Source organism: Mesorhizobium sp. M0145 (assembly GCF_040322355.1).
Classification (GTDB): Bacteria; Pseudomonadota; Alphaproteobacteria; order Rhizobiales; family Rhizobiaceae; genus Mesorhizobium.
The window spans coordinates 1-54,980 of record NZ_JAMYTK010000010.1 but is presented as its reverse complement, the minus strand read 5'-3'; the positions used below and the strand labels follow the sequence as shown (position 1 = coordinate 54,980).

Annotated in this window: 56 protein-coding genes and 3 pseudogenes (1 of these 59 running past the window's edge); 31 read left to right on the top strand and 28 right to left on the bottom strand. The window is 63.1% G+C overall.

Annotation, left to right across the window (positions count from 1 at the left end; translation table 11 throughout):
- The 7 genes from rpsP to NKJ28_RS16400 form a co-directional block, all read right to left on the bottom strand.
- Positions 1-5, bottom strand: the 5' portion of a protein-coding gene (gene rpsP, locus NKJ28_RS16430; RefSeq protein WP_352636460.1) for a 30S ribosomal protein S16. It extends 397 nt beyond the left edge of the window; the window shows 5 of its 402 coding nt (coding positions 1-5); the start codon lies at positions 3-5; its stop codon lies beyond the left edge, outside the window.
- A gap of 50 nt (positions 6-55) precedes the next feature.
- The gene (locus NKJ28_RS16425) at positions 56-382 is read right to left on the bottom strand and encodes a chorismate mutase (RefSeq protein ID WP_352636459.1); all 327 of its coding nucleotides are present in this window, start codon (positions 380-382) and stop codon (positions 56-58) included.
- A gap of 7 nt (positions 383-389) precedes the next feature.
- Complete coding sequence (ffh, locus tag NKJ28_RS16420; RefSeq protein WP_352458686.1) at positions 390-2,006, bottom strand: signal recognition particle protein; 1,617 nt, start codon at positions 2,004-2,006, stop codon at positions 390-392.
- Positions 2,007-2,314: 308 nt separating this feature from the next.
- The gene (locus NKJ28_RS16415; protein WP_352636458.1) at positions 2,315-3,283 is read right to left on the bottom strand and encodes a CPBP family intramembrane glutamic endopeptidase; all 969 of its coding nucleotides are present in this window, start codon (positions 3,281-3,283) and stop codon (positions 2,315-2,317) included.
- Between the two features lie 151 nt (positions 3,284-3,434).
- Positions 3,435-4,037 carry a DUF1236 domain-containing protein gene (locus NKJ28_RS16410; protein WP_352636457.1) on the bottom strand — a complete coding sequence of 201 codons (603 nt, stop codon included), beginning with the start codon at positions 4,035-4,037 and terminating at the stop codon, positions 3,435-3,437.
- 63 nt (positions 4,038-4,100) lie between these two features.
- Positions 4,101-5,195 (bottom strand): zinc-binding metallopeptidase family protein, encoded by a 1,095-nt coding sequence (locus NKJ28_RS16405; protein ID WP_352624827.1) that lies wholly within the window; start codon positions 5,193-5,195, stop codon positions 4,101-4,103.
- A 90-nt stretch (positions 5,196-5,285) separates the two neighbouring features.
- A complete protein-coding gene (locus NKJ28_RS16400; RefSeq protein WP_023680727.1) occupies positions 5,286-6,533 on the bottom strand; it encodes a flavin monoamine oxidase family protein in 1,248 nt (415 codons plus the stop codon).
- Between the two features lie 185 nt (positions 6,534-6,718).
- Here NKJ28_RS16400 and NKJ28_RS16395 point away from each other — a divergent pair, with 185 nt between their 5' ends.
- The 3 genes and pseudogenes from NKJ28_RS16395 to NKJ28_RS16385 all read left to right on the top strand — a co-directional run.
- Complete coding sequence (locus tag NKJ28_RS16395) at positions 6,719-7,519, top strand: lytic murein transglycosylase (RefSeq protein WP_352470839.1); 801 nt, start codon at positions 6,719-6,721, stop codon at positions 7,517-7,519.
- Between the two features lie 113 nt (positions 7,520-7,632).
- Positions 7,633-8,055 (top strand): DUF4279 domain-containing protein, encoded by a 423-nt coding sequence (locus NKJ28_RS16390; protein WP_352636456.1) that lies wholly within the window; start codon positions 7,633-7,635, stop codon positions 8,053-8,055.
- A 76-nt stretch (positions 8,056-8,131) separates the two neighbouring features.
- A pseudogene (locus NKJ28_RS16385) lies at positions 8,132-8,395 on the top strand (IS5 family transposase); the annotation flags it as partial.
- A gap of 85 nt (positions 8,396-8,480) precedes the next feature.
- On the opposite strand, the gene NKJ28_RS16380 reads toward NKJ28_RS16385, so the two are convergent.
- Entirely contained in the window at positions 8,481-9,704 is a 1,224-nt protein-coding gene (locus tag NKJ28_RS16380) for an argininosuccinate synthase (RefSeq protein WP_023679834.1), read from the bottom strand.
- 168 nt (positions 9,705-9,872) lie between these two features.
- Between NKJ28_RS16380 and NKJ28_RS16375 the strand changes: the two genes are divergently transcribed.
- On the top strand, positions 9,873-10,514 hold the full coding sequence (locus NKJ28_RS16375) for a LysE family translocator (RefSeq protein WP_023679833.1): 642 nt from the start codon (positions 9,873-9,875) through the stop codon (positions 10,512-10,514).
- Here the strand turns inward: NKJ28_RS16375 and NKJ28_RS16370 are convergent.
- From NKJ28_RS16370 to NKJ28_RS16360, 3 genes are all read right to left on the bottom strand, one after another.
- The gene (locus NKJ28_RS16370) at positions 10,486-10,965 is read right to left on the bottom strand and encodes a hypothetical protein (protein WP_352624829.1); all 480 of its coding nucleotides are present in this window, start codon (positions 10,963-10,965) and stop codon (positions 10,486-10,488) included. The two genes, NKJ28_RS16375 and NKJ28_RS16370, sit on opposite strands and share 29 nt — an antisense overlap.
- Positions 10,962-12,194, bottom strand: a complete 1,233-nt coding sequence (rlmN, locus tag NKJ28_RS16365; protein WP_352636455.1) for a dual-specificity RNA methyltransferase RlmN — start codon at positions 12,192-12,194, stop codon at positions 10,962-10,964. The genes NKJ28_RS16370 and rlmN overlap by 4 nt, the downstream gene beginning before the upstream one ends.
- 312 nt (positions 12,195-12,506) lie before the next feature.
- On the bottom strand, positions 12,507-13,013 hold the full coding sequence (locus NKJ28_RS16360) for an invasion associated locus B family protein (protein WP_352577264.1): 507 nt from the start codon (positions 13,011-13,013) through the stop codon (positions 12,507-12,509).
- A gap of 359 nt (positions 13,014-13,372) precedes the next feature.
- On the opposite strand from NKJ28_RS16360, the gene NKJ28_RS16355 reads away from it, so the two are divergent.
- Positions 13,373-13,981, top strand: coding sequence for a methyltransferase family protein (locus NKJ28_RS16355; RefSeq protein ID WP_352636454.1), 609 nt, complete (start codon positions 13,373-13,375; stop codon positions 13,979-13,981).
- A 45-nt stretch (positions 13,982-14,026) separates the two neighbouring features.
- On the opposite strand, the gene NKJ28_RS16350 is transcribed toward NKJ28_RS16355, so the two are convergent.
- The 4 genes from NKJ28_RS16350 to NKJ28_RS16335 form a co-directional block, all read right to left on the bottom strand.
- On the bottom strand, positions 14,027-14,389 hold the full coding sequence (locus tag NKJ28_RS16350; protein WP_031212728.1) for a YkvA family protein: 363 nt from the start codon (positions 14,387-14,389) through the stop codon (positions 14,027-14,029).
- A 92-nt stretch (positions 14,390-14,481) separates the two neighbouring features.
- The gene (locus NKJ28_RS16345; protein ID WP_023679826.1) at positions 14,482-14,778 is read right to left on the bottom strand and encodes a 4a-hydroxytetrahydrobiopterin dehydratase; all 297 of its coding nucleotides are present in this window, start codon (positions 14,776-14,778) and stop codon (positions 14,482-14,484) included.
- A 6-nt stretch (positions 14,779-14,784) separates the two neighbouring features.
- A complete protein-coding gene (thpR, locus tag NKJ28_RS16340) occupies positions 14,785-15,381 on the bottom strand; it encodes an RNA 2',3'-cyclic phosphodiesterase (RefSeq protein WP_352456356.1) in 597 nt (198 codons plus the stop codon).
- 137 nt (positions 15,382-15,518) lie between these two features.
- Entirely contained in the window at positions 15,519-16,163 is a 645-nt protein-coding gene (locus NKJ28_RS16335; RefSeq protein ID WP_352577260.1) for an arylesterase, read from the bottom strand.
- Between the two features lie 107 nt (positions 16,164-16,270).
- Here NKJ28_RS16335 and NKJ28_RS16330 point away from each other — a divergent pair, with 107 nt between their 5' ends.
- The 4 genes from NKJ28_RS16330 to NKJ28_RS16315 all read left to right on the top strand — a co-directional run bounded on the left by NKJ28_RS16330 (position 16,271) and on the right by NKJ28_RS16315 (position 21,208).
- Positions 16,271-16,981 (top strand): ABC transporter ATP-binding protein, encoded by a 711-nt coding sequence (locus tag NKJ28_RS16330; RefSeq protein WP_031212726.1) that lies wholly within the window; start codon positions 16,271-16,273, stop codon positions 16,979-16,981.
- Positions 16,981-19,530: an ABC transporter permease gene (locus NKJ28_RS16325; protein ID WP_352636453.1), complete on the top strand. Its 2,550-nt coding sequence runs from the start codon at positions 16,981-16,983 to the stop codon at positions 19,528-19,530. Before NKJ28_RS16330 ends, NKJ28_RS16325 begins: the two co-directional genes overlap by 1 nt.
- Positions 19,531-19,748: 218 nt before the next feature.
- Positions 19,749-20,528 carry a Bax inhibitor-1/YccA family protein gene (locus NKJ28_RS16320; RefSeq protein WP_254817871.1) on the top strand — a complete coding sequence of 260 codons (780 nt, stop codon included), beginning with the start codon at positions 19,749-19,751 and terminating at the stop codon, positions 20,526-20,528.
- Between the two features lie 110 nt (positions 20,529-20,638).
- Positions 20,639-21,208 (top strand): GNAT family N-acetyltransferase, encoded by a 570-nt coding sequence (locus NKJ28_RS16315; protein WP_352577256.1) that lies wholly within the window; start codon positions 20,639-20,641, stop codon positions 21,206-21,208.
- Positions 21,209-21,212: 4 nt separating this feature from the next.
- Here NKJ28_RS16315 and NKJ28_RS16310 read toward each other — a convergent pair whose 3' ends face one another.
- Entirely contained in the window at positions 21,213-21,599 is a 387-nt protein-coding gene (locus NKJ28_RS16310; protein WP_031212724.1) for a DUF2794 domain-containing protein, read from the bottom strand.
- Between the two features lie 613 nt (positions 21,600-22,212).
- Positions 22,213-22,962, bottom strand: a complete 750-nt coding sequence (locus tag NKJ28_RS16305; RefSeq protein WP_352470828.1) for a DUF1223 domain-containing protein — start codon at positions 22,960-22,962, stop codon at positions 22,213-22,215.
- 175 nt (positions 22,963-23,137) lie between these two features.
- On the opposite strand from NKJ28_RS16305, the gene NKJ28_RS16300 reads away from it, so the two are divergent.
- On the top strand, positions 23,138-23,818 hold the full coding sequence (locus tag NKJ28_RS16300) for a ceramidase domain-containing protein (RefSeq protein WP_023679817.1): 681 nt from the start codon (positions 23,138-23,140) through the stop codon (positions 23,816-23,818).
- A gap of 77 nt (positions 23,819-23,895) precedes the next feature.
- Here NKJ28_RS16300 and acnA read toward each other — a convergent pair whose 3' ends face one another.
- Entirely contained in the window at positions 23,896-26,586 is a 2,691-nt protein-coding gene (gene acnA / locus NKJ28_RS16295; protein ID WP_352636452.1) for an aconitate hydratase AcnA, read from the bottom strand.
- Between the two features lie 282 nt (positions 26,587-26,868).
- On the opposite strand from acnA, the gene ccmA reads away from it, so the two are divergent.
- From ccmA to NKJ28_RS16275, 4 genes are all read left to right on the top strand, one after another.
- Positions 26,869-27,477, top strand: a complete 609-nt coding sequence (gene ccmA, locus NKJ28_RS16290) for a heme ABC exporter ATP-binding protein CcmA (protein ID WP_352578087.1) — start codon at positions 26,869-26,871, stop codon at positions 27,475-27,477.
- Between the two features lie 70 nt (positions 27,478-27,547).
- Positions 27,548-28,213, top strand: a complete 666-nt coding sequence (ccmB, locus tag NKJ28_RS16285; RefSeq protein WP_352578088.1) for a heme exporter protein CcmB — start codon at positions 27,548-27,550, stop codon at positions 28,211-28,213.
- A 126-nt stretch (positions 28,214-28,339) separates the two neighbouring features.
- A complete protein-coding gene (gene ccmD / locus NKJ28_RS16280; RefSeq protein ID WP_352456348.1) occupies positions 28,340-28,507 on the top strand; it encodes a heme exporter protein CcmD in 168 nt (55 codons plus the stop codon).
- Complete coding sequence (locus tag NKJ28_RS16275; RefSeq protein ID WP_352578089.1) at positions 28,504-29,079, top strand: DsbE family thiol:disulfide interchange protein; 576 nt, start codon at positions 28,504-28,506, stop codon at positions 29,077-29,079. The genes ccmD and NKJ28_RS16275 overlap by 4 nt, the downstream gene beginning before the upstream one ends.
- An 88-nt stretch (positions 29,080-29,167) precedes the next feature.
- Here NKJ28_RS16275 and NKJ28_RS16270 read toward each other — a convergent pair whose 3' ends face one another.
- Entirely contained in the window at positions 29,168-29,335 is a 168-nt protein-coding gene (locus NKJ28_RS16270) for a hypothetical protein (protein WP_023721879.1), read from the bottom strand.
- A 264-nt stretch (positions 29,336-29,599) separates the two neighbouring features.
- On the opposite strand from NKJ28_RS16270, the gene NKJ28_RS16265 reads away from it, so the two are divergent.
- Both NKJ28_RS16265 and NKJ28_RS16260 read left to right on the top strand, forming a co-directional pair.
- Positions 29,600-30,517: an SMP-30/gluconolactonase/LRE family protein gene (locus NKJ28_RS16265; RefSeq protein WP_352578090.1), complete on the top strand. Its 918-nt coding sequence runs from the start codon at positions 29,600-29,602 to the stop codon at positions 30,515-30,517.
- Positions 30,518-30,549: 32 nt separating this feature from the next.
- Positions 30,550-30,759: a tautomerase family protein gene (locus NKJ28_RS16260; protein ID WP_254817859.1), complete on the top strand. Its 210-nt coding sequence runs from the start codon at positions 30,550-30,552 to the stop codon at positions 30,757-30,759.
- Between the two features lie 106 nt (positions 30,760-30,865).
- On the opposite strand, the gene NKJ28_RS16255 is transcribed toward NKJ28_RS16260, so the two are convergent.
- The 7 genes from NKJ28_RS16255 to NKJ28_RS16225 form a co-directional block, all read right to left on the bottom strand.
- The gene (locus tag NKJ28_RS16255) at positions 30,866-31,399 is read right to left on the bottom strand and encodes an NADPH-dependent FMN reductase (protein ID WP_031212720.1); all 534 of its coding nucleotides are present in this window, start codon (positions 31,397-31,399) and stop codon (positions 30,866-30,868) included.
- Positions 31,400-31,439: 40 nt separating this feature from the next.
- Positions 31,440-32,060, bottom strand: a complete 621-nt coding sequence (locus NKJ28_RS16250) for a pyridoxamine 5'-phosphate oxidase family protein (RefSeq protein WP_023679807.1) — start codon at positions 32,058-32,060, stop codon at positions 31,440-31,442.
- 90 nt (positions 32,061-32,150) lie between these two features.
- A complete protein-coding gene (locus NKJ28_RS16245; RefSeq protein WP_023679806.1) occupies positions 32,151-32,816 on the bottom strand; it encodes a septation protein A in 666 nt (221 codons plus the stop codon).
- Between the two features lie 60 nt (positions 32,817-32,876).
- A complete protein-coding gene (gene ftsY, locus NKJ28_RS16240; protein ID WP_352636451.1) occupies positions 32,877-34,466 on the bottom strand; it encodes a signal recognition particle-docking protein FtsY in 1,590 nt (529 codons plus the stop codon).
- An 11-nt stretch (positions 34,467-34,477) separates the two neighbouring features.
- The gene (gene mtaB / locus NKJ28_RS16235) at positions 34,478-35,779 is read right to left on the bottom strand and encodes a tRNA (N(6)-L-threonylcarbamoyladenosine(37)-C(2))-methylthiotransferase MtaB (RefSeq protein WP_031212717.1); all 1,302 of its coding nucleotides are present in this window, start codon (positions 35,777-35,779) and stop codon (positions 34,478-34,480) included.
- A complete protein-coding gene (dapF, locus tag NKJ28_RS16230; RefSeq protein ID WP_352593776.1) occupies positions 35,779-36,663 on the bottom strand; it encodes a diaminopimelate epimerase in 885 nt (294 codons plus the stop codon). Before dapF ends, mtaB begins: the two co-directional genes overlap by 1 nt.
- Positions 36,664-36,737: 74 nt before the next feature.
- Positions 36,738-36,899: a DUF1328 family protein gene (locus NKJ28_RS16225; protein ID WP_031195454.1), complete on the bottom strand. Its 162-nt coding sequence runs from the start codon at positions 36,897-36,899 to the stop codon at positions 36,738-36,740.
- Between the two features lie 238 nt (positions 36,900-37,137).
- On the opposite strand from NKJ28_RS16225, the gene NKJ28_RS16220 reads away from it, so the two are divergent.
- Together NKJ28_RS16220 and NKJ28_RS16215 are read left to right on the top strand one after the other, a co-directional pair.
- The gene (locus NKJ28_RS16220; protein ID WP_352636450.1) at positions 37,138-38,043 is read left to right on the top strand and encodes a flavin-containing monooxygenase; all 906 of its coding nucleotides are present in this window, start codon (positions 37,138-37,140) and stop codon (positions 38,041-38,043) included.
- Positions 38,000-38,395, top strand: coding sequence for an NAD(P)/FAD-dependent oxidoreductase (locus NKJ28_RS16215; RefSeq protein WP_352636449.1), 396 nt, complete (start codon positions 38,000-38,002; stop codon positions 38,393-38,395). Before NKJ28_RS16220 ends, NKJ28_RS16215 begins: the two co-directional genes overlap by 44 nt.
- On the opposite strand, the pseudogene NKJ28_RS16210 reads toward NKJ28_RS16215, so the two are convergent.
- Positions 38,392-39,395 (bottom strand): annotated as a pseudogene (locus tag NKJ28_RS16210) (MBL fold metallo-hydrolase). The gene NKJ28_RS16215 and the pseudogene NKJ28_RS16210 sit on opposite strands and share 4 nt — an antisense overlap.
- A gap of 303 nt (positions 39,396-39,698) precedes the next feature.
- Between NKJ28_RS16210 and NKJ28_RS16205 the strand changes: the two are divergent.
- The 3 genes and pseudogenes from NKJ28_RS16205 to NKJ28_RS16190 all read left to right on the top strand — a co-directional run bounded on the left by NKJ28_RS16205 (position 39,699) and on the right by NKJ28_RS16190 (position 42,447).
- Positions 39,699-40,238 carry a protease inhibitor Inh/omp19 family protein gene (locus tag NKJ28_RS16205; RefSeq protein WP_352636448.1) on the top strand — a complete coding sequence of 180 codons (540 nt, stop codon included), beginning with the start codon at positions 39,699-39,701 and terminating at the stop codon, positions 40,236-40,238.
- Positions 40,239-40,382: 144 nt separating this feature from the next.
- The gene (zapE, locus tag NKJ28_RS16200; protein WP_352636447.1) at positions 40,383-41,597 is read left to right on the top strand and encodes a cell division protein ZapE; all 1,215 of its coding nucleotides are present in this window, start codon (positions 40,383-40,385) and stop codon (positions 41,595-41,597) included.
- A pseudogene (locus tag NKJ28_RS16190) lies at positions 41,597-42,447 on the top strand (ADP-ribosylglycohydrolase family protein). The gene zapE and the pseudogene NKJ28_RS16190 overlap by 1 nt, the downstream one beginning before the upstream one ends.
- Positions 42,448-42,817: 370 nt before the next feature.
- On the opposite strand, the gene NKJ28_RS16185 reads toward NKJ28_RS16190, so the two are convergent.
- Entirely contained in the window at positions 42,818-43,246 is a 429-nt protein-coding gene (locus tag NKJ28_RS16185) for a GNAT family N-acetyltransferase (protein ID WP_352636444.1), read from the bottom strand.
- 232 nt (positions 43,247-43,478) lie between these two features.
- Between NKJ28_RS16185 and mdh the strand changes: the two genes are divergently transcribed.
- The 10 genes from mdh to lpdA all read left to right on the top strand — a co-directional run bounded on the left by mdh (position 43,479) and on the right by lpdA (position 54,702).
- A complete protein-coding gene (gene mdh / locus NKJ28_RS16180; RefSeq protein WP_352636443.1) occupies positions 43,479-44,447 on the top strand; it encodes a malate dehydrogenase in 969 nt (322 codons plus the stop codon).
- A 41-nt stretch (positions 44,448-44,488) separates the two neighbouring features.
- Positions 44,489-45,685 carry an ADP-forming succinate--CoA ligase subunit beta gene (gene sucC / locus NKJ28_RS16175; protein WP_352578097.1) on the top strand — a complete coding sequence of 399 codons (1,197 nt, stop codon included), beginning with the start codon at positions 44,489-44,491 and terminating at the stop codon, positions 45,683-45,685.
- Positions 45,685-46,176 (top strand): hypothetical protein, encoded by a 492-nt coding sequence (locus NKJ28_RS16170; RefSeq protein ID WP_352578098.1) that lies wholly within the window; start codon positions 45,685-45,687, stop codon positions 46,174-46,176. Before sucC ends, NKJ28_RS16170 begins: the two co-directional genes overlap by 1 nt.
- Before the next feature lie 32 nt (positions 46,177-46,208).
- Positions 46,209-46,580 (top strand): cupin domain-containing protein, encoded by a 372-nt coding sequence (locus NKJ28_RS16165; RefSeq protein WP_023679793.1) that lies wholly within the window; start codon positions 46,209-46,211, stop codon positions 46,578-46,580.
- A gap of 49 nt (positions 46,581-46,629) precedes the next feature.
- On the top strand, positions 46,630-47,532 hold the full coding sequence (gene sucD / locus NKJ28_RS16160) for a succinate--CoA ligase subunit alpha (RefSeq protein ID WP_352450172.1): 903 nt from the start codon (positions 46,630-46,632) through the stop codon (positions 47,530-47,532).
- 126 nt (positions 47,533-47,658) lie between these two features.
- Positions 47,659-50,646, top strand: a complete 2,988-nt coding sequence (locus NKJ28_RS16155) for a 2-oxoglutarate dehydrogenase E1 component (protein WP_352636442.1) — start codon at positions 47,659-47,661, stop codon at positions 50,644-50,646.
- A 29-nt stretch (positions 50,647-50,675) separates the two neighbouring features.
- On the top strand, positions 50,676-51,974 hold the full coding sequence (odhB, locus tag NKJ28_RS16150; RefSeq protein ID WP_352636441.1) for a 2-oxoglutarate dehydrogenase complex dihydrolipoyllysine-residue succinyltransferase: 1,299 nt from the start codon (positions 50,676-50,678) through the stop codon (positions 51,972-51,974).
- Positions 51,975-51,985: 11 nt separating this feature from the next.
- A complete protein-coding gene (locus tag NKJ28_RS16145) occupies positions 51,986-52,525 on the top strand; it encodes a hypothetical protein (protein ID WP_502898228.1) in 540 nt (179 codons plus the stop codon).
- The gene (locus tag NKJ28_RS16140) at positions 52,522-53,277 is read left to right on the top strand and encodes an SDR family oxidoreductase (RefSeq protein WP_352570008.1); all 756 of its coding nucleotides are present in this window, start codon (positions 52,522-52,524) and stop codon (positions 53,275-53,277) included. Before NKJ28_RS16145 ends, NKJ28_RS16140 begins: the two co-directional genes overlap by 4 nt.
- An 18-nt stretch (positions 53,278-53,295) precedes the next feature.
- Complete coding sequence (lpdA, locus tag NKJ28_RS16135) at positions 53,296-54,702, top strand: dihydrolipoyl dehydrogenase (protein WP_352570007.1); 1,407 nt, start codon at positions 53,296-53,298, stop codon at positions 54,700-54,702.
- The last annotated feature ends 278 nt before the right edge of the window (positions 54,703-54,980 follow it).

Here is a 54,980-nt window from a genome sequence, read left to right as displayed (position 1 = left end):
GGCATTTCTTTTCTCCTAAAAGCTCTGATTTGGTTGATCGGTTGGTGGCTGGTCCTCAGCCGGTTTTCGCTACGCCGTTGGATGCGGCGATCTGCTCGTGATGGCGGATCACTTCGCGGACGACGAAGTTCAGGAATTTCTCCGCGAAATCCGGGTCGAGATGGGCGTCCTTCGCCAGTTGGCGAAGACGGGCGATCTGCTCCTGCTCGCGCGCCGGGTCGGCAGGCGGCAGGCCATGTTCCGCCTTCAGCACGCCGACTGCCTTGGTGCAGCGGAAGCGCTCGGCCAGCATGTGGATCAGCGCCGCGTCGATATTGTCGATCGAGGCGCGATAATTGGCCAGTGCCGCACGCGCGTCCGCTATGTCCTTCTCTTCGTTCATGGCGCCCTCACTTCTTCTTGCCGAGGCCATTCTTGCCAAGCATTGGCAGCCCGCCACCGCCCGGCAGGCCGGGAAGTTTCATGCCGCCGGGCAGCCCAGGCAGACCACCGCCACCGGGAAGACCACCGGGCAGGCCCTTCATGCCGCCGAGCCCGGCCGCCTGCGCCTGCTTCTGCAAGGCGTCGAGCTGCTTGGGGTCCATCTTGGAGAGATCCGGCATGCCGCCGCCCATCATGCCGCCTGCGCCGCCAGGCATCATGCCGCCGAGCCCCATCTTGGAAGCGAGGCCGCCCATCATGCCGCGCATCAGGCCGCCGCCTTTGCCCTTGCCGCCCATCGCCTTCATCATGTCGGCCATGCCGCGATGCATCTTCAACAGTTTGTTGATTTCGGCCGCGTCAGTACCCGAGCCGGCGGCGATGCGCTTCTTGCGCGAGTGCTTCAGAATATCGGGGTTGGCGCGCTCGGCCTTGGTCATCGACGAGATGATGGCGAGCTGGCGACCGAACATCTTGTCGTCGAGCCCGGCGGCGGCCATCTGGTCCTTCATCTTGCCCATGCCGGGCATCATGCCCATGATGCCACCCATGCCACCCATTTTCGACATTTGCTGAAGCTGGCCGGCGAGGTCGTTCAGGTCGAACTTGCCCGACTGCATCTTCCTGGCCATCGCCGCGGCCTGTTCGGCGTCGATGTTCTCGGCCGCCTTTTCGACGAGGCTGACGATGTCGCCCATGCCGAGGATGCGGTCGGCGATGCGCTTGGGGTGGAATTCCTCCAGCGCGTCCATTTTTTCGCCGGTGCCGATCAGCTTGATCGGCTTACCGGTGACGGCGCGCATCGAGAGCGCCGCACCACCGCGGCCGTCGCCGTCCATGCGGGTCAGCACGAGGCCGGTGATGCCGACGCGCTCGTCGAAGCTTTTTGCCAGATTGACGGCGTCCTGGCCGGTCAGCGAATCGGCGACCAGCAGGATCTCGTGCGGCGACGACATCTTCTTGATGTCGGCCATCTCGACCATCAACGGCTCGTCGATATGGGTGCGGCCGGCGGTGTCGAGGATGACGACGTCATGGCCGCCGAGCTTGGCCGCCTGCACGGCGCGGCGGGCGATATCGACCGGCGTCTGGCCGGCGACGATCGGCAATGTGGCGACCTTGACCTGCTCGCCGAGCTGGCGGAGCTGCTCTTGCGCGGCGGGACGCCGCGTGTCGAGCGAGGCCATCAAGACTTTCTTGTTTTGACGGTCGGCGAGGCGCCTGGCGATCTTGGCCGAGGTCGTCGTCTTGCCGGAACCCTGCAAGCCGACCATCATGATGACGACCGGAGCCGGTGCATTGAGGTCGATGGCGACGCCCTCGGCGCCGAGCATCTCGACCAGCTCGTCATGGACGATCTTGACGACCATCTGGCCGGGCTTGATCGACTTGACCACGGCGGCGCCGACGGCCTTCTCGCGCACCTTGTCGGTGAAGGAACGCACCACTTCCAGCGCCACGTCGGCCTCAAGCAACGCACGGCGCACCTCGCGCAGCGCCGCCGAGACATCAGCCTCCGACAAGGCGCCGCGGCCGGTGAGGCCGTTCAGGATCGAACCAAGACGTTCCTGTAGCGATTCAAACATTCTTTTTCCTTTTCCCTGGCACCCGGATGATGCCCGAGAGGTAATGCGTTCGCGCCAACTGTCCAAGCAAAAGCCGGTCTGGGCAAAGCCCAAAGCCAAAAAGCACCCGGGGGCGCACAGCGCTGCCGGGTGTTGGCCTCCGGGATCGATTTACAGCACTTCACCTCAAAGAGGTTTCGGCGTCCCGGTCGGTTTGCTCGGAGGAATACTCGTCGCGGAATTCGCGGCGTGTAGACAGGAAATCGGCCGCAGAGTCAAGCTTTGGTCAAGCTTTGCGCCAAATAGCAGGGACGACCAGGCAATGCACATCAGCGCACGCCGCCGGCGCGCGCCATATCCGGCTCAACCTTCAGCGGTGAGCGCGGATGTAAAAGCAGCAGAACGGTCAACAGGCTGCTGACGATGCCGATCGAAGCGATGAGGACGGCGTCTGAAGTCGTCCAGCCGGCGGCTTCGAGCGGCTTGGCGTTGAACAGGGCGAAGGAATTATAGCTTTGCTGGTGCGAAATCAGCAGGAAGCCCGTCAGATTGTTGCCGAGGTGGGCACCAAAGCCGGCACCGAGATTGCCGGTTGCATAGACCAGAAGCGTCAGCAGCAGCGCAAAGGCGGCGATCGAGGCCAGCACGCAGGCATTGATGGCAGCGCTCGAACCTGGGCTCCAGTGCAGGGAGGTGAACAGCAATCCCGGCAGCAGCGCCCAGATGAAAGGGTTCTGGAACCGGCTCGCCAGGCCCCTGAGCAGATAACCGCGAAACAGCATCTCCTCCGACGAGGTCTGCAGAAAGGTCAGGGCGGCGATCGGGATCAGGAACGAAAGCCACGCGGACAGGCCGATCGCGCCGCGCGCGATGTCGGGCTGCAAACCATAAAGCAGGATCTCCGAAAGCAGCGAGGTGATCAGCACCGCGGTCAGTCCTTTCAGGAACCCCGACCAAGAAATGCGCCGGCTGACGCCAATCAGGGCTGTCAGCTTCTCGCGATGGATCCAGCGCATGGCAGCCCAAAGGCCGAGCCAGATTCCGGCAAATGAAGCCAGCGCCGCGAGGATGCCCGCAGGAGAGGCCATGAAATCCTGCACCGCTCCTCCACCTGGCGGGGCGGTGCCAGACGATGCCTGCCAAACGGCAAAGGCATAGGTGCCGCCGAACAGCACGGCGGCAGTGGTTCCGAGCCAGAACAGTATGACGACCACCGCTCCAAGCAGAAGCCGCGGCAAAGTGGTCTTGTTGTTGGCGGTGTGCCGGTACTGTTGGAAGGCGGTGGGGTCGATCGTCACGCGGGCTCGCTGGCTGGTGCTTCGGCTCGCAAGATCTAGAACATCGGCCCCAATGTGGAAACCGGTATTGCATCGGCAATGCCGGCCTGTGGCGATATCGAGGTTTGTGAGCGGCCGCCGCTACTGCAGGGCGACCGCCCTGTTTGTATCGTCAGCGCACGACGTACATGATGCGCCTTGTGTCCGGATCGATCAGCGCCGGCTGACCGTTCACGTAGACGTAGCGGTAGTCATAGTCCGGAATCTCGCGCAGCTCGACGGTGTCAGGCAACGTCCCGCCCGTCACCACCTCGCCCTCGAGATAGACCGGATCGAGCCGATGCGTACGGACATAGGTACGGATCTCGGCCGGCGGTCTCCGGATAGGCTCGATCGCCTCGCCCGCAACGATCGCTCCGGTGTAGCTGTCGGAATATTCGGCGCTAGCGGCGGGCGGCGTCACGACGGCAATGTCGGCGCTGGCCGGACGCTGTGTCAGGACCACACGGCTGCCGCCGAAATCGGCCGTCACATAGTCGGAATAGACCCAGCCCTGGCCGTTAGCCTCGGCGATAGTGCACCATTTGCTGTTGGCGATGCAGCCGTCGAGCGTCGCCGACTGGCCGGCCGCGAGCACGCCGATCACCGGATATTGCGGGCCGGGGCCGGCGCGTACATTGAGATCAGTGATGGCCGAGACGGCGGTGTCGGCCAATGCAGAGCCCGACATCGCTATGAGCGCTCCGGCCACCGCCGGAAACAATATGCGTTTCATGGTCTTCTCTCCGTTTCACAGTCCCTTGGCACGGAAAACGAAGCAAAGCCGCATGCGTTCCGGCTAAAAGGCTTCGGCCGGCTCACGATTTGTTCCAGTCGTTTTCAGCAGGTCGGTCAAAAGCTCGTGAACAAAAGCAAGTTTTTGCGCCGCCACGTCCGAGATGACGAAGGGATAGAGATCGGGCAGGCCCATGCAGCGGTTGATCGAGTTGGACGCCTCCGACAGCACCAGCCAGCGGTCGAGAATCCTTTCGAAAGGCTCTGGCCTGGAGGCGGGTTCCGATGGTGCCGGCTGCAGCTTGCCGCCGGTATCGGCGCGCGGCAGCTCGTTGGCTTCAACGGTTTCCAGCCGGCCGAGCGGGAAATTCAGGGCATGCACCATCTCCAGCGTGTCGGTGATGTGCATGTGATGCGCCCATGTCTCGGCCCAGTCCTCCCATGGGTGCGACGTCGCATAGGCCGAGATATGGCGCTGCTGCCAGTCGGGCGGCGCGCCATCGGCATAATAGGTCTTCAGCGCCTGTTCGTAGCCGGCGCGCTCGTCGCCGAACAAAGCGCGAAAACCGGCAAGCTTTTGCGAATCGTCGCGGATCAGGCGGTCCCAGTAATAATGGCCGAGCTCATGGCGGAAATGGCCGAGCAGCGTGCGGTAGTTCTCGCCCATCTCGACGCGCCGCCGTTCGCGCTCTGCCGAATCCGCCTCGGCGACGTTGAGCGTGATCCGGCCGTTGTCATGACCGGTCAGGATACGTTCGCCGCCCGGACCGCCGCCGATCGGATCGGCAAGAAAATCGAAAGCGAGACCGATCTCGTCGCCAACTTCCTGCTTGGGTGCGACCGGCAGGCCGAAGGCGAGCAGCGAATAGACGGCACGCTTCTTTGCCGCCTCGACACGGATCCAGCGGCGGCGGTTGCCGTCGACCGACAGATCCGGGATCAGCTGGTTCAGCGCACAGGCGCGGCAGAAGGCGTGGCCGGGCTCCGCCATCCAGTTGCAGGCGCATTCGTCGGCATTGGTGCAATGGAAGACGTCGGCGCCGGACAGCGCGAAGCGCGCATGCTCGGGATCGTAGAGCACGAGGCTGGCGCAGTTCAGGCATTGCGCGTTCTCGAAATAGAGACGGTGGCCGCAATGCGGGCAGTCGAAAAGCTTCATTGGCGTCTCAAATCATTCGAAATGCGGAGGACGATACGAGCAGGAGAACGCCAAACGCCTGTCAGCTGCCCACGTTCCTGCCGGCCGATGCTATTTTGCCGCAAGCTGGGCGACGACCTCCTTGGCCACTGCCTCGCCTGACAATCTGGCGCCGCCGCAGGTCTGCATCAGCGGACCTGCCAAATGCTCGCCGGCGAAGAAGATCTTTTCCGCCACGGGCTGCATCAGCGTGGCGCGCGCTTGCGAGCGGCCGGGCCGCGCCGCCGCATAGGCGCCGCGCACGAACCGCTCAGCGCCCCAATTGGTCATCATTGCGCGTCCGACATGCTTTCGTATGTCGCCGCCAAAGATGCCGCAGAGCCGGTCGACGACGAAGTCGATGCCCGCCGCCTCGCCCGCCGCCGACATCTCCCAAGCGAAATCGCCGCCGACGAAACCGACCATCAAATCGAGGTCGAAGGGAAAGCAGAGGAAGTAGATGTCGTGCCGGGCCAACCGCTCGATCAGCAAATCGTCGAACGGCTCCAGGCCGAGTCTTGTACCGGATATTTCGACCGGCAGCTTGGTCAGCATGCCCATCGGCAGGTCGAAGAAGGCGGCGAAATGGGCATCGGGGAGTGCAGGCGAGAACGCAATCTCCTCGAAGGCGAGCACTGCCGGGGAGGCAGTGACGATGACCGCCTTGGCGCAGATGGTACCGCGATCGGTGACGCAGGCTACGCCCGGCCCATCCCAGACGATCTTGCGCACCGGCGTCGACAGTTCCACCGGCACATCGGCACCGAAGCGGGCAACCAGCGTACCGAAGCCTTCCCTGGTGAAATAATTCGGATCGAGATCGGCGGCGGCCTGAAAGTCGCGGATCGATATCTCGTCCTCGTCGGCGCCGAAATCCATCGGCCCGGCGAAGGTTGCGGCGGCGCGCGGCGCGTGTCCCTTGGCGAGCAATGCCGAAAGGCGGTCGTCGTCGCCTTCCCTCACCTGATGTGCCGCCACCAGTTCGAACAGCCTTGCGTCGGCCACCTTCATCGCCGCCTCCTCGGCTTCGCTTGCCTTTCGCTCACGGTAATAGAGATGATCGACATTCATGTCGTGGTGATGAAGCGTCCAGGCAGCGGCCTTCGCCTCGGGAAAGTAGGGATTGCGGTCCGCGGCATGCAGCCAGGCGCAGCCGATGTCGAACGGCACGCCGAAATGCTGGTCGCTGGTCCAGGCGCGGCCGCCAATGCGGTTCACCGCTTCCAACAATTTGAAGGAAAAACCGGCAGCGCGCAGGGTCTTGGAAGCCGAAAGCCCGGCTGAACCGGCGCCGATGATCACGACATCAACGTCTTCCATGCTTATTCTGTCCCCGCCACAATAATTACTTGATCGTAGGCAAATTCCCGGGCGTCCGCCAGTGTGGTGGATTTGAGGTTCCTGCTGTATTGAGTGCATCGGCGTGGCGCCGGGGCAGTGACAAGCAGGTGTTTCGCAGGCAAGTTCGCAATTGGGAACGTGATTCAGGCAACCAGGAGAGCAGCATGGCATTTCTTGCCAAGGGGAAGATGTTTGTAGTGGCCACGGTGGTGGCGGTGCTTGCGCTGGCGACGGGCGCGCAGGCGGCGGCCAGCTGTGGCAAGAGCGGCGCCGGCTTCGAGGCATGGAAACCGGAGTTCGCCGCGGAGGCGAAGGCCGACGGTGTCGGCTCGAAGGGTCTGGCCGCTCTGGCTCGCGCAACCTACGCGACAAAGACGATCTCCGTCGACCGCGCCATCCATAAGGCTTTCAGCGGCTCGGTGGAAGCTTTCATGAAGCGCCGTGGCGCGTCCGCGATCATTGCCAGGGGCCGTGCGCTGAAGAAGGCCAATGCTGCGCTGTTCGACAAGATCGAACGGAATTACGGCGTGTCGCCGGGCGTGTTGCTCGCCATCTGGGGCATGGAGACCGGCTTCGGTTCCGCCATGGGCAACCAGAATACGGTCTCCGCCATTTTAACGCTGGCCTATGACTGTCGCCGTCCGGAGTTCTTCTACCCGCATGCCATTGCGGCCCTGAAGCTGGTTGATCGCGGAGCGTTGAGCGCCTCGTCGGTCGGTGCCGCGCATGGCGAGATCGGCCACACGCAGTTCCTGCCCGGAAATGTTTTGACGTATGGTGTCGGAAACAAAAATCTGCGCGACAAGAGCACTGCGTTGGCTTCCACCGCCAACTTCCTCAAGAGTCATGGTTGGCGGGCCGGCGCGAGCGCGCAGGCGAATATGGGCGCAATCGCTGGCTGGAATTCCGCGAGCGTCTATCAACAGGCCATCGCCCGCATGGCCACGGCGATCGATGCCGACTGATAGGATATAAACGCAAAAATGACTGGGCTCGGTTGGAAGCGCGAGGCGAGCATGAAGAGTTTCGCAACAGCGCAGGGCTTGCCTTGCCCTTTGGAACCTAGCTAGGACAGGCGATGATCTCGCTCTCGATCGTTGATTTCGATGCGGACCCCGAGGGGGTGACTGCGATCCTAAGCCTCGAACCGACACGCATAGTCCGCAAGGGCGACCCGATGCGTAACGGTTCCCCGCGCAAGAAGAATGGATGGAGCCTCGATGGTCCGCGGCAAAGGCTCCGGAGTGGGGCCGAGCACGAGAATGCGGTCAACTACCTGATCGAGCAGATGCGAGGTCGGGAGGAGGCCTTCGCACGGCTGCGGCAGGAAGTGCGGCCAAAGCAGATAACTATCTACGGCGGGTTCTATCAGCCCTACGACGGACAGTGCGGCATTTGGCTTGAGCCGTCTGCGATGAGGGTGCTCGCGGATTGCGGTGTTGGCTGGAGCCTCGACCTTTTTGTTGAGGACGAAGCTCACCAACATGGAAATGAGGTGTGAGCAGGCGTCCTGTCCGCATTGGGTCGTTTGCCGACTGGCTGGTTCCAAATTTGAGCGGAGTCTGATTCATAAGGGCATGAGCCGATACGATCTGACCGACTTCGAATGGCGCGTCATCGAGCCGCTTTTGCCCAACAAGCCGCGAGGCGTGCCGCGTGTCGATGACCGTCGCGTGCTGAACGGCATCTTCTGGGTGCTGCGATCGGGTGCGCCATGGCGCGATCTGCCCGAGCGCTACGGCCCTCGCACCACTTGCTACAACCGCTTCGTTCGATGGCGGAAAGCAGGTGTCTGGGATCGGCTGATGGACGCCATTACCGAGGCCCATGACGGCACGGTGCAGGTAATGAGTCTACGTCCTAGTTTTCTCGGATCGTTTTCAGCTTTCACGAGATCGGTAGAGCGCCCAGCCCGCTGTTCGGATGTCAGCGCTGGCGGTTACGCGCCGCCAGTGTCCTCAGCCTGAGCGCGTTGAGGCGGATGAAGCCTTCGGCATCCTTCTGATCGTAGGCGCCGCGGTCGTCCTCGAAGGTGACCAGCGCATCGGAATAGAGCGTCTTCCTCGACTTGCGGCCGGTGACAATCACGTTGCCCTTGTAGAGCTTCAGCCGCACGGTGCCTTCGACGTCTTCCTGGCTCTTGTCGATCATTGCCTGCAGCATCAGCCGCTCGGGCGCGAACCAGAAGCCGTTGTAGATGAGCTCGGCGTAGCGCGGCATGAACTCGTCCTTGAGATGGGCGGCTCCGCGGTCGAGCGTGATCGATTCGATCGCCCGATGGGCGGCGATCAGGATGGTGCCGCCGGGGGTCTCGTAGACGCCGCGCGATTTCATGCCGACGAAACGGTTCTCGACCAGATCTAGCCTGCCGATGCCGTTGTCGCGACCGAGATCGTTGAGCGCTGCCAGCATCGTTGCCGGCGAGAGTTTCTTGCCGTCGAGCGCGATCGGATCGCCCTTGAGGAATTCGATCTCGATCTCGGTGACCTCATCGGGCGCGTCCATCGGCGAGATGGTGCGCTGGTGGACGAATTCCGGCGGTTCCGTCCACGGGTCCTCCAGCACCTTGCCCTCGGAGGAGGAGTGCAGAAGGTTGGCGTCGACGGAAAACGGCGCATCGCCCTTCTTGTCCTTCGGCACCGGGATCTGGTGCTGCTCGGCGAAGTTGATGAGATCGGTGCGCGACTTGAACGACCAATCGCGCCACGGCGCGATGACCTTGATGTCGGGGTTGAGCGCATAGGCCGACAGCTCGAAACGCACCTGGTCGTTGCCTTTGCCGGTGGCGCCATGGGCGATGGCATCGGCGCCGGTCTCTTTTGCGATCTCGACGAGATGTTTCGAAATCAGCGGCCGGGCGATCGAGGTGCCGAGCAGATAGGTGCCTTCATAGACGGCGTTGGCGCGGAACATCGGGAAGACGAAATCGGATACGAACTCCTCGCGGACATCGACGATGCGGATGTCCTTGATGCCCATCATCTCGGCCTTGCGCCTGGCCGGCTCCAGTTCGCCACCCTGGCCGAGATCGGCGGTGAAGGTGACGACCTCGGCGCCGAGCTCGGTCTGCAGCCATTTCAGGATGATCGAGGTATCAAGGCCGCCGGAATAGGCGAGCACGACTTTCTTGACGGCTTTTGCTTTCGACATGGTGGGCAGTTCCGCGACAGGGGTTCTTCGCGGGCGAGGTATCACGGCGTTTTAGGCCAGCGCAAGGGACGAACGATGCCTGGACCAGATGCTTCATCTCCAAGAGGCTGGCGAGGACACGGCTCTTGCGCTATGGCTGCGCCGTCTTTTGCCCCTACGAGACGAGCCATGTCCTTCATCCCCGACAGTACGACGCTTATCCAGTTCTCCATCGCCACCTTCATCCTGGCGATCACGCCCGGGCCTGACATGACGCTGTTCGTCTCGCGCACGCTGAGTCAGGGCCGTGCCACCGGCTTTGCCTCGATGGCCGGCGCCTTGTGCGGCACGCTGATTCACACCACGCTGGTGGTGGTCGGCGTCTCGGCGCTGATCGTCGCCTCGCCGATGGCGTTCTTCGTGCTGAAGATTTTTGGCGCCGGCTACCTGGTCTTCCTGGCATGGCAGGCGATCACAAAAGGGTCGGCGTTTTCACCGGAGAAGAAGAGCGGGCCGCAGATCTCGCTGTTCCGTAGCTGGGCGGCGGGGCTCGGGGTCAATCTGCTCAACCCGAAGATCATCCTGTTCTTCATGACCTTCCTGCCGCAATTCGTCTCCGCGCATGATCCCGACGCGCCGGGAAAGCTGTTCTTCCTCGGCGCGATGTTCGTCGTGCTGGCGATCCCAGTGACGGCGCCGATGGTGCTGGCGGCGGAAAAATTCTCGGCCGCGATGAAATCCAGCCCGCGCGTCACCCGCGTCGTCGACTATCTGTTTGCCGGAGTTTTTTCGGCCTTCGCGCTCAAGATCCTGACGGCCCAGGCGAAATAGGGCGTCCGATCTGACGCCAGCTTCCGGCCGAGCGCCCGGCGCTCAGCCAGTAGAAAATACCGCCGACCATACCGCAGCCGATCACCGCCAGCATGACGCTGGTATTGGTAACCTCGAAATTGGCATCGGCCGTCTGGTGGACGAAGCCAAGGAAGACCGCCGAGACCACAGCACCCGCCAGCGCATAGAACAGCCAGTCACGCCGGCCAAGGATCTCGGAGACGAGGATGGCGATGGCGGCCGGCATGAAGGCGAAATAGGCGACGAACAGCGCGACGAAGGGGATTGAAAACCACAGCGACGCCTGCGCCGCCGGTTGCGTCTCGTCCGTTATCAGCCCAAGAGACGCCAGGAACATGATGTTAAGGAAGGCGCTTGCCGCCAGCGAAGCCACGCCGTAGCCGACAAGGATGACGGCGAAGCGGATCAGATAGGCGACGACGCGATTCACGCCTCGCCATGCCCTGCGATCATCATCGCTTCCAGCGCCAGCCGGTCGACCTTGCGCATGCGCTCGGACTCCGACTTGAGCTGGCCGCAGGCGGCCAGGATGTCGCGGCCGCGCGGCGTGCGGATCGGCGAGGCATAGCCGGCATTGTTGATGTAGTCGGCGAATTTCTCGATCGTCTCCCAGTCCGAGCATTGATAGTTGGTACCAGGCCACGGATTGAACGGGATCAGATTGATCTTGGCCGGGATGCCTTTGAGCAGCCTGATCAGCGCCTTGGCGTCCTCGATCGAATCATTGACGTCCTTCAGCATCACATATTCGAAGGTGATCCGCTTGGCGTTGGACAGGCCGGGATAGGCACGGCAGGCAGCGATCAGTTCGTTGAGCGGATACTTCTTGTTGATCGGCACCAAAAGGTCGCGCAGATCGTCATTGGTGGCGTGCAGCGAGATCGCCAGCATGACGCCGATCTCCTCGCCGGTGCGGAAGATTTCGGGCACGACGCCGGAGGTCGACAGCGTGATGCGGCGCTTGGACAGGGAAAGCCCGTCGCCGTCGGATGCGATCAGCAGGGCCTTTTTCACCGCCTCGAAATTGTAGAGCGGCTCGCCCATGCCCATCATGACGACGTTGGACACTTTCCTGCCCTCGGCCGGCACGATGGCGCCGTCGGGCGTATCGCGGTCGGGGAAGTCGCCAAGCCGGTCGCGGGCGGTCAAGAGCTGGGCGAGGATTTCCTCCGCCGTCAGGTTGCGCACCAGCTTCTGCGTGCCGGTGTGGCAGAAGGAGCAGGTCAGGGTGCAGCCGACCTGCGAAGAGATGCAGAGCGTGCCGCGGCCTTCTTCGGGAATGTAGACGGTCTCGATCTCGACCGGCCGGCCAGCGCCGCGCGGCGGAAAGCGGAACAGCCATTTGCGCGTGCCGTCGGAGGAAATCTGCTCCTCGACGATCTCGGGCCTGGCGACGGTGAAATGCCTGTCGAGGGCGGCGCGCAGATCCTTGGAGATGTTGAACATGCCGGCAAAGTCGGAAACGCCGCGCACATAGATCCAATGCCAGAGCTGTTGGGCGCGCATTTTCGCCTGGCGCTCCGGCACGATGCCGGCAGCGACGAGGGCGGCCCCAAGTTCGGCTCGCGTCAAGCCGATCAGCGACGGTTTTTCAGGCGTCGTGCGGGTGCGCAACGCGTCACGCGCGCCTTCGGCGGTAAGATCGAATGAAAGGGTCATTGTTGCGCCAATATAAGCGATTTGCGGCCGATTACAGCATCGTGCCCGAAATGAAGCGCGGCGCATAGCACAGGTTAGCGGCGGAGTCATGCCGGGGTTCTTCCTTATCCCCTTGTGGGAGAAGGTGGCCGAGCGAAGCTCGGTCGGATGAGGGGTGTTCCAGCTTGGCATCACCTGCACTCCGTCCAGCACCCCTCAACCGTCTTGGCGTTGCGCGCCAATCCACTTTCTCCCACAAGGGGAGAAGGAGACCGCACGAACGCCGGTTCTTTACGTCGCTGTGTTAGGTGGTGAACGTCACGGACGAGGACTTTACTTGCACTTGGCGATCGAGGCCAGCGCCGCCGAGATGCCCTTCAGCGAGAAGACGTAGGTGGTAGTGTTGCCGCGGCCGGACTTGGCCGACACCTTCATGTCGGTGCCGGTCTTCATCGCGGCGATCAGCACCGGCTCCTCGGCGGCGTTCTCGACCCAGGCCGACTTGCCGCGCGTGAACATCGAAAACGACTTCTTGTCGATGGTGACGGTGGCCTTGGAACCTTCCTGGAAGGTATAGCCGGCGATGAATTGCGGCTCGTAGGACACTTGCTGCCCCGGCCGCTGGCTGACGAAGAAGAACATGTCGCCGTGATCGAGCGTCGGCGGCTGCTTGTCGGTTGGCACCGTCAGGACATAGCAGACCTTGCCGCCGCCCGACGCCTGATAACTGTAGGTGCCCCAGGCATTATGCTGGCCGATCTTGGTTGCCGACTGCGCCAGCGCGGGCGCCGTCAAGGCCATCAGGGCCAGGCTGGAGACTATAGCAATCAATCCGCGCATCGCTTTTCCCGTATTCCACTGGTGCGGCGGCAGGCCGGCTCGGCGTCCTGCCCGTCGCTTCATTTTGATTTAATCTGGGTTACCAAACGGTGAATTTCCCCTGAGAAAAGGATGTTCACGCCAGGAAACCGCCGCCGTCTTCGCGCTGCCGCTCGAAAAAGCGGCTGGCGCAATGTCCCTGCCGCGACTTGGAGGCCACGAAAACGGCAAGAGTTTGACTTTTCAAGCAGCTAGGTCTTGCGGCGATTCTCGCTTTTTGAGGTGCGTGACGAATTTCCCTGCAGGCGGTACTATGTCTGCGTTCGCCGCCACGGCGCTCGGCCAGGGTGCCCTTCCTGGCGGCTACGGGAGATTTGGCCATGGCCGTTTCCGAGACAGTCCTGATCCTCGCGGGCGGCACAGCCGTCCTGGCGATTGTGTTCGGCGTTCGTGTCGCCATGCGGCGGGCGGCCGGTGGCGCGGTGCGCCGGTCGGATGCCGGGGAGACGGCGGGCGGATCGGGCGCCCCCGACGTGGCCGGGGTCATTGCGCTGCCACCTTTGATCTTCCTCGGCTTCCTGGTGGCGGCAACCGTGCTTGAGGTGCTCGTGCCGCTCCCGGTCATGGCCGGGCAGGCGCTCGCCCGCTATCTGGCTGGCGCTGTGCTCGCGGTGTGCGGCTTCGTGTTCATCTTTATGGCGGCGGGCCGCTTTCAGGCCGCTGGCACCAACATACCACCGACCTTGCCGACGACGGCGCTGGTCGTCGACGGCATCTATCGGCGGACCAGGAATCCGTTCTATCTGGGAACGACCCTCGTTTATCTGGGCCTCGGCGTCGCGGCCGGAAGTCTTTGGGCTATTGCGCTCGTGGTCCCGCTGCTGTGGGTGATCAATACCGGCGTCATCGCGCCGGAAGAGCGCTATCTCGAGCGGAAGTTCGGAGATGCCTATCGCGCCTACAAGGCGCGGGTGCGGCGGTGGGCTTGACGGCCAGAAAGTCGGTTCTCACGCGATTTTTTGCGCCGCACCGGCTCAGCTCTTGTCGGCGATGGCCTGCCTGGCGGCGAGCCGGTGCGCCGGCGTGATGTGGGCGCTGACGGCGGTAATCGCGGCGGTCAGCACGGCGATGTCGTCGGTGAAGCCTAGCCCAAGGATGAAATCGGGGATGACGTCTGTCGGCAGCACGAAATAGCCGAGCGCAGCAAGCAAGGTGCCCTTGGCGCGAAGCGGCGTCTTCTTGTCCATGGCACAGTAATAGGCGGCGACCACCTCTTCCATGAACGGGATCTGCCGGGCGGCCTTCTTCGCCGTACGCCAGAACTTTTCGCGCACTTCGCTCTCGTTGCCCGGCTTGCTGCCGAGGCCGAAGAAATCAAAACCGGATTTTTGCGCCATCAACCTCTCCTTGCGGCCGTCGCGTGACTTTACGCGTGACCGCGAGGCAAAATGTGGTGAAAGCCGAACCTCGCTGCAAGGTGCAGATAGGCTCAGCCGCCGAAATAGCGGTTCATTTTCCTGGCCAGATCGAAATCCAGCGCGGTCAGGCCGCCGGCGTCGTGCGTGTTGAGGGTCACGTTTACCGTCTTGTAGACGTTCGACCAGTCGGGATGGTGGTCCATCTTCTCCGCGGCCAGGGCAACGCGGGTCATGAAGGCAAAGGCTTCGGAGAAATTCTTGAAGGTGAAGCTGCGGGTGATCGACCCACCATCCTTGGCCAGCGACCAGCCGTCGAGGCCGGCAAGTTCGGCGCGGATCGCCTCTTTTGCTAGTTTCTCCCTGGCCATGTCCGTCTACCGCATGATCCGCGAAGCGTCGGCGGCGCCGACCAAACGGCTGGCGACGCGGTTGTCAGCACCTGAAAGCGGCCAGGCCTCCTCGACGACGTAAGGCCCGCCGCCGACCGAATCGCGCGACGACATCAGCACGAAGCGGCCGATCCGGAACGGCAGCGTCGAAAAATTGCCGCGCGCCGACAGATACTGGGCGACATCGAGCGGGCTCGAATTGCGCAGGCGGGCCAGCGTCACATGCGGCATGAACTTGCGCGGGTCGGCCGGGATGCCGAGCCGCTGGCAGATGCGCTCGATCTCGGCCTGCAATGCGGAAAGATCGGGCGAAGCGGCGACCCCGGCCCACACCGCATGCGGCTTCTTCTGGCCGAAGGCGCCGACGCCGGACAGCGTCAGCGGGAAGGACGGGCGGTGAACACGGTCAAGCGCATTGGCGATTTCGTCGGCGACATGGCCCTCGACATCGCCGATGAAGCGCAGCGTCAGATGATAGTTCTCGACGTCGATCCAGCGGGCTCCGGGCAGGCCGCCCCTGAGCAGGGACAGCGAAAGAGCGGCATCACGCGGTATCTCGAGGGCGGTAAAAAGACGCGGCATGGGAAGCCTCCTGTCCTCGAATCGAACTCTTGCCCCTAGCGAATCATCGATATTCAAACGGGGCAAGGGGTTTGTTGGTCGCAGGCCTGCCTAAAAGCTTCCCCTGCGGAAGGTGTTGCGACGGCGAGCCCTCGCCTTCAGGAATTGCCCCGGACCGCTTCAATGGTCTTCTCCACACTGGGCAGGATACCCTCGACGATGCGGTCGACGCCTCGGGCGTTTGGATGAAGGCCGTCCTCGAGTTGCAGGACGGATTGACCGGCGATGCCCTTGAGAAAGAAAGGATAGAGCGGCACGCCATATTTTTCAGCCAGTCTCGGAAAGGTCGCGTCGAAGGCGTTCTGGTAGTCGGCGCCGAGATTGGGCGCCGCGCGCATTCCGGCCAGCAAAACGGCGATCTTGCGCTGCTTCAGTTTTGCCAGCATGGCATCCAGGTTCTTTTCCGCTATGGCGGGCGAAACGCCGCGCAGCATGTCGTTGGCGCCGAGCTCCAGGATGACGAGCTGCGTGCCGTCCGGCACCGACCAGTCGAGCCGCGACAGGCCGCCGCTCGTCGTATCGCCGGAGACGCCGGCATTGGCGACCGTGACATCGTAGCCCTTGGCGCGCAGCGCCGCCTGCAGCTTCTCGGTGAAGCCCTGACCTGGCCCGAGGCCATAACCCGCCATCAAGCTGTCGCCGAAACCGACAATGGTGAACGGTTCGGCGCGCGCCGACGAAATGGCGCCGCAAATGGCGAGGAAAAGGGCGAAGGCTGCGGCAAAGGTGTGTTTGAAAGCCATGCGGCAGGCCCCATATGACCAGGAACATCTGTTGGCGAAGGCAGGTTTTCGTCTTTGTCGAGCATCGGATGCACTAGCCTTCATCCCCCATATAGGACGATTTGATTTTGGAAGAAGCCGTCATTTCGCTGAAAGACGTATCGCTGACGCTCGGCGAAGGTGCATCCTCGGTCCATGTGCTGAAGGGCGTCAGCCTCGATGTGGCGGGCGGCGAAGCGACAGGCATCGTTGGACCTTCAGGTTCGGGAAAGTCGACATTGCTGATGGTTTTGGCCGGACTTGAAAGGGTCGATTCGGGCACGGTCCGAATTGCCGGCGAGCTGCTCAACGGCAAAAGCGAAGATCAGATCGCATCGTTTCGAGGGCGAAACATCGGCATCGTGTTCCAGTCGTTCCATCTCATCCCCAATATGACGGCGCTGGAAAACGTTGCGGTCCCGCTGGAGCTTGCCGGCCATGTCGATCCATTCGGCGTGGCGGCGCGCGAGCTGGCGGCGGTCGGTCTCAGCGATCGCGTCACCCATTACCCCGGCGAATTGTCTGGCGGCGAGCAGCAGCGCGTGGCCATCGCCCGGGCACTGGCGCCGTCGCCGCGCATCCTGATCGCCGACGAGCCGACCGGCAATCTCGACCAGGCAACGGGGCGGCACGTCGCCGACCTGCTGTTTGCCAAGGCGGCCGAACGCGGCATGACGCTGGTGCTGGTCACGCATGACCCGCTACTCGCGGCGCGCTGCTCGCGCCAGGTGTCGATGCGGTCGGGGCTGATCGAAGACGCGCCTAAGCCGGCCACCAGGGCTGGCAAGGTGACCGCGTGATGCCGCTGGCGCAAACGCTGAGGCTCGCCTTTCGGTTTTCGCTGCGCGAAATGCGTGGCGGGCTGTCCGGCTTCCTGATCTTCCTTGCCTGCATCGCGCTCGGCGTCGCTGCGATCGGCGGCGTCAATTCGGTGGCGCAGGCTATTTCCGCCGGTGTTGCCGACCAGGGCCAGACGCTGCTCGGCGGTGATCTCCGCTTCCAGCTCAACCAGCGCGATCCGACCAGAGCCGAACGCAGCTTCCTCGACCGGCTTGGCACGGTTTCGCACAGCGCCAATATGCGCTCGATGGCGAGGCTCGAGGACGGCTCCGACCAGGCGCTGGTCGAGGCCAAGGCGGTCGACGGCGCCTATCCGCTCTATGGTGCGCTGGAGACCGAGCCGGTGCTGTCGCGAGAGGATCTGTTCGGCGAAAAATCCGGCGTCTTCGGCGCCGCCGCCCCGGACCTCTTGTTCGAGCGGCTGAACCTTGGCATCGGTGACCGGCTAAAGCTCGGCAGCGCGACATTCGAGCTGCGCGCCAGGCTGGTCAACGAGCCGGATGCAGTGTCGGATGGCTTCGGTTTTGCGCCGCGGCTGATGGTGTCGACCGACGGGCTTGCCGCTTCCGGCCTGATCCAGCCGGGCAGCCTGGTCGAGAACGCCTATAAGGTCCGCCTGCCCGGCGGCACCACTGAGGCACAGATCAACGCGATCCAGGAGCAGGCGGCAAACCAGTTCCCGCAGGCCGGCTGGTCGATCCGCACCCGCAGCAACGCAGCGCCGGCGCTGTCCTCGAATATCGAGCGGTTTTCGCAATTCCTGACGCTGGTTGGGTTGACGGCGCTGGTGGTCGGCGGCGTCGGCGTGGCCAATGCCGTGCGTGCCTATCTCGACGGCAAGCGCGGCGTCATCGCCACCTTCAAGAGCCTGGGGGCTTCGGGCGGGTTCGTCTTTGCCGTCTATCTGGTGCAGATCCTGATGATCGCCGCCCTCGGCATCACGCTAGGCCTTGTGCTTGGCGCGCTGATGCCGTTCGCGGCCAGCGCGGCACTCCAATCGGTCATTCCAGTGCCGGCGGAAGGTGGGTTCTATCCCGGCGCCCTCGGCATGGCAGCGCTGTTCGGGCTGCTCGTGACGCTGGCTTTCGCCTTGCTGCCGCTCGGCCGCGCCCGCGACGTGCCGGCAACGGCGCTGTTTCGCGAAATGGGCTTCGAGGGCCGCGGTTTTCCCCGCCCGCTCTATATCGCCGCGGCATTGGGCATCGCGCTGCTGCTCGCGGTACTGGCGATCCTGTTTTCCGGCGACCGCCGTATTGCCTCGATCTTCGTCGGCGCCACGGTGTTGTCGTTCCTGGTGCTGCGTGTGGTCGGCTCGCTGGTGCAGTGGGCGGCGAAGAAAAGCCCGCGCGTGCGCTCGACCGCGCTCAGGCTCGCCATCGGCAACATCCATCGGCCTGGCGCCTTGACGCCGTCCGTGGTGCTGTCGTTGGGACTCGGGCTGACGCTGCTGGTGACGCTGGCGCTGATCGACGGCAATCTCAGGCGGCAGATCTCGGGCAGCCTGCCGGAAAGGGCACCGAACTTCTTCTACGTCGATATCCAGAGCGGTGACGTCGATGCCTTCTCCGCGCTGGTCGGCAAAGAGGCACCGCAAGGCAAGCTGATCAAGGTGCCGATGCTGCGCGGCCGGGTGATGGCGCTCAACGGCGTCGATGTCGACAAGGTCAAGGTTCCGGCCGAAGGCGCCTGGGTACTGCGCGGCGATCGCGGCCTGACCTATGACGCAAAGCTGCCGGAGAATGCGACGCTGACCGAGGGCAGCTGGTGGCCGGAGAACTATGCCGGCGAGCCGCTGGTCTCGTTTTCCGCCGAGGAAGGCAAAGAGATCGGGCTGAAGCTCGGCGATACCATCACCGTCAACGTGCTCGGCCGCAACATCACGGCCAAGATCGCCAATTTCCGCCAGGTCGAATGGGAAACCATGGGCATCAATTTCGTCATGGTGTTCTCGCCCAACACATTCGCCGGTGCGCCGCATGGCTGGTTGGCGACGCTGACCGAGACGAATGCGTCGGCAGCCGACGATGCGCATCTTCTCAACGCCGTCACGCGTGCCTTTCCCGCGGTGACGACGGTCAGGGTCAAGGACGCGCTCGAAATCGTCAACCGGCTGGTGGCGCAGCTCGGCACAGCAATCAGGGCAGCAGCGGGCGTGGCGTTGATCGCCTCGGTGCTGGTGCTGGCCGGGGCGCTCGCCGCCGGCAACCGGGCTCGCATTCACGACGCGGTGGTGCTGAAGACCCTGGGTGCGACCAGGAAAACGCTGATCGCCGCGTTTTCGCTGGAATACATGCTGATCGGCCTTGCTACCGCGATCTTCGCGCTGGCGGCGGGCGGTGTGGCGGCATGGTTCGTCGTCGCGCGCATCATGACGCTGCCATCGCACTTCATGCCCGAGGTGGCGGTGGCGACTATCGGCTTTTCGCTGGTGGTCACGGTCGGCATCGGCCTTGCCGGCACGTGGCGGGTGTTGGGCCACAAGGCGGCGCCGGTGCTGCGGAATCTTTGAGCCAGAGCCGTTTTTGATTAAATCTCGGTAATGTTCCGGGCGGGAAGGCCAATAAAACCGTATCTCCGGCACTTCACGGAGCATTACGCTTGGTTACGGTCTTGTCCTTTACGCCAAGAACCATCATATTTCGGCGCAGGCATGCTGGAGCCCCGCCAGCGGCGCCTGGGTTCAAAGGACCTGACACCGGACGGGGCAGAAGCAATATGAGGATTTCCATGGCTGATCCCGTTCGCAATTATCAGACGCGCGCCGTGCCCGGCGCCGGCGTCGATGCTGCCATCGACCAGGGCCTGCGGGCCTACATGATTAAGGTCTACAATCTGATGGGGCTTGGCCTCCTCATCACCGGCCTTGCCGCGGTCGGCACAATCATGCTGGCCACCACCAGCGATCCCGCCTCGGCCGTCGCGACGTTGCCAAGCGGCGAGATGCTGACCTCGTTCGGCTACGCGATCTTTGGTTCGCCGCTGAAATGGCTGGTGATCTTTGCCCCGCTGGCAGCGGTGATGTTCCTGTCGTTCCGCGTCCAGTCGATGAGCGTTTCGGCCGCGCAGACGACGTTCTGGGTCTACGCCGGCCTCGTCGGCCTGTCGCTGTCGTCGATCTTCCTGGTCTACACCACCGCCAGTATCTCGCAGACCTTCTTCGCCACCGCCGCCGCCTTTGGCGGGCTGTCGCTCTACGGCTACACGACCAAGCGCGATCTCTCGGCGTTCGGGTCGTTCCTGGTCATGGGCCTGGTCGGCCTGATCATCGCGATGGTGATCAACATCTTCCTGCAGTCGTCGGCGCTTTCCTTCGCCGTTTCGGCGATCGGCGTGCTGATCTTCGCGGGCCTCACCGCCTACGACACGCAGAACATCAAGGAGATGTACTTCGAGGGCGACGAGACTGATGTCGCCGGCCGCAAGGCGATTATGGGCGCATTGAGGCTCTATCTCGACTTCATCAACCTATTTATGTTTCTGCTGCAGTTCATGGGCGACCGTCGCTAAATACGGTTTTCCTGGACCAGCGAGTTTGGAAAGGGCGGCCCAATGGCCGCTCTTTTCTTTTGTGCCGGCTTTTGCTGTGATATAGGGCAGATGAACGACGTGCCTAAATTATGAGCAGCATCACCTTGCGGGCCGCGACGTCGGCCGATCTCGACCGGATCACGGAAATCTATGCCGACGCGGTGACGAATGGCACGGCGAGCTATGAACTCGAACCGCCAAGCCGTACCGAGATGGGCGCGCGCTTCGACAGCCTGATGGCGGGCGGCTTTCCCTATCTCGTTGCGGAAAAGGCCGGCGCCGTGCTCGGCTATGCCTATGCCGGGGCGTTCCGGCCGCGCCCGGCGTACCGCTTCGTCGTTGAGGATTCCGTCTATGTCGCGCCCGAGGCCAAAGGGCAAGGCGTCGGGCTGCTCCTGATGCAAGGGCTGATCGAGGCGGCCAAGGCGGCGGGTTTTCGCCAGATCATCGCGGTGATCGGCGACGGCCGGCCCGACAGCGCCTCGGTACGGCTGCACGAGAAGCTCGGCTTTCGTCATTCCGGCCGCCTGGAAGGCTCAGGCTACAAGCACGGACGCTGGCTGGACACGGTGTTCATGCAGCTGCCGATCAATGGCGGGGCGTCCATCCCGCCTGATCCGCAATCGCTGCCCGAGCGGAAGTTCCGCCAGCAAAAATAAAGGGTTACGCCTCGACCAGCTTCAGTGTTCGGTCGAACACGCCAAGCACCCGGCCGAGTTCCTGGCCGCGCTTGAGGATGCGCCCGCCGGCGGCGATGACGGCGAACGCGCCTTGCCGTCGCGCCAGCTTCGGATCCTTGACGATCTGGAAAAGCGGCACTTCGCTGGTGCGGCGGAAGACGGAAAAAACGGCGCGGTCGGCGAGATGGTCGATGGCATAGTCGCGCCACTCGTTGGCGGCAACCATACGGCCGTAGAGCCTGAGGATCTGGTCCAGTTCGCGCCGGTCGAACCGCACCGGCTGGTCGAGGCGTTCGCGTCTTGCCTCATGCAGCGGGATCAATATTGCGGATGCGTCCCCATCCTCCGTCCCGCTGCTGCGATCAGTCATGCCTGGATCCTCGCAATGAATCGTACGCCGACCAAAGTTGGCGCTTTCGTTGCCGAATTGCAAGGCCCGGCCGGGCAAGGCCAGCACCGCGCGGTTTCTCCAGCGTCCAGTCACGTTTGCGAAACGCCTGTTGGAATTGGTGATGCTTCGCCACAATCCTGCCTTTTTTTATCCGTGCTCATGCCCCAATGTCCGACGAATTTACCGGTGTTGCCTGAGACGGTTCGGTCCGGCACCGGCTCGTAAACCCCAAGCCCCCCGCCCACGGGTCTGCGTCGGATCGAACCAACCTCGGTTTTTCCTTGGAAAGATCGGGTGCGACGATCCCAAAACCTAAATGACCGGCGTCAGAAGCAAGCTGACGCCGGTTTTTTATTGGCCGGAGCCGTGGCGGTGCGATCCGTCCGGATTGGCTGCCATCAGAAGGTTGAGCGCGGTCCTCCCTTCTCCCCTTGTGGGAGAAGGTGTCGCCGAAGGGGACGGATGAGGGGTGTTCCAGCTTGGCAATTTCCTTGAAATCGCCGCCGCCTCAATTCTTCCAGCACCCCTCAACCGTCTCGGCGCTGCGCGCCGATCCACCTTCTCCCACAAGGGGAGAAGGAGAGGTCCCCGCTTAAGGCTTGCGGATAAAGGCTGCGCCCAGGATCGGCCCGGGCATGCCGTCCTTGCCGACCGACTGCAGCAGCACGGCGCAGCCGCCCTTCTTGGCGATCTCGCTCATCGGCAGTTCGTAGCGCTGCGCCTTGCCGTGCCACATGCCGGCGGTCTGGATGCTGGAGACGGCGTTCCAGTAGGTCATGCTGCGGCCGCTGTTTTCACCCTTGCCGATTTTTATCGTCTGTGGCGGGTTGAAATAGACGATGACGACATGCGCGTCGGTGGGGCCGGTCACGGCGTCGCCGGCATCGATCATGACGCGATCGCTGGTCCGGCTGACCTTGATGCCGACGCGCATGCCTTCGCCGACCCTCTCCATGCGGGCCAGCGCGCCGTCGACTTCCTTGCGGCTGGCGCCGTTGACATGGCTGCGGCCGTTTATGACGGCTTGCGGGGTGTAGACGGAACGACTGCCGAAGGCGCGCATATACTCGTATTGCCGCTCGGTATTTTCCTTGCGGCTCAGCGTGTCCTGCCAGCCGAGGTAATCCCAATAATCGACATGATAGGCGAGCGCGACGATGTCCTCCTTGGCGGCAAGCTCGGCGAAGAATTCGTCGGCCGGCGGACAGGAGTTGCATCCTTGGCTGGTGAAGAGCTCGACGACGCCTAATGGCTTGTCGGTTGGCTCGGCAAGGGCCCTGCCGGCAAACGCCGAGAGGGCCAGCGCAAGGGCCGCAAGCCGCAATGGTCTTCGAGATGGCATGGCCGTTCCGATCCCGCCGGTGACGCCGGCTTTGTTCTGGTTGTCGAAATATGTGGCAGAAGCGGCAGTCAACGGGAAGTCACGTTGCGGTGAAATTTTGCCGTTGCAACCGCTGGCAAGGGCGCAATAGGTGGACTTGCACTTCACGATGGAAGCGATTCGGGCGGCAATCAGCATGTGGCAATCTCTCCTGGCGCCGGTCGACCTTTATTGCGAACGGACGGGGCCGGAATTCTGGGCCGAACCGCTCAATGCGCTGAGCAATCTGGCTTTTTTTGCCGCCGGGCTATGGGGTGTCTGGCAGGTGCGAAAGCGCGGCACCGGCACCTTCGCCGAAGTGCTGGCCTGGTGGGTGGTGGCGATCGGCGTCGGCTCGTCGCTGTTCCACACCTTTGCCACAAGGGCAATGATCCTGGCCGACGTGCTGCCCATTGCAGGGTTCACGCTGGCCTACACGCTGTTCAACCTGCGACGTTTTCTCGGCATGAAATGGGGCAAGGCGATCGCCATTTTCGTCGCCTTTTACGCCGTTGCCGGGCTGGTGACCTTTGCCGTGCCGGACTGGCTGCGCCAGGCGTCGAACGGGACGACCGGCTATCTGCCGCCGTTTCTGGCGCTCGCCTTCTTCGGCGCCTGGGTGGCGGCCAGCGGCAATCGCGCCGGCTGGTACAATCTGGCGGGTTCGGCGATCTTCGTCGTGTCGGTCATCTGCAGGATGATCGATCCGCTGGTCTGCGGCGGCTTTCCGCTCGGCACGCATTTCTTGTGGCACATATTCAACGGGCTGATGCTCGGCGTGCTGCTGGCGGCGACAGCGCGGTTTGGCAAGCCGGGAATTGGGGGAATAGGGCAGTAGGGGAATAGGGCAGTAGGGGAATAAGTCGCTTCTCCTTGCTTCACCCTACTGCCCTATTTCCTTATTGCCCTACTCCCTTAAGCGGCCAGATCGCGCAGCACGTATTGCAGGATGCCGCCATTCTTGAAGTAGTCGAGCTCGTCCAGCGTATCGATGCGGCAGATGATCGGAACCTCTTTGACGCTGCCGTCGCCGTAGGTGATCCTGGCGATCATCTTCTGCCGCGGCTTGATGTTGCTCAGTCCGTCGATCTCGACCAGTTCGTCGCCCTTGAGGTTGAGCGAGGCCCATGAGGTGCCTTCCTCGAAGACGAAGGGGATCACGCCCATGCCGACCAAATTGGAGCGGTGGATGCGCTCGAAGGACTGGGCGATGACCGCGCGGACGCCCAACAAATTGGTGCCCTTGGCCGCCCAGTCACGCGACGAGCCGTTGCCATATTCGACGCCGGCGAAGATAACCAGCGGCACGCCTTCCTTCTTGTAGCGCATCGCGGCGTCGTAGATCGATTCCTCTTCTTTCGAGGGATAATGGATGGTGTAGCCGCCCTCGCGGCCGTTCTCGCCCAGCATATGGTTGCGGATGCGGATATTGGCGAAGGTGCCGCGCATCATTACCTCATGATTGCCGCGGCGTGTGCCGTACTGGTTGAAATCGGCGACGCCGACGCCGTGGTCGGTGAGATACTTGCCGGCCGGCGAGGCCGCCTTGATCGAACCGGCCGGCGAAATGTGGTCGGTGGTGATCTTGTCGCCGAACAGGCCGAGCACACGCGCGCCCTTGATATCGCCGATCTTGCCGAAGCCTGACTTCATGCCGGCGAAATAGGGTGGGTTCTGCACATAGGTCGAATTGTCGTCCCAGGCATAGGTCTGGCCTTCCGGCGCCTTGACATTCTGCCAGTACTCGTCGCCCTTGAAGACGTCGGCATACTTGCGGGCGAACAATTCGCGCGTGACGTTCTTCTCGATGAATTCCTGGATCTCGACCGAACTTGGCCAGATGTCTTTGAGATAGACCGGACTGCCGTTGCGATCGTCGCCGAGCGGCTCGGTGGTCAGATCTTTGGTCACGGTCCCGGCCAGCGCGTGGGCGACGACCAGCGGCGGCGAGGCGAGATAGTTCGCCTGCACGTCGGGCGAGACGCGGCCTTCGAAATTGCGGTTGCCGGACAAGACTGCCGCAGCAATCAAGCCCTTATCGTTGATGGTCTTGGAGATCGGCGCCGGCAACGGGCCGGAATTGCCGATGCAGGTGGTGCAGCCGAAGCCGACCAGGTTGAAGCCGATCTGGTCGAGCTCCTTCTGCAGGCCGGATTTCTCGAGATATTCGGCGACGACCTGGCTGCCCGGCGCCAATGAGGTCTTGACCCACGGCTTCTGCTTGAGGCCGAGCCGGTTGGCGTTGCGCGCCAACAGCCCGGCGCCGATCAGCACGCTCGGGTTCGAGGTGTTGGTGCAGGAGGTGATGGCGGCGATGACCACATCGCCATGGCCAAGATCGTAGTCCGTGCTCTCGACGGCATAGCGCTTGTCGATTTCGGCGGCCTTCCTGTATTCGGTCTCCATGGCCTTGGCGAAGCCGGCCGGAATGTCTTCAAGTGCGACCCGGCCTTCAGGCCGCTTCGGGCCGGCCATCGACGGGACGACACTGCCGAGATCGAGCTCCAGCAGGTCGGTGAAGACCGGATCGGCAGAGCCGGCATCGCGCCACAAGCCTTGCGCCTTCGAATAAGCCTCGACCAGGGCGATGCGGCTTTCGTCGCGACCGGACATTGTGAGATAGCGGATGGTTTCGCTGTCGACCGGGAAGAAGCCGCAGGTGGCGCCATATTCTGGCGCCATGTTGCCGATGGTGGCGCGATCGGCCAGCGTCATGTTGGACAGGCCCGGCCCGAAGAATTCGACGAACTTGCCGACGACGCCCTTCTTGCGCAGCATCTGCGTGACGGTGAGCACCAGGTCGGTGGCGGTGACGCCTTCCCTCAGCCTGCCGGTGAGCCGGAAGCCGATGACTTCAGGCAGCAGCATGGAGACCGGCTGGCCGAGCATCGCGGCCTCCGCCTCGATACCGCCGACGCCCCAGCCGAGCACGCCAAGACCGTTGATCATCGTGGTGTGCGAATCGGTGCCGACGCAGGTGTCGGGATAGGCGGTGGTCTCGCCGTCTTCGCTGTTGGTCCACACGACCTGACCGAGATATTCGAGATTGACCTGATGGCAGATGCCGGTGCCGGGCGGCACGACGCGGAAATTGCGGAACGCCTGCTGGCCCCATTTCAGGAATTTGTAGCGTTCCTCGTTGCGCTCATATTCAAGCTCGACATTGCGGGCGAAAGCCAGTGGCGTGCCGAATTCGTCGACGATGACCGAGTGGTCGATGACTAGATCGACCGGCACCAGCGGATTGATCTTTTGCGGGTCGCCGCCGAGCGAGGCCATGGCGTCGCGCATGGCGGCAAGGTCGACCACGGCTGGAACGCCGGTGAAATCCTGCATCAGCACGCGAGCCGGGCGATAGGCGATCTCGACGCCGGCGGTGCCCCGGTCAGTCAGCCAGCCGGCGACCGCCTGGATGCTCTCCTTGGTGACGGAACGGCCGTCCTCGTTGCGCAGCAGATTCTCCAGCAGCACCTTCATCGAATAGGGCAATTGGGCGATGCCGGTGAGGCCGTTCTTTTCGGCCTCGACAAGGTCATAGTAGATGTACTCGGCGCCGCCGGCGGTCAGCGTGCGGCGGCAATTGAAGCTGTCGAGTGATTTGGACACGTGCGATCCCTAACTGTCGGTTGCCGGAAGGGAACGGACGCCAGTGGGCATGCAAATCACGCGCAAAGGTGCGGGTACGGCCATTTCCGCTATCCGTTCCCAAGCGTCCGGGCCGTTCAAGGCGGCACGCGCGCTGGTTCGGCGCAAATTCGGTTCCCGTGCCGACCGCTGGCACGGATGATGCGGATATAGAGAATTTTCTGGAATAGTTCTAGACACGGATTCGCCATTTTTGCTGCGGCGCACCGAAGCCGCACCTGAACTTTCGGCGAAGGGGGACGGATGCGGCTGATCGCCGAAAATCTGGGCGGCGAACGCGGCGGCGAGACGGTATTTTCCGGCATCGAATTCGCGCTGGGGGATGGCCAGGCGCTGGTCGTCACCGGGCCGAACGGCGCCGGCAAATCGACGCTGCTCAGGATCGTCGCCGGACTGTTGCCAGTGGCGGCAGGCCGTGTGCGGTTCGAAGGTGGTGGCGAGGACTTTCCGTCGGCCGCCTCGGCCTGTCACTATCTCGGCCACCTCAACGCGATGAAGACGGCGCTGAGCGTTACGGAAAACCTGTGCTTCTGGCGCGATTTTTCGGGCGCCGGTTCCGCGGGTGTTGAAGAGGCGCTGGAAACCGTCGGGCTGGGCGGCATCGGCCATCTGCCGTTCGGCTATCTCTCGACCGGGCAACGCCGCCGCGCGGCGATTGCAAAACTGCTGGTAAGCCACCGGCCATTGTGGCTGCTCGATGAGCCGACGGCAGGACTGGACAAGGCTTCGGAGGAGAGATTCGGCGAATTGATGGGGAAACACCTCGAGAGTGGGGGGATCGTGGTTGCGGCGACGCATTTGCCGCTTGGGATCGAGGGGGCGGAGGGGCTGGTGATGGGCGAGGCCGCTTGATGTTGGTGCTCTATGCGATGGAACTCCATCCTTTGCTTGGCCTTCATGCATGCATCGGGACCAAACCATAATGTGGTCCCTCTTCCTACGCGACATCCGCCTGAGTATCCGCGCCGGCGGCGGGGCGCTTACCGGCGTGATTTTCTTTCTCGCCGTTATCGCGACCATCCCCTTCGGCGTCGGTCCCGAGCTGAAGCTGCTGGCCCGCATCGGCCCGGCGATCCTGTGGATCGCCGCCTTGCTGGCCTGCCTGCTCGGCCTCGACCGGCTGTTCCAGGCCGACCGCGAGGACGGCTCGCTCGATCTTCTGGTGCTTGGCAACGACCGGCACATGCTGGCCTTGACCGTTCTGACGAAATGCCTGGCGCATTGGGCGGGAAGCGTGCTGCCGCTGGTCATCGCCGCTCCCTTGCTCGGCCTGTTCATGAACATGGAGCCCATCGGCATCGGTGCGACGGCGCTGACGCTTCTGGTAGGCACGCCGGCGATCACCTTCATCGGTGCTGCCGGTGCAGCGGTGGCAGTGGCGTTGCCGCGTGGCGGGCTGCTGATCTCGGTGCTCGTGCTGCCGCTGACCATTCCCGTGCTGATCTTCGGCGTATCGGCAAGCTATGGCGCGGTGGCGGACCCCGATCCATTCCTGCAGCCCTTCCTCATTCTTGCCGCGCTGACCTTGTTTCTTGCCGTGCTCGGCCCTGTGGCGGCGGCGCTGGCGCTGCGGCACGGAACGGATTGATGTGTTGGCTTCAGCTCATGCCTGCGGCGCGGCGAACAATTGCGGAGCCGATGGCGCAGCGTTAAGAGAAGACATGTTGGAACGGCGTGAGACGGACCGGTTGGAAAGCGCCGCGGAGCGAAAAGCATGAGCGTACATGCGCTTTATGTCACCGCCGCCTATGCGATCACGGCCGTGGTGCTGGGCGGGCTGATCGGCTGGATTCTGCTCGACCAGCGCGGCCGCAAGCGAGAGCTTGCCGAGCTGGAGGCATCCGGCGTGCGCCGGCGCTCCGATAAGGCAGTAAAATCATGAGCACGGAAACCCAAACACCGGCGCGCCGCCGCCTGATCGTGCTGCTGCCGCTGCTGGTCTTTCTCGGGCTGGCGGGATTGTTCCTGGCGCAGCTTTTGTCCGGGCGCGACGTGTCGGAAGTGCCATCGGCGCTGATCGGCCTGCCGGCGCCGCAGACCAACCTGCCGGCGCTCGAAGGCACCAATTTGCCGGGCCTCGATTCAAAACAGTTCGCCGGCAAGGTGACGCTGGTCAACGTCTTCGCGTCCTGGTGCGCGCCGTGCCGCGAAGAGCATCCGGTGCTGCTGGCGCTGTCGCAGGACAGACGCTTCGTCATGGCGGCGCTGAACTACAAGGACCAGCCGGAAAACGCCCGTCGGTTCCTTGGCGATCTCGGCAACCCATTCCAGGCGATCGGCGTCGACGAGGCCGGACGCGCGGCGATCGACTGGGGTGTCTACGGCGTGCCGGAGACCTTCGTCATCGGCAAGGATGGCAAGATCGCCTATAAGCATGTAGGGCCGCTGACGCCGGACTCGGCGCGGACGCTGCTGTTACCCGAAATCGAGAAGGCGCTGGCCATGCCGGGCTGATGGCCCGCCGTTTCGTCATGCTAGGGTCTTTGCTCCGCTTTGCGTCGCTACGCCCAAGGATGACGAACGTGATAGGTCGACCGAAGACTCAGCCGTAGATCTGCTTGTGGACCTGGTAGAGCATTTCGCTGCGGTCGGCGCGCATGTCGGCGAGGTCACGGCTGCTGAAGCTGTCGATTTCGGCGACGAGGCGGTTGTAATGCCGGCGCTTGGCGATGCTGGCGCGAGCGCGGCTCATGAGGCTGTCGATGATCATAGCGAGTTTCCTTTTTGCGCCGCGTTTCGCGGCCAGTTGTTCCTCCCTTGATCGATACGGAGCATGACATAGTTATGGTGCATTGCAAAAATAAGATGTTGCAATGCACCATTGCGCTGGGCGCATAGCCGGTTAACGGGATGTGACCTGCCGTCCGGGCCAGCATTCGCTTCCATAATGCTTCTGACGCATCATCGATCTTGCCATATCGATCGTGGGCTGGCTTGATCGCGCCTTGCCAAGCGACTGCTACCGGGAGGAACCATGGCCAGCGAATTCTACGAAGTTCTCGATCCGCGCTTTTCGCGGCTGTTCAACGGCAATGCACAGGTCGACAGGCTGTTTACCGGCTGCCGATGGGCGGAAGGACCGGCCTGGTTCGCGGCCGGGCGCTATGTGGTCTGGTCCGACATCCCGAACAATCGCATGCTGCGTTACGACGAGACCGACGGCAGCGTCAGCGTGTTCCGTCAGCCGTCCGGCAATTCCAACGGCAACACGGTCGACCGGCAAGGCCGGCTGGTTACTTGCGAGCATTCCGGCCGCCGCGTCAGCCGCACCGAGCATGACGGGTCGGTAGTCACCATCGCCGACAAATGGCGCGGCAAGCGGCTGAACTCGCCCAATGACGCGGTGGTCAAGTCCGACGGTTCGATCTGGTTCACCGACCCGAGCTACGGCATCGATACCGATTACGAGGGCGACAAGGCCGAAAGCGAGATCGGCGCCTGCCATGTCTACCGGGTCGATCCCGGCACCGGCGAGACTGAGGCGGTGGTCACCGACATGGTCAGGCCCAACGGGCTCGCCTTCTCGGTTGACGAGAGCAAGCTCTATGTCGCCGACACTGGCCGCACCCATGGTGCGCAAAACCCGGCGCACATCCGGGTGTTCAATGTCGGCCAGGGCGGCAAGACGGTCTCAGGCGAAAAGGTCTTTGCCGACTGCACCGCCGGCCTGTTCGACGGTTTCAGGCTGGATGCGGACGGCCGCATCTGGACCAGTGCCGCCGACGGCATCCACTGCTACGACCCGGACGGGACGCTGATCGGCAAGGTCAAGGTACCGGAAGTCGTTGCTAATTGCGTGTTCGGCGGCAACAAGCTGAACTGCCTCTACATCGCCGGCACGACCTCGCTCTACATGGTCCGGCTCATGGTCAACGGCGCCAAAACCTACTGAGCGGCCGCCAAGCATATGCAAGGGAGGGAACCATGCCATTCGTGAATATCCGCCTGGTCAAGGAGGTGATTGCCGATGACCCGGCCGGCAAAAAGGCCGCGATCGCCGCCCAGGTGACAGCGGCCATCACCGGCGTCACCGGCCTGACCAACAATGATGTCTGGGTGGTTTTCGAGGAGGTCGCTGCACGCGACTGGTTCGTCGGCGAGACCGACGTCGAGACGCGGAGGGGCAAGGGATAGTTCTCGGCACAGATTGGCCGCAGCTCCTAGCGTCGTCATCCCAGGGCGGAGCAGGAGCGAAGCTCCGTCGCGGAGACCCTGGGATGACGAAAGCACGGTCCGGCGTTCACCGCGAGCGGATGAAGCCCGCGAAGGCCGAAACGGCGCGGCGCATCGTCAGCCGGTTTTCCGGCTGCGATAAGATATCCTCCACCTCCGGCGGCCTCTTGCCGAGCAGCGCGATTTCGAGCGCTGCTTCCTCATGGAGCGCGAAAGACATTGTCCGCATGACCTCGGCCAGTGCGGCGCGGGCAAACAGCGAGCGCGGCGAGGCGTGGACCAGCGTGGCCGGCTTGCCGACGGCGGCATCGCGCGACACCAGCCAGTCAAGCGCGTTCTTTAGGCCGCCTGGCACACCGTGGGCATATTCCGGGCAGGAGACGATGACGCCGTCAGCGGCGGTGACCGCATCGATCAGCACTGCTGCTTGCAGCGGCGTCCGCTCGCCTTCCTCGTCGGGGTTGAAAATCGGCAGCCGGCCAAGCCCATCGTAGACGGAGACGTGACAGTCCGGCGGCGCGTTTTGCGCGAGTGCCGCGAGCAGGGCCGAATTGGTCGAGGCGGCGCGCAGGCTGCCGGAGATGGCGAGGATGTTGAGCAAAGGAATGGAGACCGGCTTGGGCGATTCGTTGCCGATCACGCTACCACATGGTCTCCCTGTATTCCTCGTCCAGCCAGCGGTCGGTCGCCTCGGCCGAATCGGCGAGCGCCAACTGGTCGCGCAGGATCTGGCCGAGCGTCGGCAGCGTCGCGCGGTCGTACCAGCTCTCCGGCTTCCACAATTCGGAGCGCATGAAGGCCTTGGCGCAATGCATGTAGGCGGCCTTGACCGTCACCACGACGACGCTTTGCGGTGCCTTGCCGTCGACCGCCAGCCGCTCACGCAATGCCGCATCGACGGTGATGCGGGCATCGCCATTGACACGCAGCGTTTCGTTCATGCCGGGAATGAGGAAGAGCAGCCCGATCGAGGGATTGAGAAGGATGTTCTCCAGCGTGTCGAGCCGGTTGTTGCCGGGACGGTCGGGGATGACGATGGTCTTCTCGTCGAGCACTGTTACGAAGCCCGGCCTGTCGCCCTTGGGCGTCACATCGGCATTGCCGGCGCCGTCGGACGAGCCGATCAGCACGAAAGGGCTCTTGCCGATGAAGGAACGGCAGTGGCCGTCCAATGCCTTCAGTTCCTTGCGGATCGAGCCGTCAGTCGGCCGAGGCGTCTTGTAGATCGTCCTCAACTCGTCGCGTGTGGTGATGAATTCCATGCCCCTCTCCTCTTATTCTGACGCAATTCCCTAGGGAAAGCGCTACGCGCTTTTCCCGGGAAAACCGCTACACACTTTCCTGGAATTGCTCTATTTGCCGGCCTTCTCTTCCTTGCCGGTCTTGTCCTCGAGCGAATGGCGCAGGATCAACGGCATTTGGCTTAACGTGAAGACAAGGGTAATGGGAATCGTGCCCCAGACCTTGAAATAAAGCCAGGCTTCCTCAGAAAAGTTGCGCCACACGACCTCGTTCAGCGCAGCCAGAAAAAGGAAGAAGAGCCCCCATCGGAAAGTGAGCTTGCGCCAGCCTTCGGCGTCGAGATTGAAGGCGGAATCAAAGACATAGCCCAACAGCGATCTGCCAAACGCCAACCCGCCAAGCAACGTGATGCCGAACAGGCTGTTGATGATTGTCGGCTTCATGAAAGCGAAGGTCTTGTCCTGCAGCCACAGCGCCAGCGCGCCAAACACAAACACCACGATGGCCGAGACCAATGGCATGATCGGCCAGCTGCGCGTCAAAATCCACGAAACGCTGAGCGATAGCGCCGTCGCCACCATAAAGAACGCTGTGGCAATCAGGATAGGCTCGCCGATATGGCCGAGGATCGGAAACTTCCCGACAAGCCACGCGCCGCGGATGGTGGTGAAAAAGAACACCAGGCCAGGCCCGAGTTCGAGCAGGAATTTCAGGCCGGGGTTCAATGCCTTGCGGCGCGGATCGGACAGGTCGCGTTCGAGGATGGGTGGGCTCATAGGGTCCTTCTTACGCATGATTCAATCCAAAAAGCCTGCAACTTTTTGGGATCATGCTCGTCAAGCCACGCCAGCGATCGCCCTGGCGAATTCGCTTGCGGAAAAGGGTTCGAGGTCGTCGACCTGTTCGCCGACGCCGATGAAATAGACCGGCAATTTGTGCTTTGCCGCGATCGCCACCAGAATACCGCCGCGCGCCGTGCCGTCCAGCTTGGTCATCACCAGGCCGTTGACGCCGGCGACATTGCGGAAGATCTCGACCTGGTTGAGCGCATTCTGGCCGGTGGTGGCATCGACCGTCTGCAGCACGGTGTGCGGCGCTTCCGGATCGAGCTTGCCCAGCACCCGGACGATCTTTTCCAGTTCCGCCATTAGTTCGGTCTTGTTCTGCAGCCGCCCGGCGGTGTCGATGATCAGCACGTCGGAGCCGGCCTCCTTCGCGCGCTCGAATGCATCGTAGGCGAGGCCGGCGGCATCGGCGCCGAGCTTCGAGGCAATGACCGGCGAGTTGGTACGCTCGCCCCAGATCTTCAGCTGCTCGATCGCGGCTGCGCGAAAGGTGTCGCCGGCGGCGAGCATCACCGAGAGGCCGCCATCGGTGAGCTTTGCGGCGAGCTTGCCGATGGTCGTGGTCTTCCCGGTGCCGTTGACGCCGACCACCAGGATGACATGCGGCTTGTGGCTGAGGTCGAGCTCCAACGGCATGGCGACGTGGGTCAGCACCTTCTCAACCTCGGCCGCCATGATGGCCCGGACTTCGGTGTCGGAGACGTCCTTGCCGTAGCGGCTGGCGGAGAGCGCGTCGGTAACGCGCAAAGCCGTCTCCATGCCGAGATCGGCGCGGATCAGCACATCCTCCAGGTCCTGCAGCGTGTCCTCGTCAAGTTTCCGCTTGGTGAAGACGCCGGCGATGTTGCCCGACAACTCCTTGGAAGAGCGGGCAAGCCCGTCTCGCATGCGCTGGAACCAGGAGCGCCTCGGCGCCGGTTCGGGCGCCTTCTGCGGCTCGGCTTTCTGCTCGACCTTCTTGGTTACGGTGACTTTGCCGGGGGCGGGCTTTGGCTCCGGCGCTGGTTGCGGAACGGCTTCTGGCTCGGGCTTTACCTCCCCCTCGATGGGAGGGTGGGGCGCCGGCACGACCTCCGGTTCGGGCGCGATCTCGGTCAAGATCGGTTTCGTCTCGGCCGGCGCTGGCTGGCGGATCGGGGGCGGTATTTCGGCGGGCGGGACTTCGCGCGCTTGCGCCGCTGAGGGAGCCTCGGTGGGCACTACCGGCACTTCGACGGGTGCAGGTTCTGGCTGGGAGGGGACGATTTCTGGCTGCTGCGGCTCGGCCCGGATCTCCTCCGGTTCCTCAGCAGGCGTTTCCGGCTCGGGTGGAATGGTCGGCGGCGGCTCAGGCTTCTGCGATTCCGGCGCCGGTTGGGGTGCCGGAGGCAACTCTGGTTCGACTGGCGGTGGAGGTACGGCTTCGACTTCGGGTCGCGACACGTCGCGTTTCAAAAACTCCGGGACGGCCTGCTCGGCGGCCGGTTTCAGCGCCTCCAGTTCGTCCCATTTGATCGGCGGCAGCGGTGCGGTCTCGTCGGGCCGCTCCTCGACGACTTCCTTCTTGCCGAACGAAAATATCTTCTTGAAAAACCCAGCCATGTCTTGCGTTCTCAGGCGGCGCGGGCGGCAAGCGGCGCGGCGATCAGTCGGATACCGTCATGGCCGGCGATATCAGCCTCGACGATGTCGCCCGGAGCGCCGGCAGAGACCGCGGCCAGCGTAAACCCTTCGGTGCGGCCAAGGCCGTCACGCTCGACCAGGATCGACTGATGCGTTCCAGCGAGCGAGGCAAGATGGCGGCGATAGGCGGCCTCGCCGGCGGCGCGCAGGCGTGCCGCGCGTTGCTTGACGACGTCGCGGCGGAGCTGCGGCATGCGCGCGGCGGGCGTGCCCTGGCGCGGCGAAAACGGAAAGACGTGGAGATGCGTCAGGCCGCATTCCTCGACGATCTCCAGCGAGTTTTCGAACATGGCGTCCGTCTCGGTCGGGAAGCCGGCGATGATGTCGGCGCCGAAAACAATGCCGGGGCGCAGTTTGCGCACATCCTCGCAAAAGCGGATCGACTGGTCGCGGCTGTGCCGGCGCTTCATCCGCTTCAGGATCATGTCGTCACCCGATTGCAGCGACAGATGCAGATGCGGCATCAGCCTCGGCTCGGTGGCGATGGCGTCCAGCAGATCGTCGTCGGCCTCGATCGAATCGATGGAGGACAGCCGCAGGCGTTTCACGTCGGGCACCTGCTTCAGGATGGTTTTGACCAATTTGCCGAGCTTCGGTGCGCCCGGCAGATCGGCGCCAAAACTGGTCATATCGACACCGGTCAGCACGATCTCGGCATAACCATTGCCGACGAGTCGCTTGATCTGCTCGACCACGGCGCCCATCGGCACCGAGCGCGAATTGCCGCGACCGTAGGGAATGATGCAGAAGGTGCAGCGGTGGTCGCAGCCGTTCTGCACCTGGACAAAAGCGCGCGCCCGGCCCTCGATGGCGTCGACCATGTGGGCGGCCGTCTCGCGCACCGAAAAGATATCGTTGACGCGCGCCTTCTCAGTGTCGTTGACGCCGAAATCCGGCAGCGCGCGATAGGAATGCGCCTTCAGCTTTTCCTCATTGCCGAGGACGAGATCGACCTCGTCCATGGCGACGAAATCCTGCGGGCCGGTCTGCGCGGCGCAGCCGGTAACGATGATGCGGGCAGCCGGGTTCTCACGGCGGGCTTTTCTGATCGACTGCTTGGCCTGGCGTACAGCCTCGCCGGTGACGGCGCAGGTGTTGAAGATGATGGCACCGCCTTCGAGCCCGCCGAGGCCCGCACTTTCGGCTTCACGCCGCATCACCTCGGATTCATAGGTGTTCAGCCGGCAGCCGAAGGTGACGACCTCGATACCCTTGTTGCCAAGAGGAGCCATCAGGCGGCGCTTTCGGTGTCGCGCGCCCACGCCCCGGTCGACGGATCGAAGCTGCCGGAAAATTCCCATTCGGCGGCACCGGTCAGGATGACGTGGTCGTCGTCGCGCCACAAAACATGCAGCGAGCCGCCGCCGGGCGTCATCAGCGTGACGCCGCGGCCGGTACGCCGGGTGCGGGACGCGGCGACCACAGCGGCGCAAGCAGCCGTGCCGCAGGCCTTGGTCAGGCCGGCGCCGCGCTCCCAGGTGCGGATGACCATGGTCTCCGGCGAGGTCACCTGCGCGATGGTGATGTTGGCGCGCTCGGGGAAGATCGGGTGGTTTTCGAGCAACGGGCCGAAGCGCTCGAGCTCGTACGACCAGACGTCGCGGTCGACCCAGAAGATGGCGTGCGGATTGCCCATCGAGACGACCGACGGCGAATGCAGCACCGGGGAATCGATCGGACCGATCTGCAGCTCGATCATGCGGGTGTCGCGGAATTCCTCGGCCAGCGGGATGTCCTGCCAGCCAAAGCGCGGCCTGCCCATGTCGACCGAGATCATTCCGTCGGCATGTTCCTCGGCATTGAGGATGCCGGCGACTGTTTCAAAGGCAAATGTCTTCTGGCCGGTCTCGGCGGCGAGCGCCTGGACGACACAACGCATGCCGTTGCCGCAGGCTTGCGCCCTGGTGCCGTCGGAATTCAAGATGTCGATGAAAAAGGCGGTGCCCGGCGTCCTGGGGTCGTGGATCGCCATGATCTGGTCGAACCTGGTCGCCGCATCGGCATTAAGCGCGACGGCTGCCGCAGGCGTCACGCGATCGGCACGGCCACGCATATCGGCAACGATGATTTCGTTGCCGATGCCGTTCATCTTGGCGAAAGGGGCCGCGCTTGCCATCGATCGAAAGGTCTCTTGCCGGTTTGGCGCCTATATGGCGGATAGCGGCAGAAATTACCAGCGCGGCGTGATTTTCAAGTCACCGCGAAGACGCCAAGCACGATCAGCAGGAAGATGATCAGCACGATGCCGATGAGGATGCGCGCGCCGGTGGCGGCGGCTCCGGCCAGTGCCGGCATGCCGAGCAGGCTCGCCGCGGCCGCGATAATCAAAAGAATGATGATCCACCTGATCATGAGATTACCTCGCAGCCGACAGGTTTGAACACGTACAAACGCTTCAGCGAGGCCTTGGGTTCCGCCGGCGGTGGCTGGGGCGGGTCGGAGAACCCGGCTGGGATATGCAGCTACGGATGCAATGTGTCATAGTATTGAATGATCCAAACGACGTGTTAGCTGGCACATGAGCTGCGGCCGGCGGATAGGAAAGTCGGGACTTGCATATTTGAGTCTCGACGGCTTGGTAAAATTTCCAATGACCGAGCGTTGGGACACAATCATTATTGGTGGCGGCCAGGCGGGGCTCGCCATGAGCTACTATCTTCAACAACATGAACGTGAGCATGTTGTGTTGGAACGCGCTCGTATTGCCGAACGCTGGCGGACGGAGCGTTGGGATTCGCTCCGATTTCAATTCATCAACCAGGCAATAGAGCTTCCTGGGCTTTCTTATCAGGGCCCCGAACCGGAGGGGTTCGCCCATCACACCGCTGTCACGCGATTCATCGAGCACTATGCGGCCAAAATTGCAGCTCCGGTTCGCCAGGGTGTCGAGGTCACGAGGCTCCGGCACAGGGATACCGGCGATTATGCATTGGAGACAAACACCGGCAGCATGAGAGCCCGCAATGTCGTAGTGGCGACGGGCCCGTTCCAGCGTTCGATGGTACCGGCGGCCGCCAGGGATTTGCTTCGATCCGTTTACCAGGTTCACGCTTCGAACTACCGCAGCCCCGACGAACTTCCCCCCGGAGCGGTGCTGGTGGTGGGCAGCGGCGCATCTGGAAGCCAGATAGCCGATGAGCTCCAGCAATCCGGGCGCAATGTCTATCTTTCGGTCAGCCCCCATCGTCGGGTGCCTCGGCGCTATCGCGGCAAGGATGTTTTGTGGTGGTTCGACAAAATGGGACGTTTCGAGATCACCATCGACAGTTTCCCGGAGCAGCGGTATCCCCCCTCGACGGTCGTAACCGGTGTCAATGGCGGTTACGATATGAACGTCCGCCGTTTTGCCCGCGATAGCGGAACGGTGCTGGGACGTGTGCTCGGATACGCCGATGGAAAACTGTTGGTGGCCGGGGATGCCTCGCAGATATTGGCTGAAGCCGATAGGTCCTATGACGATTTTGTCTCCGCTGCAGGCGTTGGCAGAGAAACCTGAAGTCGCGGACCACATCAGCGATGGCAATGAACGCTCAGCAACGCCAATCCTGGCGGAAGTCGGCGGCGCCCGGTCAGTGGATATCTCCGGCGAGAACGTCAGCTCGGTTATCTGGGGGACGGGATACCTCTTCGACTACAACTGGATAGATTTGCCAATTTTCGATTCGCGCGGTGCACCCGTTCAACAGCGTGGCGTGACGGCTTTTCCTGGCCTGTATTTTCTTGGCCTCCATTGGATGCATACCTTTGGCTCTGGCCTTCTCTCATATGTAGGCCGCGACGCCGCCCACATAGCCAGGTGTATGGAAGCCTTGGGTTCGCCTGCGCCGTCAGGCCGGTCGCCGGGCTAGACCGCCGGCACGTCCCAGACTTCGCCCGGCCGCAAGGCGCGAAAACGTTGCCGCGGCAGGCCGGCAGCATCGAGCGCTTCGCCGAGCTTTCTGGGCGGCTCGTCGATCGGCTCGTTGGTGAGCCGGAACGTGCCCCAGTGACAGCCGGCGGCATAGGCGGCGTTGCACAAAAGCATGCCTTGCACCGCCTCCTCCGGATCCTGGTGATGTGGCGCCATGAACCAGCGCGGCTCGTAGGCGCCGATCGGCAGGATGGCGAGGCGGCGTGCTTTTGCGCCATCAGCCGGTAATTGATGCCACCGTGGAAGCCGGTATCACCGGCGAAATAGATCTTTGCGTCGGGTGTCTCGACGACGAAACCCGCCCACAGTGCCATGCGCCGGTCGCGAGTACCGCGGGCCGACCAGTGGTGCACCGGCTCGACATAGACGGCGACGCCATCGCCGATATCGACCCGGTCGCCCCAGTCATGCGCGGAAAGCCGCATACGGGGCACGGCAGCGCCGATGATCGTGTCGTTGCCGAGCGGCGTCAGCAGCAGCGGGTCGTGTCTTGTCTTCAGGCGCTTCAGCGTGGCGAGGTCGAGGTGGTCGTAATGGTTGTGGCTGACCAGCACGAGGTCGATCGGCGGCAAATGCGAAAAGGCGATGCCCGGCGGATTGACGCGTTTCGGACCGGCGAAGGAGAGCGGCGAGACGCGTCGCGACCAGACCGGGTCGGTCAGGATGTTCAGGCCGGCTGTCTGGACGAGCAGCGAGGAATGACCGACCATGGTGAGGCGCAGCGCAGAACCATCGATGCGCTCGACCGGTCTTGCCGGTGGAAACGGGCTCGGATCCGCCGCCGGCCATTTCGAGCGCTCGCGGCTCAATTGCCATTTCAACAGATCGGCAAAGCGACCCGGCGGCCGTCCGTTGGGATTGAAGAACAAGGTGCCGTCGAAATGATCGCTGGGCGGCCCGCTGTAATAGCGGTTGGCGGCTCTCTTTCTCGCGGCCAAGAAATCGGCTCCCTGCAGTTTGCTGATCCCAAGAGATAATGCCGGAGCCGGCCCGCACAAGCATTTGAGGTGAACGCCAAGGATTTGGCGCCAGCGCGCCGTATCGCATCAACCGGAGGTGCCGGCCAAACGGCCAAGGCGTAGCGCAATTCAGGCAAAGTGCATTTTGCGACAAATTTGCAACATTAGCGGCGCAAACCGTATTTTAACCATATCGGGTTGAAATTTCGCCACCTTCTCCATCTTGGTGAGGGGGACATTGCGCGGACGGCATCCCCAGCCCGATCCGACGGAGGTTGAAGAATGAAATTTTCGAAAACCGGCCTGCTGGCCGTATCGCTGGCCGTGCTCGTTGCGAGCGGCTGTTCAACCTCACGGTTCTCATCGATGGACGAGCAGCAGCCGGCGCCGCTGGAAGCTGCGCCCGCCGGCAAGGTGACTGCAAACCAGCTGCCGCCACCGGCGACACCCGGCCCGGCCGACCCGTCGAAATTTCCGACCGCGCCGCAGAACACCCAGATCGCCTCGCTGCCGCCCGACGGGACGGCGCCGGCCGGTGCGGCCGATCTGACCGCGTCCAGCGTCGCCGGTGTGTGGAAGGCAAGCGTGTCCGGCCAGAGCTGTCAGGTGGCGACGCCGCAGACCAAATTCGGCTCGGGCTATCGCGCCGGACCGCTGCATTGCCCGGCGCCGCTCGACGGCATCAAATCCTGGAACGTCGCCGGCAAACAGCTGACGCTCTTTGACGAGAATGGCGGCACGCTGGCACGGCTCTATTCTTCGGGCGGCGAGAAATTCGACGGCCAGACTTCCAACGGCCTGCCGATCTCGCTTACAAGGTAAGTGAACCGCCCTCTATTTGTTACGCAATTCCGGACAGAAAACCGTTATACATTTTTCCTGGAATTGCCTCTTTTGTTTTTACGCAATTCCGGACAGAAAACCGCTACACACTTTTCTTGGAATTGCTCCGGAACGACGTGACCAATGCATCTGCGTGACGGCCTCCAGACCCATGCGACCGTCAAGCAGCGCTATGACCATCTGGTCGAGACGGGCGCCATCGGGCGCGATCCGGCGCAGGAGCGGATCGCCGCTGCGCTCGACCGGCTGATCGAAGAGATATCGGCAAAGCGGCTGGCGCAGAAATCAAGCGCGCTGGGGTGGTTGTTCGCCCGCAAGCGCGAGGTGCACGAGGCGGTCAAGGGCCTTTATATCCATGGCGGCGTCGGCCGCGGCAAGACCATGCTGATGGACATGTTTTTCGAGCTGCTGCCGGTGCGGCGCAAGCGCCGGGTGCATTTCAACGACTTCATGGCCGACGTGCAGGACCGCATCCAGAAGCACCGGCAGGCTCGCAAGAACGGCACGGCCAAGGAGGACGACCCGATCCCGCCGGTGGCGCGCGCGCTGGCCGAGGAAGCCTGGGTGCTATGCTTCGACGAGTTCTCCGTCACCGACATCGCCGATGCGATGATCCTGTCAAGGTTGTTTTCGGCGTTGTTTGCCAATGGCGTGGTGCTGGTTGCCACTTCCAATGTCGCGCCGCAGGATCTCTACCGCGACGGCCTGAACCGTCAGTTGTTTTTGCCGTTTGTCGCTATCCTGGAGCGCCACGCGCAGGTGCTGGCGCTTGACGCCGACAAGGATTACCGCCTCGACAAGCTCAGCCGCATGCCGGTCTACGTCACCCCGGCCGATGCCGCCGCCGACCATGCGCTCGACGACGCGTGGGCGGTGATGACACATGGCAGGCCGACGGTCGAGACGATGCTGACGGTGAAGGGCCGGCACGTCATGGTGCCGCGGGCTGCAGGGGAGGCTGCGCGGTTTTCCTTCGCCGATCTCTGCGAGAGGCCGCTCGGCGCCCGCGACTATCTTGCCATTGCCGCCCGCTTCTCGACCATCTTCATCGACCATGTGCCGGTGCTCGGCGAAGGCAAGCGCAACGAAGCCAAGCGCTTCATCCTGCTGGTCGATACGCTCTACGATCATCATGTACGGCTGGTGATGAGCGCCGCGGCACCGCCGGCGCAGCTCTATACGGCCAAGCGCGGCAACGAAGTCTTCGAGTTCGAGCGCACCGCATCGCGGCTGATCGAGATGCAGAGCCACGACTGGCTGGAGGACTGGGCGGAGAGGCACAAGGAAAAGCGCTTGCAAAACGAGGCCGAGCAACGCCCGACCAGCCAGGTTCCGTGATGGCTCATGAGGCCAATAGAGACCGCGCCTTAGGTGCTCTAGTCGGGCTGGCTGTGGGAGATGCCGTCGGCACCACATTGGAGTTCGCCGAACGCGACAGCAGGCCGCCCCTTACCGACATGGTGGGCGGTGGGCCTTTCGGCCTCGAACCCGGAGAATGGACGGACGACACTTCGATGGCGCTTTGCCTCGCCGATTCTCTTATCGCCAGCAAAGGCGAAGTCGTACCTCGCCATCTGCTTGCGAACTTCGGTTCGGCGTGAATTCCGTGACCGGCGAATGTTTCGACATTGGCGGCGCGACGAGAGCTGCGCTGCGGGCGTTCGAGTTGTACGGTACGGTCGAGAACAATGAGGCAGAGCATCTCCAGGCCAACGGCTCGATCATGCGGCTTTCACCAGTCGTGCTGTGCGCCACAAGCCGCGATCAGGCATGTGCTCTGGCTCTCGCACAGGGCAGGACCACTCATGCTGCGCCGGTTCCTCAAAAATGCTGCGAACTTCTAGCGGGATTTCTCTGGGATATTGTCGAAACTGGCGTTCTTCCCCAAAGCGTAAAGGCAAAGGACGATCGCGCTCGTAGCGATGTGGTCAGCACCGGCCATGCTCCCGCTACGATCGACGCCGCCTGCTGGAGCGTTGCAACGACGACGGACTTCAAATCTGCGGTGCTGGCCGCGGCCAATCTCGGCGACGACGCCGATACCGTCGGTGCCGTGACCGGCCAGTTGGCCGGTGCGCTTTACGGGCTCTCGAGAATTCCCCCCGACTGGCTCGAAAAGCTTGCTTGGCTGGACGACATCCAGCGGCGGGGCGAGGATTTGTGGCGGCTTCGCGGGCTGGCGGCCTGATCTCCACACGGCCAAGCGCGGCAACAAGCTCTCCGCGCACCGCCTCGCGGCTGATCGAGATGCAGAGCCGCGACTGGCTGGAGGATTGGGCGGAAAGGCACAAGGGGAAGGGATCGTCGCTGGAGGCGCGTCAGGCGAAGGGTTAGAGCGTTATTTCAAAAACCGAAAGGCAGTGTTCCGTCACACCCCCTCTGTCCTACCGGACATCTCCCCCTCAAGGGACCCTCACGGGGGAGATCGGACGTCACGCCGGTCTTCGCCAATCTCCGTTGATACAAAAGGGCGAAGCGCCGAAGCTGCCAATCTCCCCCCTTGAGGGGGAGATGTCCGGTAGGACAGAGGGGGGTACTGGCCCGCCGACACCAAAAATCTAAAGTCGGTACACATACATCACAAAATCCTCCGCCGGCCCATGCGGCTCTTTTCGCGACTCGTAAAGTGCGCGAGCAGCAACATTGTCCGGCTCGGTGCCGACCCACGCCTCCTCACAGCCATGCTCGCGACCGAGTGCGAACATGGCGCCGAGCATCCTCGTCGCAATGCCCTGGCGTTGAAAGGCCGGCGCCACGCCGACCTCGTCTATGTAGAGTTCGCTCACCTTGTCCGGGTGGCGGTGGATGACGGCTGCGCATTGGCCAACGACGATGCCGTCGGCGAGGGCCACGACCATGAAATGACAGGGCTCCGCGAGATAGGCGGAGAGCCGATCCGGCCTGACCGGCTCGTCGAAGACTTCATCGGCAACCCGCATCACAAGGGCGTCATCGTCAGGAAACAGCCTTCTGATTTCCAGTGCCATTGTGTAGAATTCCTCTAGCCGGCTTCAGAATTTTGACGTTTACGTAACTCCCATTGTTTCTAACCGATTGAAATTACTCACTCCAAAATAATCGTTTGAATTTTTGTGCGGCCGGGGCTATTGCGTGCGGCGAATTTCGCGGTTCCGCAGCATTCCGGCCTCTTCCTCCGACGCCGTCATCAAATCGTCAAGGATTTGGGCGCCGTCATAGTCAAAGGGAAAATATCCTGACATGGCACGCAACAAGATAGCGCTCATCGGCTCGGGCATGATCGGCGGCACCCTCGCCCACATGGTCGGCCTCAAGGATCTCGGCGACGTCGTGCTGTTCGATATCGCCGAAGGCATCCCGCAAGGCAAGGGACTGGACATCGCGCAGTCGTCGCCGGTCGATGGGTTCGACTCGAGGCTGACCGGCGTCAACGACTATGCCGGCGTCGAGGGCGCGGATGTCTGCATCGTCACCGCCGGCGTGCCGCGCAAGCCCGGCATGAGCCGCGACGATCTTCTAGGCATCAATCTGAAGGTGATGGAGCAGGTCGGCGCCGGCCTCAAGAAATACGCGCCGAAAGCCTTCGTCATCTGCATCACCAATCCGCTCGACGCCATGGTCTGGGCGCTGCAGAAGTTTTCCGGCCTGCCCAAGAGCCATGTCGTCGGCATGGCCGGCGTGCTCGACAGTTCGCGCTTTCGTTATTTCCTGGCCGAGGAATTCAAGGTCTCGGTCGAGGACGTCACTGCCTTCGTGCTCGGCGGCCATGGCGATTCCATGGTGCCGATGATCCGCTATTCGACGGTTGCCGGCATCCCGCTGCCCGACCTCGTCAAGATGGGCTGGACCTCGAAAGAGCGGCTCGACCAGATCGTGCAGCGCACCCGCGACGGCGGCGCCGAGATCGTCGGCCTGCTCAAGACCGGTTCTGCCTTTTATGCGCCGGCCGCCTCGGCCATCGCCATGGCCGAAGCCTATCTCAAGGACAAGAAGCGGGTGCTGCCCTGTGCGGCGTACCTCTCCGGCCAATATGGCGTCAAGAACACCTATGTCGGCGTTCCCGTGGTGATCGGCGCCGGCGGCGTCGAGCGGATCATCGAGATCGAACTCGCGAAGAACGAGCAGAAGATGTTCGACAGTTCGGTCGCAGCGGTGCAGGGCCTGTGCGATGCCTGCGTCAAGATCGCTCCGCATCTCGCGGCCAAATAAGCCGGCAACCAAGCCCGCCAAGCAAGCTGGAGACATAGCGCATGAACATCCATGAATATCAGGGCAAGGCGCTGCTGAAGGGCTTTGGCGCACCGGTGGCCGAGGGCGTGCCGGTGTTCAAGGCGAGCGAGGCGGAGGCCGCCGCCAAGGCGCTGCCCGGCCCGCTCTATGTGGTCAAGAGCCAGATCCATGCCGGCGGCCGCGGCAAGGGCAAATTCAGGGAGCTCGGCGCCGATGCCAAGGGCGGTGTCAGGCTGGCAAAGTCGGTAGCCGAGGTCGTCGCCAATGCCAAGGAGATGCTCGGCCACACGCTGGTCACCAAGCAGACCGGCCCGGCCGGCAAGCAGGTCAACCGGCTCTATATCGAGGACGGCGCCGACATCGAGCGCGAGCTCTATCTGTCGATCCTGGTCGACCGCTCGGTCGGGCGCGTCGCCTTCGTCGTCTCGACCGAGGGCGGCATGGACATCGAGGCGGTCGCCCACGACACGCCGGAAAAGATCATTACCGTCGCCATCGACCCGGAAAAAGGCGTGACGGCCGACGATGTGAAGAAGCTCAACGCCGCGCTGAGACTCGACGGCGACGCCGCCAAGGATGGCGCCACGCTGTTCCCCATCCTCTACAAGGCCTTTGTCGAGAAGGACATGAGCCTGCTCGAGGTCAACCCGCTGATCGTCATGAGGAGCGGCCGGCTGCGCGTTCTCGACGCCAAAGTGTCGTTCGACAACAATGCGCTGTTTCGCCACCCCGACGTGCTCGAATTGCGCGACACCACCGAAGAGGACGAGAAGGAGATCGAGGCGTCGAAATACGACCTCGCCTATGTCGCGCTCGACGGCAATATCGGCTGCATGGTCAACGGCGCCGGCCTTGCCATGGCAACGATGGACATCATCAAGCTTTACGGCGCCGAGCCGGCCAACTTCCTCGATGTCGGCGGCGGCGCGTCGAAAGAAAAGGTGACGGCGGCGTTCAAGATCATCACCAAGGATCCGGCGGTCAAAGGCATTCTGATCAACATCTTCGGCGGCATCATGAAATGCGACATCATCGCCGAGGGCGTGATCGCCGCGGTCAAGGAGGTCGGCCTGCAAGTGCCGCTAGTGGTGCGGCTGGAAGGCACCAATGCCGAGCTCGGCAAGAAGATCATCAACGACAGCGGGCTGAACGTGGTGTCGGCAGACGATCTCGACGATGCAGCCAAGAAGATCGTCGCGGCGGTGAAGGGCGTCTGATGCAGCGGATGCTGGCCCTAGCGCTGACCGGCATGGCCCTTTGGGCCAGCGCTGCTGCGGCCGCGGATAGTTCGAAGTCGCCCGCGTGGATCGGCAAGAGGGTCAATCTCTTCATGAACTTATGTCCGGCAACGGCGCCCAGCTTCGGCCGGTTCAACGCGGTTGCCCGGCAAAGCGGGTTCAAGGCCGGATCCGACGGGCTGCAAGTCTACAAGGCTACGGAGATCGTTGCCTCAATCAAGAGTTCGAACGGTCGCTGCGACTGCCTGGTCTCCTTCGGCACCAACGATCCGAAGCTGGCCGCCAACATGATCCTGAAAAGGCTTCTGACCAAATATGGCAGCAGTTTCCAAGCCGATGATGACCCCAGGTCCCTTGGTGAATTGAGAACGTCTGGCGGCAATTTATCGGTGCAGATCGTGACGATCCGGCGCGCCGGGGGCCGATGGATCGGTGCTGTCGTTCACGGAAACCAAAAATGCCCAGCTTGAAAACAGAACTTCAGGGTCAAGGTCGATAGGCGATGCCTCCGCACAAGATAAACCTCGTCGAGGCGGCGGATCAGAAGATCAAGAAGGTCTTCGATCCGCATATCGCCGGCGACGTGAACGACAGCCAGGTCAAGATCGCCAAGTTCGGCGACGTCTTCGACTGGCACGCGCATGACAATGAGGACGAGGCGTTCCTGGTGCTGCGCGGGCGCATCGCCATCGATTTCCGCGACGGCACGGTGGAGCTTTCCAGCGGCGAGTTCATTGTCGTGCCGCGCGCCGTCGAGCACCGGCCGCGCTCGCTAAGCGAGGAGCCGGTGGTGCTGATGTTCGAGCCGGCAACGACGCTCAACACCGGCAATGCCAAAAGCGACCTTACCGTCGCCGAGCTGAAGCGGTTGTGACCATGAGCGCGCGGCCTTCCCCGATCAACGGTTTTTGAAAAGGACCACCATGTCCATTCTCGTCGACAAGAACACCAAGGTGCTGGTGCAGGGCCTGACCGGCAAGACCGGCACGTTCCACACCGAACAGGCGCTGGCCTATCACGGCACAAAGATGGTCGGCGGCATCCACCCCAAGAAGGGCGGCGAAACCTGGACCGGCGCCAAGGGCGAAGCGCTTCCGATCTTCGCCACCGTAGCCGAAGGCAAGGCCAGGACCGGCGCCAACGCTTCGGTCGTCTACGTGCCGCCGGCGGGTGCTGCGGAAGCGATCCTGGAAGCGATCGAGGCCGAGATCCCGCTGATCGTCTGCATCACCGAGGGCATACCGGTGATGGACATGATCAAGGTCAAGGCGAGGCTCGACCGCTCGACGTCGCGGTTGATCGGCCCCAACTGTCCAGGCGTCCTGACCCCGGACGAATGCAAGATCGGCATCATGCCCGGCAACATCTTCCGCAAGGGCTCGGTCGGCGTTGTTTCGCGCTCGGGAACGCTTACCTATGAGGCGGTGTTCCAGACCACCAATGTCGGCCTCGGCCAGACCACCGCCGTCGGCATCGGCGGCGATCCGGTCAAAGGCACGGAGTTCATCGACGTGCTGGAGATGTTCCTCGCCGACGACGAGACCAAGTCGATCATCATGATCGGCGAGATCGGCGGATCGGCCGAGGAAGACGCCGCGCAGTTCCTCAAGGACGAGGCAAAGCGCGGCCGCAGCAAGCCGATGGCCGGCTTCATCGCCGGGCGCACCGCACCGGCGGGCCGCACTATGGGCCATGCGGGCGCGGTCATCTCCGGCGGCAAGGGCGGCGCGGAAGACAAGATCGCGGCGATGGAATCGGCCGGCATCAAGGTTTCGCCATCGCCGGCCCGGCTCGGCACGACGCTGGTCGAGGCGATCAAGGGTTAGGGGAGTATGGGAGTACGGGAATAGGGGAGTAGGGAACAACACGAGGGCATTTGCCCTACTCCCTTACTCCCCTATTCCCTTACTCCCCTCCAACAAAGGAGACGAAGCAAAGGCTTCGACAGTGACATGGCAAGACAAGATCAGGCCAACGACCAGTTTTCGCTTACCTCTTTCCTCTATGGCGGCAATGCCGATTATATCGACGCGCTCTATGCCGCTTACGAGGACGATCCCGCTTCAGTCGATCCCGAATGGCAGGACTTCTTCGCGGCGCTGAAGGATGACGCCGGCGACGTGCGCAGGAACGCCAAGGGCGCCTCTTGGGCCAAGCCCTCCTGGCCGATGCAGGCCAATGGCGAGCTGGTCTCGGCGCTGGACGGCAATTGGGGCCTGGTCGAAAAGCACATCGAAAAGAAGGTCAAGGACAGGGCGGTCGGCAACGGCGCAGCGCTTTCCGACGCCGACGTGCATCAGGCGACGCGCGATTCCGTCCGCGCCATCATGATGATCCGCGCCTTCCGCATGCGCGGCCACCTGCACGCCAATCTCGATCCGCTGGGCATTGCCAAGCCGCTGGAGGATTACAACGAGCTGTCGCCGGAGAATTACGGCTTCACCGAAGCCGACTACGACCGGCCGATCTTCCTCGACAATGTGCTCGGGCTGGAATTCGGCACCATCCGGCAGATGCTCGATATCCTGACCCGGACCTATTGCTCGACGCTCGGCGTCGAATTCATGCATATTTCCGATCCCGAGGAGAAGGCCTGGATCCAGGCGCGCATCGAGGGCACCGACAAGGAGATCTCCTTCACCGCAGCCGGCAAGAAGGCGATCCTGCAGAAGCTGGTCGAGGCGGAAGGCTTCGAGCAGTTCATCGACGTCAAGTACAAGGGCACCAAGCGCTTCGGCCTCGATGGCGGCGAGTCGCTGATCCCGGCGCTGGAGCAGATCATCAAGCGCGGCGGCCAGCTCGGCATGAAGGAGATCGTGCTCGGCATGGCGCATCGCGGCCGGCTGAACGTGCTGTCGCAGGTGATGGCCAAGCCGCACCGCGCCATTTTCCATGAGTTCAAGGGCGGCTCCGCCGCGCCCGACGAGGTCGAGGGCTCGGGCGACGTGAAGTACCATCTCGGCGCCTCGTCGGACCGCGAGTTCGACGGCAACAAGGTGCATCTGTCGCTGACCGCAAATCCTTCGCATCTGGAAATCGTCGACCCGGTGGTGATGGGCAAGGCGCGCGCCAAGCAGGACTATCTGTTCGGCCGCAGCCGCGAGGAGATCGTGCCGCTGGAAGAGCGCGCCAAGGTGCTGCCGCTGCTGTTGCATGGCGACGCGGCCTTTGCCGGCCAGGGCGTGATTGCCGAAATCCTCGGCCTGTCGGGCCTGCGCGGCCACCGCGTCGCCGGCACGCTGCATTTCATCATCAACAACCAGATCGGCTTCACCACCAACCCGCGCTTCTCGCGCTCGTCGCCCTATCCGTCCGACGTGGCCAAGATGATCGAAGCGCCGATCTTCCACGTCAATGGCGACGATCCGGAAGCCGTGGTCCATGCCACCAAGGTGGCGATCGAATTCCGCATGAAGTTCCACAAGCCTGTCGTGGTGGACATGTTCTGCTATCGCCGGTTCGGCCATAATGAGGGCGACGAGCCGGCCTTCACCCAGCCGATCATGTATCGCAAGATCCGCAACCAGAAGACGACCATGCAGATCTATGCCGACCGGCTGATCGCGGAAGGCCACATCACCCAGGCCGAGCTCGAAAAGGTGAAGGCCGATTGGCGGGCGCATCTCGAGCAGGAATTCGAGGTCGGCCAGCACTATAAGCCGAACAAGGCGGATTGGCTGGACGGCGCCTGGTCCGGCCTGCGCTCGGCCGACAACCAGGACGAACAGCGGCGCGGCAAGACCGCCGTGCCGGTCAAGACGCTGAAGGAGATCGGCAAGAAGCTGACCGAGGTGCCGAAGGATTTCGAGGCGCACAAGACGATCATCCGCTTCCTCGACAACCGCCGCCAGGCGATCGAGTCGGGCGAAGGCATCGACTGGTCTACGGCCGAGGCGCTGGCCTTCGGCGCCATCCTGCTCGACGGCAATCCGATCCGGCTGTCCGGCCAGGATTCGGAGCGCGGCACCTTCTCGCAGCGCCATTCCGTGCTCTACGACCAGCGCGACGAGACACGCTACATCCCGCTCAACAATCTGTCGGCGGCGCAGGCCGGCTTCGAGGTCATCAACTCGATGCTGTCGGAAGAGGCCGTGCTCGGCTTCGAATATGGCTACTCGCTGGCCGAGCCGAAGGCGCTGACGCTGTGGGAAGCGCAGTTCGGCGACTTCGCCAACGGCGCCCAGGTGGTCTTCGACCAGTTCATCTCGTCGGGCGAGCGCAAATGGCTCAGAATGTCGGGCCTCGTCTGCCTGCTGCCGCATGGCTACGAAGGCCAGGGCCCCGAGCATTCGTCGGCCCGGCTCGAGCGCTTCCTTCAGCTTTGCGCCGAAGACAATATGCAGGTCGCCAACGTCACGACGCCAGCCAACTATTTCCACATACTGCGCCGGCAGTTGAAGCGGGACTTCCGCAAGCCGCTGATCCTGATGACGCCGAAGTCGCTGCTGCGCCACAAGCGGGCGGTATCGACGCTGCCGGAGATGTCGGGCGAAAGCGCCTTTCACCGGCTGCTGTGGGACGATGCCCAGCTGCTGTCGGGCCAGGCCATCAAGCTCACCAAGGATTCGAAGATCCGCCGTGTCGTGCTCTGTTCGGGCAAGGTCTATTACGACCTCTACGAGGAGCGCGAGAAGCGCGGCATCAACGACATCTATTTGCTGCGCGTCGAGCAGCTCTATCCGTTCCCGGCCAAGGCGCTGATCACCGAACTGTCGCGCTTCCGCAATGCCGAGATGGTGTGGTGCCAGGAGGAGCCCAAGAACATGGGCGCCTGGTCGTTCATCGATCCGTATCTCGAATGGGTGCTGGCGCATATCGACGCCAAGCATCAGGGGGTGCGATATACCGGCCGGCCGGCCGCCGCCTCGCCGGCGACCGGATTGATGTCGAAGCATCTCGCCCAGCTTGCCGCCTTGCTCGACGACGCGCTTGGTGAATAGAACAGAACCGAAAGAAACGGACAGGCACAATGGCAACCGAAATCCGCGTCCCGACACTTGGTGAATCCGTCACCGAGGCGACCATCGGCAAATGGTTCAAGAAGGTCGGCGACGCGATCGCCGCCGATGAGCCGCTGGTCGAGCTCGAAACCGACAAGGTGACGGTGGAAGTGCCGGCCGCCACCGCGGGCACGCTCAGCGAGATCGCCGTCAAGGAAGGCGAGACGGTCGGCGTCGGCGCACTGCTCGGCACGATTTCGGCAGGCGCCGGCGCGGCAGCCAATTCCGCCGCTCCGGCAACGAAGCAGGAGGCGGTGTCGCAGGCTTCGGCTCCGACTGCGGCCTCGAGCGTCAAGCAGGCCGCTGCCGAGACGGCCAAGATCGCCGGCGACGCCGGCGCGATCGAGACGCGCACCATGCCGCCGGCACCGTCGGCAGCAAAGCTGCTGGCCGAGCACAATCTCGCAGTCGACCAGGTGTCGGGCTCGGGCAAGCGCGGCCAGGTGCTGAAAGGCGACGTGCTCGACCTGATCGCCAGGGGCGCACCGTCGCAGCCGGCAGAAATGCCGAAGGCCGCGCCTGTACCGGCACCCGTTGCCGCGCGCGCGCCATCCTCGGCCGACGATGCCTCGCGCGAGGAGCGCGTGCGCATGACCAAGCTGCGCCAGACCATCGCGCGCCGCCTCAAGGAAGCGCAATCGACCGCCGCCATGCTGACCACCTTCAACGAGGTCGACATGAGCGCGGTGATGGCGCTGAGGAGCAAATACAAGGACGTGTTCGAGAAGAAGCACGGCGTGAAGCTCGGGTTCATGGGCTTCTTCACCAAGGCCGTCACCCATGCGCTGAAGGAGATCCCGTCGGTCAATGCCGAGATCGACGGCACCGACATCATCTTCAAGAACTACGCGCATATCGGCGTTGCCGTCGGTACAGAGAAAGGCCTTGTCGTGCCGGTTGTGCGCAATGCCGACCAGATGTCCATCGCCGAAATCGAGAAGGACATCGGCAGGCTGGGGCTTGCGGCGCGCGACGGCAAGCTCTCCGTCGCCGATATGCAAGGCGGCACGTTCACGATTTCCAACGGTGGCGTTTACGGGTCGCTGATGTCGACGCCGATCCTCAATGCGCCGCAGTCCGGCATTCTGGGTATGCACAAGATCCAGGAGCGGCCGGTGGTGGTCGGCGGCCAGATCGTCATCCGGCCGATGATGTATCTGGCGCTATCCTACGACCACCGCATCGTCGACGGCAAGGAAGCGGTGACCTTCCTGGTGCGGGTCAAGGAAAGCCTGGAGGATCCTGAGCGGCTGGTGCTCGACCTCTAGGGGCGGCCGACGTGAGCCGGAGCATCGATCTGCGCCGCCGGATGAGTTCGTCTCGTTTCCGGTCCGGTTTGTTTGTCACAATCTGCGCACTCGGCGTGCAGACGGTCTCCGCGGCCCTCGCCGCCTGCCCGCTCGAGCTCGCCGTCTATGGCGATCCTGAAAACGCCGCCGAGATCGATTTCAGGCCGACCGGCGAGTCGGCCGCCGTCACCAACAGCTTCAAGATGGTGCTCGACAAGGGCGTCGTGCTCGACGGCATCGTCATGTGGACCGAGGGCGCGGCGCAGCCGCATGGCTCGCTGATGTACAAATGCCCGGCCGGCGACGTCACCGGCGACGAGCTCGCCGCCTGCACCGTGTGGGAGGGCGTCATCTACACTGCCGACGACCAGGGCAATATCGCGTTGCTGCCGGGCGAAGGAAAGGATGCGCCGAAGAAGCTGATCTTGCCTGACTTGGGAGCGTCGTTGCAGATGTCGGCGGCCTATGGCGCCAACGGCTTTTCCAAGGTGCCCTGGGACGTCTTTGCCCTGAAGGGATGTCAGGAATGAGCGCGAGCGGAAAGATCCTGCTGGTGACCGGCGGCAGCCGCGGCATTGGTGCCGCTACATGCAGGCTTGCCGCCAAGGCCGGCTATCGCATTGCGGTCAATTACGCGTCGAATGCAAAAGCCGCCGAAGCGGTGGTCGCCGACATCGAGGCCGCTGGCGGAGAAGCCTTCACAGTCAAGGCCGATGTCGGCAGCGAGACGGACGTATTGGCCATGTTCGAGGCTGTCGATGGCCGTTTCGGTCGGCTCGACGCGCTCGTCAACAATGCCGGCGTGGTCGACCAGAGCGCGTGCGTCGACGAGCTTAGCGCTGCAAGGCTGGAGCGCATGATGCGCATCAATGTGATCGCGCCGATGCTTTGCGCCCGCGAGGCGGTGAAGCGGATGTCGACCAGGCATGGCGGCAAGGGCGGCGCCATCGTCAATGTTTCTTCGATCGCGGCAAGGCTTGGCGGGCCGGGTCAATATGTCGACTACGCCGCCTCCAAGGGCGCGGTCGATTCCTTCACCATCGGGCTTGCCCGCGAAGTGGCCGGCGAAGGCATTCGTGTCAACGCGGTCAGCCCGGGCATCATCGACACCGAAATTCATGCCTCCGGCGGGCAGCCGGATCGCGTCGAGAGAATGCGCAAGGTGGTGCCCATGCAGCGCGTCGGCACCGCCGAGGAAGTCGCGGCCGCAATTCTCTGGCTGCTGTCGGACGAGGCGTCCTACACAACAGGCGCCAATCTGGAAATCGGCGGCGGCCGCTAAAGCAAAAGGGACAGTATCATGGCCTATGACGTCGTTATCATCGGATCGGGACCAGGCGGCTACGTCTGCGCCATCAAGGCGGCGCAGCTCGGTCTGAAGACGGCGGTAGTCGAAAAGAACCCGACCTTCGGCGGTACCTGCCTCAACATCGGCTGCATCCCGTCAAAGGCGCTGCTGCACGCGTCCGAGATGTTTGCCGAGGCCGGCCATTCCTTCGAGGCGCTCGGCGTCGAGATCGGCGCGCCCAAGCTCAATCTTGGGAAGATGATGGCACACAAGGATGCGACGGTGACGGCCAATGTCAATGGCGTCGCCTTCCTGTTCAAGAAGAACAAGATCGACAGTTTTCGTGGCACCGGCAAGGTAGTTGCGGCCGGCAAGGTGTCGGTGACCTCCGATGACGGCAAGGTCGAGGAGATCGAGACCAAGAACATCGTCATCGCCACCGGCTCCGACGTCGCCGGCATTCCCGGCGTCAAGGTCGATTTCGACGAGAAGGTGATCATATCGTCGACCGGCGCGCTGTCGCTGGACAAGGTGCCGGGCCATCTGGTGGTGGTCGGCGGCGGTGTCATCGGTCTGGAACTCGGCTCGGTATGGGCGCGGCTCGGCGCCAAAGTCACCGTGGTCGAGTTCCTTGACACCATCCTGGGCGGCATGGATGGCGAGGTCTCCAAGCAATTCCAGCGCCTGCTGTCGAAGCAGGGCTTTGAATTCAGGCTGGGCGCCAAGGTGACCGGCGTCGCCAAGGCCAAGAAGGGGGCGACGGTCACCTTCGAGCCGGTCAAAGGCGGTGCGGCCGAGACGATCGAGGCGGACGCGGTGCTGATTTCGACGGGACGACGGGCCTATTCGGACGCTCTCGGGCTGAAGGAGACCGGCGTCGACGTCGATGAGCGCGGCCGGGTCAAGACCGACGGCCATCTCAGGACCAACGTGCCTGGCATCTATGCCATCGGCGATGTCATCGCCGGGCCGATGCTTGCACACAAGGCTGAGGACGAGGGCGTGGCGGTGGCCGAAACCATCGCCGGCCAGGCCGGTCATGTGAACTATGACGTGATTCCGAGCGTCGTCTACACCACGCCGGAAATCGCCTCGATCGGCAAGACCGAAGAAGAATTGAAAAAGGCCGGCGTCGACTACAAGGCCGGAAAATTCCCGTTCAGCGCCAATGGCCGCGCGCGCGCCATGCTGCACACCGACGGCTTTGTGAAAATCCTGGCCGACAAGGCCAGCGACCGTGTGCTCGGCGTCCACATCGTCGGCTTCGGCGCCGGCGAGATGATCCACGAGGCGGCCGTGCTGATGGAATTTGGCGGCTCGTCGGAAGACCTAGCCCGCACCTGTCACGCCCATCCGACAATGTCGGAAGCGGTGAAGGAGGCGGCACTGGCGACGTTCTTCAAGCCGATCCATATCTGAGCGGTTGAATCGCAGGCGACGGTGGCGATTGGCGAAAGCGGGGCTGATAGCCAATCTCCCCCCAAGTGGGGGAGATGTCCGGCAGGACAGAGAGGGGCGCGAAGGAGATAGTGTGCTGGAGGTTCTGCAAAAAGTTTTGGAGAGAGAACGGCGCCTGCTCTGAGGGGCGAGCGGCCATGGCACGGTGGTGACATTGCGATCACCGATTCCCGTGGAAGGGGAAGTGCCATGACCAATCGAGACGTTAGACTGAGCAGAGGCGAGTTGAAAGCGTTGCT

Coding starts and splice junctions, on each gene's coding strand:
- ccmD (WP_352456348.1), top strand. CDS start 28,340: ATGAGCGTACATGCGCTTTATGTCACCGCCGCCTATGCGATCACGGCC.
- NKJ28_RS16380 (WP_023679834.1), bottom strand. CDS start 9,704: ATGTCGAAAGCAAAAGCCGTCAAGAAAGTCGTGCTCGCCTATTCCGGC.
- NKJ28_RS16355 (WP_352636454.1), top strand. CDS start 13,373: ATGGCCGTTTCCGAGACAGTCCTGATCCTCGCGGGCGGCACAGCCGTC.
- NKJ28_RS16270 (WP_023721879.1), bottom strand. CDS start 29,335: ATGATCATCGACAGCCTCATGAGCCGCGCTCGCGCCAGCATCGCCAAG.
- NKJ28_RS16260 (WP_254817859.1), top strand. CDS start 30,550: ATGCCATTCGTGAATATCCGCCTGGTCAAGGAGGTGATTGCCGATGAC.
- ftsY (WP_352636451.1), bottom strand. CDS start 34,466: ATGGCTGGGTTTTTCAAGAAGATATTTTCGTTCGGCAAGAAGGAAGTC.
- NKJ28_RS16345 (WP_023679826.1), bottom strand. CDS start 14,778: ATGGCCAGGGAGAAACTAGCAAAAGAGGCGATCCGCGCCGAACTTGCC.
- NKJ28_RS16410 (WP_352636457.1), bottom strand. CDS start 4,037: ATGAAACGCATATTGTTTCCGGCGGTGGCCGGAGCGCTCATAGCGATG.
- thpR (WP_352456356.1), bottom strand. CDS start 15,381: ATGCCGCGTCTTTTTACCGCCCTCGAGATACCGCGTGATGCCGCTCTT.
- ccmB (WP_352578088.1), top strand. CDS start 27,548: ATGTGGTCCCTCTTCCTACGCGACATCCGCCTGAGTATCCGCGCCGGC.
- NKJ28_RS16225 (WP_031195454.1), bottom strand. CDS start 36,899: ATGATCAGGTGGATCATCATTCTTTTGATTATCGCGGCCGCGGCGAGC.
- sucC (WP_352578097.1), top strand. CDS start 44,489: ATGAACATCCATGAATATCAGGGCAAGGCGCTGCTGAAGGGCTTTGGC.
- dapF (WP_352593776.1), bottom strand. CDS start 36,663: ATGGCAAGCGCGGCCCCTTTCGCCAAGATGAACGGCATCGGCAACGAA.
- NKJ28_RS16305 (WP_352470828.1), bottom strand. CDS start 22,962: ATGCCATCTCGAAGACCATTGCGGCTTGCGGCCCTTGCGCTGGCCCTC.
- NKJ28_RS16400 (WP_023680727.1), bottom strand. CDS start 6,533: ATGGAAGACGTTGATGTCGTGATCATCGGCGCCGGTTCAGCCGGGCTT.
- NKJ28_RS16375 (WP_023679833.1), top strand. CDS start 9,873: ATGTCCTTCATCCCCGACAGTACGACGCTTATCCAGTTCTCCATCGCC.
- sucD (WP_352450172.1), top strand. CDS start 46,630: ATGTCCATTCTCGTCGACAAGAACACCAAGGTGCTGGTGCAGGGCCTG.
- NKJ28_RS16335 (WP_352577260.1), bottom strand. CDS start 16,163: ATGGCTTTCAAACACACCTTTGCCGCAGCCTTCGCCCTTTTCCTCGCC.
- mdh (WP_352636443.1), top strand. CDS start 43,479: ATGGCACGCAACAAGATAGCGCTCATCGGCTCGGGCATGATCGGCGGC.
- NKJ28_RS16310 (WP_031212724.1), bottom strand. CDS start 21,599: ATGACTGATCGCAGCAGCGGGACGGAGGATGGGGACGCATCCGCAATA.
- ffh (WP_352458686.1), bottom strand. CDS start 2,006: ATGTTTGAATCGCTACAGGAACGTCTTGGTTCGATCCTGAACGGCCTC.
- NKJ28_RS16320 (WP_254817871.1), top strand. CDS start 19,749: ATGGCTGATCCCGTTCGCAATTATCAGACGCGCGCCGTGCCCGGCGCC.
- NKJ28_RS16300 (WP_023679817.1), top strand. CDS start 23,138: ATGTGGCAATCTCTCCTGGCGCCGGTCGACCTTTATTGCGAACGGACG.
- NKJ28_RS16315 (WP_352577256.1), top strand. CDS start 20,639: ATGAGCAGCATCACCTTGCGGGCCGCGACGTCGGCCGATCTCGACCGG.
- NKJ28_RS16390 (WP_352636456.1), top strand. CDS start 7,633: ATGATCTCGCTCTCGATCGTTGATTTCGATGCGGACCCCGAGGGGGTG.
- NKJ28_RS16425 (WP_352636459.1), bottom strand. CDS start 382: ATGAACGAAGAGAAGGACATAGCGGACGCGCGTGCGGCACTGGCCAAT.
- NKJ28_RS16220 (WP_352636450.1), top strand. CDS start 37,138: ATGACCGAGCGTTGGGACACAATCATTATTGGTGGCGGCCAGGCGGGG.
- zapE (WP_352636447.1), top strand. CDS start 40,383: ATGCATCTGCGTGACGGCCTCCAGACCCATGCGACCGTCAAGCAGCGC.
- NKJ28_RS16215 (WP_352636449.1), top strand. CDS start 38,000: ATGACGATTTTGTCTCCGCTGCAGGCGTTGGCAGAGAAACCTGAAGTC.
- rlmN (WP_352636455.1), bottom strand. CDS start 12,194: ATGACCCTTTCATTCGATCTTACCGCCGAAGGCGCGCGTGACGCGTTG.
- NKJ28_RS16165 (WP_023679793.1), top strand. CDS start 46,209: ATGCCTCCGCACAAGATAAACCTCGTCGAGGCGGCGGATCAGAAGATC.
- NKJ28_RS16155 (WP_352636442.1), top strand. CDS start 47,659: ATGGCAAGACAAGATCAGGCCAACGACCAGTTTTCGCTTACCTCTTTC.
- NKJ28_RS16245 (WP_023679806.1), bottom strand. CDS start 32,816: ATGAGCCCACCCATCCTCGAACGCGACCTGTCCGATCCGCGCCGCAAG.
- NKJ28_RS16275 (WP_352578089.1), top strand. CDS start 28,504: ATGAGCACGGAAACCCAAACACCGGCGCGCCGCCGCCTGATCGTGCTG.
- NKJ28_RS16325 (WP_352636453.1), top strand. CDS start 16,981: ATGCCGCTGGCGCAAACGCTGAGGCTCGCCTTTCGGTTTTCGCTGCGC.
- NKJ28_RS16250 (WP_023679807.1), bottom strand. CDS start 32,060: ATGGAATTCATCACCACACGCGACGAGTTGAGGACGATCTACAAGACG.
- odhB (WP_352636441.1), top strand. CDS start 50,676: ATGGCAACCGAAATCCGCGTCCCGACACTTGGTGAATCCGTCACCGAG.
- NKJ28_RS16170 (WP_352578098.1), top strand. CDS start 45,685: ATGCAGCGGATGCTGGCCCTAGCGCTGACCGGCATGGCCCTTTGGGCC.
- NKJ28_RS16205 (WP_352636448.1), top strand. CDS start 39,699: ATGAAATTTTCGAAAACCGGCCTGCTGGCCGTATCGCTGGCCGTGCTC.
- NKJ28_RS16265 (WP_352578090.1), top strand. CDS start 29,600: ATGGCCAGCGAATTCTACGAAGTTCTCGATCCGCGCTTTTCGCGGCTG.
- NKJ28_RS16405 (WP_352624827.1), bottom strand. CDS start 5,195: ATGAAGCTTTTCGACTGCCCGCATTGCGGCCACCGTCTCTATTTCGAG.
- ccmA (WP_352578087.1), top strand. CDS start 26,869: ATGCGGCTGATCGCCGAAAATCTGGGCGGCGAACGCGGCGGCGAGACG.
- mtaB (WP_031212717.1), bottom strand. CDS start 35,779: ATGGCTCCTCTTGGCAACAAGGGTATCGAGGTCGTCACCTTCGGCTGC.
- NKJ28_RS16140 (WP_352570008.1), top strand. CDS start 52,522: ATGAGCGCGAGCGGAAAGATCCTGCTGGTGACCGGCGGCAGCCGCGGC.
- NKJ28_RS16185 (WP_352636444.1), bottom strand. CDS start 43,246: ATGGCACTGGAAATCAGAAGGCTGTTTCCTGACGATGACGCCCTTGTG.
- NKJ28_RS16360 (WP_352577264.1), bottom strand. CDS start 13,013: ATGCGCGGATTGATTGCTATAGTCTCCAGCCTGGCCCTGATGGCCTTG.
- NKJ28_RS16395 (WP_352470839.1), top strand. CDS start 6,719: ATGGCATTTCTTGCCAAGGGGAAGATGTTTGTAGTGGCCACGGTGGTG.
- NKJ28_RS16350 (WP_031212728.1), bottom strand. CDS start 14,389: ATGGCGCAAAAATCCGGTTTTGATTTCTTCGGCCTCGGCAGCAAGCCG.
- lpdA (WP_352570007.1), top strand. CDS start 53,296: ATGGCCTATGACGTCGTTATCATCGGATCGGGACCAGGCGGCTACGTC.